Below are 57671 nucleotides of genomic sequence, written 5' to 3'. Positions count from 1 at the left end.
GTTCCGGATTCTGTTTTCGGCGGCGGCGCTGGAGGTTGAAGAGTTGCATCGTCTGATCGATATTGCGCTGCGTCAGGACTGACATCGATATTCATGTAGGAGCTGCGGCACGCTGCGATCTTTTGATCTTGATTTTGAAAGATCAAAAGATCGCAGCCTCGCTTCACTCGACAGCTCCTACAGGGTTCGATGCCTGGCAATGTCATCGCACAACGCCTCCATTCAAACCTGCGACACCCCGCCACGCCACGACCTTGGTCGACACTGACTAACCGCCCCGCGCGTGCGAGACTGTCCGCCCGGGCAGGAGTGCCGGGGAGTCTTCTGTCGGGAGTGTTGCATGTCGTTGTCCACCGGGCTGATCGCCGCCGTCGCCCTGGCCTATATGGCCATCATGTTCGCCATCGCCTTCTACGGCGACCGTCGCAGCACGCCGTTGCCGCCGCGCATGCGTGCCTGGGTGTACAGCCTGTCACTGGCGGTTTACTGCACCAGTTGGACGTTCTTCGGTGCGGTCGGCCAGGCAGCAGAACAACTGTGGTCATTCCTGCCGATTTACCTCGGGCCGATCCTGCTGCTGGTGGGCGCGCCGTGGGTCCTGCAAAAAATGGTGATGATCAGCAAACAGGAGAACATCACCTCCATCGCCGACTTCATCGCCGCGCGCTACGGCAAATCGCAATCGCTGGCGGTGGTGGTCGCGCTGATCTGTCTGGTCGGCGTTCTGCCCTACATCGCCCTGCAACTCAAAGGCATCGTCCTCGGCGTGAACCTGTTGATTGGCGCCGGCGCCGACGCCATGGGCACCCGCGCCCAGGACACCGCGCTGATCGTATCGCTGGTGCTGGCGCTGTTCACCATCGTCTTCGGTACACGCAACCTCGATGCCACCGAACACCACCGCGGCATGGTGCTCGCGATTGCCTTCGAATCGCTGGTCAAGCTGTTTGCCTTTCTTGCCGTCGGCGCCTTCGTCACCTATGGCCTGTATGACGGTTTCGACGACCTGTTCAATCAAGCGATGCTCGCGCCGCGCCTTGAGGAATACTGGAAAGAAACCATCAATTGGCCATCAATGGTGGTGCAGACTGGCGTGGCGATGATGGCGATCATCTGCCTGCCACGGCAATTCCACGTCACCGTGGTGGAAAACATCGATCCACAGGATCTGCGTCTGGCCAAATGGGTGTTCCCGGCTTACCTGGCCTTGGCCGCGCTGTTTGTCGTGCCGATCGCTCTGGCCGGTCAGATGATGCTGCCGAGCGACGTCTTGCCCGACTCTTTCGTCATCAGCCTGCCCTTGGCGCAGGCCCATCCAGCGCTGGCGTTGCTGGCGTTTATCGGCGGCGCGTCGGCGGCGACCGGCATGGTGATTGTCGCCAGCGTGGCGTTGTCGACCATGGTTTCCAACGACATGCTGTTGCCGTGGCTGCTGCGGCGCAACAACGCCGAGCGCCCGTTCGAAGTATTCCGCCAGTGGATGTTGTCGGTGCGCCGGGTGAGCATCGTGGTGATCCTGCTGCTGGCATATGTCAGCTACCGTTTGCTCGGCTCTACCGCCAGCCTCGCCACCATCGGCCAGATCGCTTTTGCTGCCGTGACTCAACTGGCACCGGCCATGCTCGGCGCCCTGTACTGGAAGCAGGCCAACCGCCGTGGCGTTTTCGCAGGTTTGGCCGCGGGCACATTCCTGTGGTTTTACACACTGATTCTGCCGATCGCCGCGCACAGCCTTGGCTGGTCGCTGAGCAGTTTCCCGGGGCTGGCGTGGTTGCACAGCAATCCGCTGAATCTGCCGATCACCCCGTTGACCCAAGGCGTGGTGCTGTCGCTGGCGGGTAACTTCACGCTGTTTGCATGGGTCTCGGTGCTGTCCCGTACGCGGGTGTCAGAGCATTGGCAGGCCGGGCGTTTCATTGGTCAGGAGATCAGCGCGCGGCCCAGTGCACGCTCGATGCTGGCGGTGCAGATCGACGATTTGCTGCAACTGGCCGCGCGCTTTGTCGGTGAAGAGCGTGCGCGCCAGAGCTTCATCCGCTTTGCCTATCGTCAAGGCAAGGGCTTCAATCCGAACCAGAATGCCGACGGCGAATGGATCGCTCACACCGAGCGCTTGCTGGCCGGTGTACTTGGCGCCTCTTCTACGCGCGCTGTAGTAAAAGCCGCCATCGAAGGTCGGGAAATGCAACTGGAGGACGTCGTCCGGATCGCTGACGAAGCATCGGAGGTGCTGCAATTCAACCGCGCCTTGTTGCAAGGCGCGATCGAGAACATCACCCAAGGCATCAGCGTGGTCGACCAGTCGCTGAAACTGGTGGCGTGGAACCGGCGTTATCTGGAGCTGTTCAATTATCCCGACGGTCTGATCAGCGTCGGGCGGCCGATTGCCGACATCATTCGCTACAACGCCGAGCGCGGTTTGTGTGGCCCAGGCGAAGCGGAGGTACACGTTGCCCGCCGCCTGCACTGGATGCGCCAGGGCCGCGCGCACACCTCGGAACGGCTGTTTCCCAACGGCCGGGTGATCGAGTTGATCGGCAACCCGATGCCGGGCGGTGGTTTTGTCATGAGTTTCACCGATATCACCGCGTTCCGCGAGGCTGAGCAGGCGCTGACCGAGGCCAACGAGGGCCTCGAGCAACGCGTCAGCGAACGCACGCAAGAGTTGTCGCAACTCAACGTCGCGCTGACCGAAGCCAAAGGTACCGCCGAGGCGGCAAACCAATCGAAAACCCGCTTCCTCGCGGCGGTCAGTCATGACTTGATGCAGCCGCTGAACGCTGCACGGCTGTTCTCCGCCGCCCTCTCCCATCAGGACGATGGCTTGAGTAGCGAAGCGCAGAAACTGGTGCAACACCTCGACAGTTCGCTGCGTTCGGCCGAGGACTTGATCAGCGATCTGCTGGACATCTCGCGGCTGGAAAACGGCAAGATCAACCCGGACCGCAAGCCTTTTGCACTCAATGAGTTGTTCGACATTCTCGGCGCCGAATTCAAGGCGCTGGCGCAAGAACAAGGCTTGAGCTTTCGCGTGCGCAGCAGCCATTTGCGCATCGACAGCGACAGCAAATTGTTGCGACGGATTTTGCAGAACTTCCTGACGAACGCCTTCCGCTACGCCAAAGGTCCGGTGCTGCTGGGCGTGCGTCGCTGCGGGGAAGAATTGTCGCTGGAAGTGTGGGATCGCGGACCGGGTATTCCGGAAGACAAGCTGCAGGTAATTTTCGAAGAGTTCAAACGTCTCGACAGTCATCAGACCCGTGCCGAAAAAGGTCTGGGGCTTGGATTGGCGATTGCCGACGGTTTGTGTCGCGTGCTCGGCCATACGCTACGTGTGCGTTCGTGGCCAGGACGCGGCAGTGTATTCAGCGTCAGCGTGCCATTGGCACCGACGCAATCCGTACCGTCGAGCATCTCTGTCGAGTTGAATGGCACATTGCACAGCGGCGCACGGGTGCTGTGCATCGACAATGAAGACAGCATTCTGATCGGTATGCACAGCTTGTTGAGTCGTTGGGGATGCCAGGTGTGGACGGCGCGCAATCGCGAGGAGTGCGCGGCATTGCTGAGCGAAGGCGTGCGCCCGCAACTGGCACTGGTCGACTATCACCTGGATCACGGCGACACCGGCACTGACTTGATGGCCTGGTTGCGCACCACGTTGGGCGAGCCGGTACCGGGTGTGGTGATCAGCGCGGACGGCCGGCCGGAGACGGTCGCGCAGGTGCATGCGGCGGGGCTGGATTATCTGCCGAAACCGGTGAAACCGGCGGCGTTGCGGGCGTTGTTGAGTCGGTATTTGCCGCTGTAGGTGGTGACTTTACTGACGCCTTCGCGAGCAGGCTCGCTCCCACAGTTTGAAATGCATTCCAATGTGGGAGCGAGCCTGCTCCGGGCGGCGATCTGAAGAAGCTTTTAGAGTCACTCGGGAAGCTCGACGAGACCATCGACATCGGTCATCGCCCGTTCCAGCAAATCCGCCGGCAAGCTCTTGCTCGCCCGCGCGCCGAGCAGTTTGAGCTGCTCACTGCGACTGACCAGATTGCCGCGTCCTTCGGTCAGCTTGTTGCGCGCTGAGCTGTAGGCCTTGTCCAGTTGCTGCAGACGATTGCCGACCTCATCCAGATCCTGGATGAACAGCACGAACTTGTCGTACAGCCACCCGGCACGTTCGGCGATTTCCCTGGCGTTCTGGCTCTGGCGCTCCTGTTTCCACAGGCTGTCGATGACCCGCAATGTCGCCAGCAACGTGGTGGGACTGACGATGACAATGTTGCGGTCGAAGGCTTCCTGAAACAGTGTCGGCTCAGCCTGCAAAGCGGCGGAGAATGCCGCTTCGATCGGCACGAACAGCAAGACGAAATCGAGGCTGTGCAGGCCTTCCAGACGCTTGTAGTCCTTGCCGGCCAAACCTTTGACGTGAGTGCGCAAGGACAGCACGTGCTGCTTGATCGCGATCTGTCCGAGGGTGTCGTCATCAGCGGCGACGTACTGTTGATACGCGGTGAGGCTGACCTTGGAGTCGACCACGACCTGCTTGTCGCCCGGCAGATAAATGATCACATCCGGCTGGAAGCGCTCGCCATCCGGGCCCTTGAGATTGACCTGCGTCTGGTACTCGCGGCCCTTTTCCAGACCGGCGTGTTCGAGCACGCGCTCAAGAATCAACTCGCCCCAGTTGCCTTGGGTTTTCTGGCCTTTGAGTGCGCGTGTAAGGTTGGTCGCTTCGTCGCTCAGACGCAGGTTGAGCGCTTGCAGGCGCTCCAATTCCTTGGCCAGCGAGAAACGCTCACGGGCTTCGGCCTGATAGCTTTCTTCCACACGTTTTTCGAAGGACTGGATGCGTTCTTTCAAAGGATCGAGCAATTGCCCGAGACGCTGCTGACTGGTCTCGGCAAAACGCTGTTCGCGCTCATCGAAAATCTTTCCGGCCAGCTCGGCGAACTGCGCGCGCAATTCATCGCGTGAGCCTTGCAGGTCGTTGAGGCGTTGTTGATGGCTTTCCTGCTGTTCGCGCAATTCGGCGTTCAACGAAGCGGCCTGAGCGTCGAGGCGGCGCAACTCGGCTTCTTTGTTGGCGCGCTCAAGGTTCCAGGCATGGGAGGCGTCACGAGCATCGTCGCGTTCGATCTGCAGCAGTTCTACTTCCCGACGCAGGGCCGCCAGATCCGCCTGTTTCGCGGCGTTGGCCTGACCGAGGTCGGCGACTTCATCGCGACTGGCATCCAGTTGCGCGTTGAGCCCGTCCTGCGCCAGTTGCGCCATGGCCAGCCGCTCTTCGAGCAACGCCACGTCTGCCTGAGCGTTACTCGCCCGGCGTTGCAGTTGCCAGGCCAACGCCAGCAGCGGCAAGCCTGCCCCTGCGAGACCGAGCAATATGCTGGTCAAGTCCATAGCCATAGCGACTCCTGCCGATCCGATAAAGCCTGAAGGTTAACCAAGGCGCCAGAGCTTGGACAGCTCAGTCGTCGATGAGACCGAGTTCCTGTTGCGCACGCCGGTCACCCGCGCGAGCTGCCGAACGCAGCAAGTCCTGGCCGATACGACGGTCGCGGGCATTGCCGCATTCACGGCACATCAGTTGTCCGAGACGGCTTTGTGCCGCCACTACGCCTTCGCGCGCCGGCTGCTTGAGCAGGCGGCCGGCCAAATGCTTGGCGTTGTGGCTGTCACTCAGGCGCGGACTGTCGAGCAGCCATTCGGCAACACGCACGGAAAAGCGCTTGGGCGAGGTAACAGGAAGGGGTTGTGAGGTAACAGAGTCTGATACTGAGCGAAACTTCATAAAGCACTGTGGGACAGATCGGAAGGCGCGCCACTCTACTCTCTTTTTCCTACAGGTAAAGTCGAAAGACAACCCGGCACGCCCGTCCTAGAGCAAGCGCTCGGGACAATCCACAGAAGCTGTGGATAACTCAGTGGACAACCGCGTTGCAACCCTCGCAAAGCCTTGTGGAATGGGGCTCGCAGTTAAACTGACGATTTTTTCACCAACTCAGAAAAGCCTTTTTTTTCATTGACTTAAACTTTTGATGCAGGCAGCCATCAGGGTCAGGATTAAAATGACAGCGTCGTTACAGTGCGCGCAACTAATGTGCACAAGTAGCTGTTACCCGGTTATATCGATGCGCCTTTTCGGGTCATTCAGGCACTCAAGCTGGTGATAAAGCGCTCAGGCGAGGCCTCTGACAGGTTGCTTCACAGCGACCAACGGTCGAGAAGTGAGCCAATCAGGGGCAGTGCTGCGTATCCAAAAGCAGAAAGGCTCCGCGCATGCAATGTTTTTTCACTTCGGGTTTGCATTGCTCAAGCCTATCCGTTAGTATCCGTAGCGTTAGTACCAAGCTGAAAGTCAATTCCGGTCGAACACATCCCCACGGTCAACCTTCTTCCAAGAAGCCTTTACCGAAAAAAGCGGGAACGACCCCTCGATGGTTTCCAGGTAAATCTTGCGACGACACTGCCTTTGAATGATGCAAAGGGTGTTGCCAAGGCCATTTACTCTGACCGAACCAACCTGCAAATTGATCAGGATCTTCACCCCGGGCCCAGAACCTTTGCCCTCGATGTGTTGCCTGCCCTCCTAAGTACCTACCTGCCAGCCCAAGCGCGCCAACTTATCAGCGCTTCAAACTGGCTGCTTTGTTCCAGTCGGGTTCTTCGTTCGACCAATGGTGGTCGACGTTACTGGAACGTTTTAACGTTGCACGGTTCTTATCCGTGTCATTTGTAGGAACACCTAATAACTATGTCTACTCAAATCCATACTCAGGATGCCATTCGCACCCTAACCAATGCTTTTGCTCCAATGAACTGCCTGATCATGGCCGCTCGCAAAGGCTGCTTCAGCTTCACTCTGGTCAACGAGCACGGTATCGCCCGCCACAGCGAGCGTCTGTACCCTGATCAATACTCCAGCGCTGAACCGCTGCAGGCCGTGATCGACCGTACCCGTCAGGCACTGGTTGCCTGAAAGCCGAAAAGGCTGCAAAAGCAAAAGCCCCGCACAAAATGCGGGGCTTTTTATTGCCCGATGTTTCACTTTTAGCGCAAACCGCCTAAGCACCTTCAGATATAACGGTTATAACTCGAAGGCGGAAATATTTTAAAAACAGACCTTTACGCTGCGAATATGACACTACACTTCAACTCAAGCGGCGTGATCCGCTTGTGGCGAGCCTGAACCGATCCACCGCTGCCAAGGCCCCTTCAGGACTCGCCCCTCATTACAAGAATCGAGGGCTTTATGGGTATCGCTGCCAGCGAACTGTGCCGCTACGTGATTCGCCCCACACTGATCTACCTGGGACGTCACTGTGCAACCGCCGAATCCCTGTTGCTGGGCATCGCCGCCAGTCAGTCCGCCCTCGGCTCCGCCCTGCATGACCGCCGCGGCTACGGGCTTTACCGCATTGCCGAGCACCGCCACCAGGCACTCTGGGATGACTATCTGGCACTCGATCCGGAACGCGCCAGCCTCGTTCGCGGCCTGGCCAGCCAGCATGCTTTTCTCAGTGGCCCGCACCTCGAACTGACCGTCAATCTGCGCTATGCCACTGCCATCGCCTGGCTGCTGGTCGAAGAACAAAACCCCACCCTCCCCGACCCGGCCGATTTGCTCGGCATGGCGCGCATCTGGCGCCAGACCTTTCAACCCCAAGGTCGCCTGCGCGATTTCACTTGCGCCTGGCAAACCTGTGTTTCACCGCTGAATCAGGTCGCCTGCTGACTGCCCAGTTTCGGAAGATCTTGCAACAGGTCGCGAATCTGGTCGGATTGTCCTACAAAACCGCTCTAAATCAAGGCATACGGACTATGGCGCTGGGACGAAAATGTTGGTAATTTTCGCCCCGGTGATCACCAGGAGTTCTAATAATGAAAAAAGTCATGCTCAAAACCACCCTTAGCCTCGCCGTTACCCTCGCCTCCACTCAAATTTTCGCGGCCGGCTTTGCCCTCAACGAACAAAGCATCAGTGGGATGGGGACTGGTTTTGCCGGGCGATCTTCTTCTGCCGACGACGCAAGCACTGTTTATGGCAACCCTGCTGGCATGTCGCGCATCAAGCGCGAACAGGTTACCGGTGGCGTAGCCGTTGTCGATGCTCACACCGATATCAGCAATGCCAGTTCCAGCCCCAACGGCGGCAGCAACAAAGGCGACATGGTGCCCTTCACCGCTGTACCTATGGGCTTCTATGTCAAACCAATCGATGAGCATTGGGCATTCGGCCTCGGTGTTTATGTGCCGTTCGGTCTGATCACTGATTACGAAAACGGCTTTGCCGGCCGTTACTTCGGCAGCAAGTCCGAAGTGCAAGTCATCACTTTCCAACCGACCGTCAGCTACGCCTTCAACGACAAAGTGTCGATCGGTTTCGGTCCAACCATCAACCGCATTGACGGTGCGCTGGAATCCAACCTGTCGATCACTCAAGCCCTGCCGGACGGCAAGGTCAAGATCAAGGGTGACGACACCGCGCTGGGCTACAACGTCGGCCTGCTGGTACAAGCCACCGACAGCACGCGCGTCGGTCTGACTTACCACTCGAAAGTCGACTACAAGCTCGAAGGCAACACCAAGGTCAATTACGGCGCACTGGCCGCAGTCGGTCTGGGCGCCAACCAGAAGTACGACGCTTCGCTGAAGATCACCACACCTGAATCGGTCGACCTCTCGGTTACCCAGGCGATCAACGATCGCTGGAACGTGTATGCCGGTACCACCTGGACCCGTTGGAGCCAGCTGGAAAAAATCACCGTGAAAAACTCTGGCGTTCAGCCGCTGCTGGCCGGCCAGTTCGGTTCGATCAACGAAGACCAGAACTGGCACGACTCCTGGGCTTACGCCGTGGGCACCTCGTACCAGTTGAACAAGGAATGGGTACTGCGTACCGGTCTGACGTTCGACCAGTCGCCGACCAACAACGAAGACCGTTCGCCACGCATTCCGACTGGTGACCGCACCATCTTCAGTATCGGTGCCGGCTGGAGCCCGACCGACGACCTGACCATCGACGTCGCTTACTCGTACCTGAAGGAAGAGTCGGTGAAGATCCGCAACGAAAACAATCGTGGCCAGACCTACGACGCCAAGTATGAAAACTCGGCAAACGGTTTCGGTGTCGGCGCGACTTACCGCTTCTGATGCTGCGCGGCGGGGCTAACCCCTCGCCGACAAAAGCCCCGCTCTCTTTGCAGAGGCGGGGCTTTTTTATGCCTGAAATTTGTGCGACCTGTAGGAGCTGTCGAGTGCAACGAGGCTGCGATCTTTTGATCTGTTTTCTAAAGTCAAAGATCGCAGCGTGCCGCAGCTCCTACAAAACAATCGCCGGCCTTCGGATTCAAGGCTTCAGCGGTTTCGAGGCGATGGCCTTCTCGATCGCAGCAATGAATTCCGGATCATCAGGCTTGGTCAGGCTGGAGAAATTGGCGATGACTTTGCCCTGGCGATCGACCACATACTTGTAGAAATTCCACTTCGGCGCGCTGCTCTGTGCCGCCAGCACTTGAAACAGATGTGCCGCGTCATCACCACGAACCTTCTGCGGCTCGGTCATGGCGAACGTCACGCCGTAATTGGCGTAACAGACCTTGGCGGTCTCGGCGCTGTCCTTGGACTCCTGCTTGAAGTCATTGGAAGGCACGCCGAGCATTTCCAGCCCTTGACCTTCGTAGCGCTTATGCAGCGCCTCAAGGCCTTCGAACTGCGGCGCGAAACCGCAGAAGCTCGCGGTATTGACCACCACCAACGGCTTGTCGGCGTACTGCTTGCACAAATCGATGGATTCCTTGGCTCGCAACTTCGGCAGCGAGCCTTGCAGCAATTCTGGACAGTCAGCGGCCTGGGCCAGGCCAGTCAACGCCATCAGCAACGCGGGAACAGCACACCAGCGCATCAGCATGTCGAGCATCCTTGAGCAGTCATCAGCCTTCGACGTTACTCGCCATGCCCGCTTCTAGCAAATGCTCATGCCCAATTGCATCAAGGCCAGGCCGCCCTGCTGCCAGCCCCACCACACCAGCGCCAGCAGTGCGGCGCCGAGTGCGCTGATGACCATGCGCGGCCAGAATCGACTCATGCGGCGCCCGCAGCGGTTTGCAGGCGGGCGACCGGACGCTCGCGCACCGGCCAGTTCAACGCAGCCGCCAACACACTCAGAAGGATCGCCACCTGCCAGATCAAGTCATAACTCCCGGTACGGTCATACACCACCCCGCCCAGCCAGCCGCCGAGGAACGAACCGAGCTGATGGAACAGGAACACGATACCGCCGAGCATGGACAGATTGCGCACACCAAACAAGGTCGCCACCGTACCGTTGGTCAACGGCACCGTCGACAGCCACAAAAAGCCCATGGCCATGCCGAACAGATAAGCCGACGTGGTGGTCACCGGCAGCCACAGGAACAGCACGATCACCACTGCACGCAGCAGATACAAACCGGTTAGCAGGCGCGGTTTCGACATGCGCCCGCCGAGCCAGCCAGCGGTGTAAGTGCCGAAGATGTTGAACAGGCCGATCAGCGCCAGCACTGTAGTGCCGACGCTGGCCGGCAAGTGCTGATCGACCAGATAGGCCGGCAGATGCACACCGATGAACACCACTTGAAAACCACAGACAAAAAAGCCGAACGCCAGCAACCAGAACCCCGAATGCGAGCAGGCTTCGCGCAGCGCCTCGGACAGGGTTTGTTCATGACCGAGCACCGGCAGCGGTTTGTCCTTGAGCATGCTCACCAGCGGCACGATCAGCGCCACCAGCAGGCCCAACACCAGCAACGCCGCCGACCAGCCGAGCCAGCCGATCAGCCCGAGCGTGCCCGGCAACATCGCGAACTGACCGAATGAGCCGGCAGCGCTGGCAATGCCCATGCCCATGCTGCGTTTCTCCGGCGGCACGGCCCGGCCGACCACGCCGAGAATTACCGAGAACGACGTGCCGGACAGGCCGATACCGATCAGCAGACCGGCGCTCAGCGACAGCGTCACCGCCGAGTCCGATAAACCCATGCACACCAGACCCAAGGCATACAGCACGCCGCCGATCAGCACGACTTTTGCCGCGCCGAAACGGTCGGCCAGCGCGCCGGTAAACGGTTGCGCCAGGCCCCAGATCAGGTTCTGCAGTGCAATGGCGAACGCGAAGACCTCACGTCCCCAGCCGAACTGCGCACTCATCGGCGACAGAAACAGACCAAAGCCATGCCGCACACCCAAAGACAACGCAAGAATCAGCGCACTGCCGACCAACACCCAACCGCACGTACGCCACATCGATGTCATTGTTATTCTCCGCTTGCGGGTATATACCCGCTTGAGTTTGGAAAAAACCGGCCTCAGGCCAGTTCATCCAGCAATCTGAGCAAGGTTTCACGCTTCTCGGCGCCCAAACGGTCGATCAACCGCTGCTGCGCCGCTTCCCAGGCTGGCAATGCTGCTGCCAGGCGCTGCACGCCGGTCTCGGTGAGCTTGACGATGCGGTTACGCATGTCTTCGCCCTCGGCCAGCGTCACCAGTCCTTCACCTTCAAGAACGCGCAGATTGCGTCCGAGAGTGCTGCGATCCAGGCCCATGGCTTCGGCCAGTTCCGAGATGCTCGGTTGATCCAGACGCTGCAGATTGCACAGCAAAGAATACTGGGCAACGTTGATCCCGAAGCCGTCGAGAGCGCCGTCGTAATGCCTGCTGACGCCACGAGCGGCGCGACGCAGGTTGGTGCACAAACACTGAGAAGGAAGCATGATGCGTGTATATACCCGCGACTGTGTTAAATCAAGTTTCAGATGAGTTTACCCTGAACATTTGTGGTGCCTGAAAGATTGCTATCGCGAGCAGGCTCACTCCTACAGTTGACCGCGCTCCCCTGTAGGAGTGAGCCTGCTCGCGATGGGGCCGGCTTGAACGATAAAAATCTGTCAGACCAGCGCCAACCCCACCAACACCCCCATCTCCAGCAATTCCAGCAACGCCCCCGCCGTATCACCGGTGGTCCCGCCCAGCCGCCGCATCATCACCCGCCGCAGCCAGACAAACACTGCGAGCGAAATCACCAGCGCCACAACCGCGTGAAACCCGGCAATCACCAAGCAGCCCAGCGCACTCGCCCCAAGCACCTGCCAGCCAGTCTTGCGCGGCAAATGATCCGCCAACGCCTGCCCCAACCCGCCCGCGCGCACATACGGCGTGGTCAGAAACAATCCCAGCAACGCTGCCCTTCCAAGCACTGGCACGACAATCAATACCAAACCATGCCCCTGCTCGATCAACGCCAGCAGCGCCGCGAACTTGAGCAGCAACACCAACACCAGCGCCACCACCGCAATCGGCCCGCTGCGCGGATCTTTCATGATCGTCAGCGTGCGCTCGCGATCACCAAATCCGCCGAGCCAGGCATCGGCGCTGTCGGCCAGGCCATCGAGGTGCAACGCGCCGCTGAGCAACACCCACACCGTCAACAGTAATGCGCTATGCAACAACAACGGCGCGCCGGCCAGCGCCAGATTCAGCGCCCAGAGAATCACGCCGAACAGCAAGCCAACCAGCGGATAAAACAGCAGCGAACGCCCTAACTGTTCCGGCTCAGGCATGCCCGGCAAACGAACCGGCAAACTGCTGAGAAATTGCAGAGCGATCCACAGCGGCAACATGTCAGTGACCTTCCTTGAGCGAACCGTCGGCCGCGACCGTCAGCGCAAACAACGCACCGTGAGCGACCTCGACATTGAGCAGTTGTTCACGCGGCAACCCCCGCGCCTGCGCCAGCAACAAACGCATCACACCGCCATGACTGACCAGTAAAACCCGTTCGCCAGCATAGGTGCTGTGTAGCCGCGCAACAGCGCTCAGGACGCGCGAGGAAAAATCACTGACTGGCTCACCCTGCGGCGGAGTAAACGAATACGGGTCAGCCCAGAACAACCCCAAGGCCTCGGCATCCGTCTCCATCAACGCCGCCGCGCTCTGCCCTTCCCACGCGCCGAAGTGCAGCTCTTGCAGATACTTGTCCAGATGCACTGACAGGTTCAGTTGCTCACCCAGCTCTGCGGCAAACCGCGCGCAACGTTGCAACGGCGAACTGACGATCCGATCCCACGGCCCGCCCTCGACCACGGCTGCACGCATTTGCATCCAGCCCTTTTCGGTCAGCGCATCGTCGAGGCTGCCGCGCAAACCACCGCCGAGCTCAGTCTCACCGTGACGCAGCAGATCCAGGCGCAAGGTCATGCCGGGCGATCCGCTACCGCTGCTTCGGCGAACGTCGCCATCTGCCCGTGCAGGTCGCAGGCCAGACGCAACAGCGGCACCGCCAACGCCGCGCCGCTGCCCTCGCCCAGACGCAGACCGAGTTCCAGCAATGGCTCGGCCTGCAGGGTTTCCAGCACATGGCGATGCCCCGGCTCGGCACCACGGTGACCGAACAACAGCCACTCGCGACAGGCCGGATTCAAACGCACCGCGACCAGCGCGGCGACGGTGCAGATAAAGCCGTCGACCAACACCGCAATACCTGCTTGAGCCGCCGCCAGATAGGCACCGACCAGCGCGGCGATTTCAAAACCACCCAGATTGAACAGGGTCTGCAAGACATCGCCACGCTGTGCGGCATGCAACGCCAGCGCGCGCTCGATCACTTGCGCTTTATGACTGACGCCTTCGGCATTCAACCCGGTGCCGGGACCGGTCAGGTGTACCACCGGGCAGTCGAGCAAGGCGCAGGCCAAGGCACTCGCTGCCGTGGTGTTGCCAATGCCCATTTCGCCGCCGATGAACAACTGCGCGCCCGCCGCTTTCGCTCGCAGCAGACTGTCGCGACCGGCCTGCAACGCCAGTTCGCCCTGAGCCTGGGTCATTGCCGCACCCTGAGCGAAATTCGCCGTGCCCGCGCCGATGTTCAAGTGGCGCACACCCGGCAGGTTCAGCGCGGGATTCACCGTGCCCAGATCGACCACTTCCAACTGCGCGCCGAGCTGACGCGCCAGCACGCTGATCGCCGCGCCACCGCTGACGAAGTTGAGCAGCATCTGCCCGGTGACTTCCTGCGGGAACGCCGAAACGCCTTCCGCGACCACGCCGTGATCGCCGGCAAAAATCGCGATCCAGACCTCTTTCAGTGTCGGTTTGACCTGGCCTTGCAGACCGGCCAGTTGCACCGCGACCGATTCCAGTCGACCGAGCGAACCGGCCGGTTTGGTCAATTGCTGCTGCCGTGCCGTCGCTTGTTCAACGACGTTGAGATCGACCGGTTTGCACGGATTCAGCCACCAGGTTTGGGTCATAACGCAGGTCCTTTCAAAGTCAGGGGCAGGCCGGCGACCGTCAGGACAACACGCTGACAGCGCTCAGCCAGAGCTTGATGCAGCCAACCGGCTTCATCGACGTAGCGGCGAGTCAATTCGCCCAGCGGCACGACACCCATTCCGGTCTCGTTGCTGACAAAAATGATTTCTCCTGGCAGCGAGGCCAGACATTCGAGCAGGGCTTCACGCTCGGCGGCGAGACGCTCGGCATCGTCGAGCATCAGCAGATTGGTCAGCCACAGGGTCAGGCAATCGACCAGCAGGCAACGCTCGGCGCTGGCGCTTTCGCGCAGGACGCGGGCCAGTTCGAGAGGTTCTTCGATAAGCGCCCAATCGGCCGGGCGACGCGCGCGATGATGGGCAACGCGATCGCTCATCTCGCCATCGAGCGGCTGGCTGGTGGCGATGTAGGTGACCGAGAGGTTGCTGTCGCTGGCGAGTTTTTCGGCCAGACGACTTTTGCCGGAGCGGGCGCCGCCGAGGATCAGTTGGAGCATGGGTTCATCCAGGAAAATTCAAGTGAGACAACCGCCGCTTTCGCGAGCAGGCTCGCTCCCACAGGGTTATTAGTTGTACTCAAAATGTATGGCTAACCGCATTCACTGTGGGAGCGAGCCTGCTCGCGAAGAGGCCAGCACAAGCACCTTAAATCCCACAGAGCTGACGCAACAAGCCGGTATCCAGATGCTTCTCCACCAGATCCGCCAAACGCTCGATATCGCGCTCGCGCAAGCCGTGGTAATCCACCGCCTGCACATCGCTCAACCCGGCCCAGCGCAACAACGCTGCACTCGCCGCCGGCGATTCGAACAGGCCATGCAGATAGGTGCCGAATACCTGCTCATCAACACTCTGTGCACCGTCGCAACGGCCATCATCCAGATGCACCGCAGCGTTTTCCAACGCCGGTCCGCTGGTCACGCCCGCATGAATTTCATAGCCGCTGACGTCGGCATCTTCCAGCGCCAGCCGCCCCCGCACATTGCGCAATTGCTTCTCGGCTTCAAGCGTCGTTTCAAAGGCCAGCAAGCCCAAACCAGCACTCGAACCGGGAGCGCCTTCGAGGCCGAGCGGGTCGTGCACCTGTTCACCGAGCATCTGCAGACCACCGCAAATCCCCAGCACTTTGCCGCCGTAACGCAAATGCCGGGCGATCGCAGTGTCCCAGCCGTTGGCGCGCAGATACGCCAGATCGCTGCGCACGCTTTTCGAGCCCGGCAGAATGATCAGATCAGCGGGAGGGATCGCCTGCCCCGGCCCGACAAATTGCAGGTCGACCTGCGGATGCAGGCGCAGCGGATCAAAATCGGTGTGGTTGCTGATGCGTGGCAGTACAGGCACCAGCACTTTCAGAACCTGCTCAGCCTTGTCAGTCTGGCGCTGGTCGATGCCGTCCTCGGCCTCCAGATGCAGATCCATCACGTACGGCAGCACGCCCACCACCGGTTTGCCGGTGCGCTGTTCCAGCCAGTCGAGGCCCGGTTGCAGCAAGGCGATGTCGCCGCGAAAACGGTTGATGATGAAACCTTTGACCCGCGCCTGTTCGCTCGGCGAAAGCAGTTCCAGCGTGCCGACCAGATGGGCAAAAACCCCGCCGCGATTGATATCGGCAATCAGCAGCACCGGACAATCCACCGCTTCGGCAAAACCCATGTTGGCGATGTCGCCGGCACGCAGATTGATCTCCGCCGGCGAGCCAGCACCTTCGACCATCACCAATGGATACGCGGCGCTGAGTCGCTCATGAGAAGCCAGAACAGCTTGCATGGCGATGGCTTTGTAGTCGTGATACGCCACGGCATTCATCGACGTCACCGCGCGACCATGAATGATCACTTGGGCGCCGGTGTCGCTGTTCGGTTTGAGCAGAACAGGGTTCATGTCGGTGTGCGGCTCAAGAAACGCCGCTTGCGCCTGCACGGCTTGCGCTCGGCCAATCTCGCCACCGTCGGCTGTCACCGCGCTGTTGAGCGCCATGTTCTGCGGCTTGAACGGCACGACCGCCACACCCTGACGTGTTGCCCAGCGGCACAGCGCCGTGACCAGTGTGCTTTTGCCGGCATCGGAAGTGGTGCCTTGCACCATCAGGGTGGTCATGGGTTGTCCTTGGTGAAAGCGATTAAAGCCTGTTCCAGACGCGCCTCTTCAGCCGCATCAGCCGGCAAGCCGAAGCGCAGGCTGCTGTTGTGCGTGAAGATGCGCAGGAGAATGCCGCGTCGGGCCATGAATTCGTGCAGCGCTGGCGCCTTATCAGTGACCAGCCACTGAAACAACGCGCAGCCGCCCTGCGGTTTGAAGCCGTAGCGTTCAAGCAGTGCGGCCAGCCGTTCGCTCGCTTCTTCGCTGCGAATCCGCTGGCGTGTGTGGCCTTCAATGTCTTGCAGACACGCTTGCCCGAGCACCCGTGTCGGCCCGCTCACCACCCATGGCCCGACCTGTTCGGCGAGCAACCTGAGCAACTTGCGCTCGGCCAGGACAAACCCCAAACGCACACCGGCGAGGCCAAAAAACTTGCCGAATGAACGCAGCACAATCAGCCCGACCTGATGCGCGTGAGCCGCCAGGCTCAGGTGCGGCGTGTTGTCCATGAACGCTTCATCGACCACCAGCCAGCCACCGCGCTGCGCCAGTCGCGCATGCCAGTCGAGCAGCCGTGCCGGTGTTAGGCTCAGGCCGGTCGGATTGTTCGGATTGACCACGACCAGCACGTCGAGGTTATCGAGAAAGAACTCGACTTCCTGCTCCAGCACTTCGCGCACGATGTAGCCACTGCGGCGCCAGGCCTCGGCATGCTCGGCATAGCACGGCGATAAAACGCCAACCTTGCCAGCGCGACGCAAACGCGGCAGCAACTGAATGGCCATCTGCGAACCGGCCACCGGCAGCACTTGCGTGGCACCGTAGTAATCGCACGCCGCCTGCTCCAGACCGTCATCGGTTTCCGGCAGGCGCGCCCAGGCGCGCAGCGGGATGTCCGGGATCGGGAACGGCCACGGCGCAAGACCGCTGGACAGGTCGAGCCAGTCCGCCTCGGCGATGCCGTAATCGTGCGCCGCCTTGCGCAGCCGGCCACCGTGCTCAAGCATAGAATTCAGCCCCAACGCAAAGAATCAGCAGCCATAACCATACGCCGCGCTGGACCAATTGCCAGCCACGGTCGATGGAGTCGGCATCGGCCGGTTGCCCTTCGCCGAGTTGCGGACGCTCATGCAGTTCACCGTGATAAATCGCCGGCCCACCCAATTCCACGCCCAGCGCACCAGCGCCAGCCGCCATCACGGGACCTGCGTTAGGGCTATCCCACTTCGGTGCCTGTGTGCGCCAGCACTTAAGCGCGAGTCGGGTTTTGCCCAATAGCGCGTAGGTCAACGCCACCAGACGCGCAGGAATGTAGTTCAACACGTCGTCGATTTTTGCCGCTGCCCAACCGAAACGCTCGAAGCGTTCGTTGCGATAGCCCCACATCGCATCGAGCGTGTTGCTCAAGCGATAGAGCACCACGCCCGGGGCTCCGGCGACGACAAACCAGAACAGCGCGGCAAACACCGCGTCACTGCCGTTTTCCAACACTGACTCAGTGGCAGCGCGAGCGACAGCAGTGCTGTCGAGTTCATCGGTCTGACGACTGACCAGATAGCCGACTCGCTTGCGCGCCTCATCCAGATCATCCGCGCGCAAGGCTGCGGCTACCGGCGCGACATGCTCGCCGAGGCTGCGCATGCCGAGGGCGCAATACAACGCCAGAATCTCGACGACCCAACCCACATACGGCGCCCAGGAAAACGCCGTGGCGAGCAAGGTCAGCGGCACCACCGCGATCACCCACGCGGTGACGCCATGGCTGCGCCAGCCCCGCCCACCGGCGTTGAAACGTTGCTCGATGCGCCCGGCAAAATTGCCGAACGCCACCAGCGGATGCCAGCGTTTCGGTTCACCCAGCAGCGCATCCAGCGCGACCGCGGCGACACTCAACAACGCCACACTCATTGACTCACTCCCCAATAATTCTCAAACAGCAACTCATTGAGCGGACGCGCCTGCGCCCACCCTTCGAGTACCAGCATCGGCGCCGGATAGAATTCCTTGACCGGGCCCAGACATAAAACGGCCAGAGGCTTGGCACCTTCGGGCAACTTCAGCAAATCCGCCAACGCCTGCGGCTCGAACAGCGAGACCCAGCCCATGCCCAAGCCTTCGGCACGCGAGGCCAGCCACAGATTCTGGATCGCGCAGGACAGCGAGGCCATGTCCATTTCCGGCAGCGTGCGGCGCCCGAAGATGTGCTTTTCGCGATCATCCATCAGCGCCGCAACCAGCACTTCGGCGCAGTCACTGATGCCTTCGACCTTGAGTTTCATGAACTCGTCACTGCGCTCGCCGAGGGCTTCAGCGGTGCGGATGCGTTCCTCTTCCACAAGATTCTGGATCTCGCCGCGCAGGCTACTGTCGCTGATGCGGATGAAGCGCCAGGGCTGCATCAGGCCAACGCTTGGAGCCTGGTGGGCGGCTTCCAGAAGTCGGCGCAACAACTCCGGTTCGACGCTGCCACCGGTGAAGTGGCGCATGTCGCGGCGTTCGGCGATGGCTTTATAGACGGCTTGGCGCTCGGCTTCGGAGAATGCGTTGTCGGTCATGGCCCTTTCGCGAGCAGGCTCGCTCCCACAGGGGATTGCATTTCGTCAGGCACGACATCGCCCACTGCAGGAGCGAGCCTGCTCGCGATAGCGTCCTCAAGGGACGGTGCAAACAATGCTGCGATAGCCACAGGATTCGACGGAAAATAGAAGTGCACGTAAGAAGCCGTCATCCGCCCTTCCCGATAAACCGCCTCGGCACCACGCCCACCATTCGGACTCAAGCCACGCGCAATCGGCGTCAGTTCGGTAGTCGTCAACGAATGATGATAAGTGTGCCCACGCAACGAACCTTCCGGCAGATCCACCGCTTGCAGCGCCAGTGCCGCCAGACGCTTTTGCATCACCGCGTCGCCCTTGAGCAGTCCGACCAATTCGGTACGAGTGCCTTCAACGTCCGTCAAAGAGTCGAGCAGATACAACATGCCGCCACACTCAGCGAGCAACGGTTTACCCGCTGCATGATGCGCGCGAATCGCCTCAAGCATCGCGGTGTTCTGCGACAACGCAACATGGTGCAATTCCGGGTAACCGCCGGGCAGATACAGACTGTCTGCCTCAGGCAATTGCGTATCGCGAATCGGTGAGAAGAAGCTCAACTGAGCACCCATCGCGCGCAGCAGATCCAGACTCGCGCCGTAGGTGAAGGCAAACGCCTCATCACGCGCAACGGCAATGCGCACATCCTTCAGCAGCGGCTCGACAGCGATAACATCCGGTGCGGCAAATTCTACGGCCGGTGGCAGCGCTACCTCGCAACTACTGGCCAGTGCCTCGGCAGCGGCGTCGAGACGCACATCAAGGTCATTCAACTCGCTGGCCTGAACCAGACCGAGGTGACGACTCGGCAATTCGATGCCAGTCTCGCGCGACAACGCACCGTACCAACGCAGACCTTCGGTGAGGCTGCCTTCGAGCAATTGCGCATGGCGCAAGGTTCCGACACGATTGGCCAACACACCGGCAAACGGCAGATCCGGCTGATACTTCGCCAAACCTAGCGCCAACGCACCAAAGGTCTGCGCCATCGCCGTGCCGTCGATCACCCCGAGCACCGGCACACCGAAATGCCGCGCCAGATCGGCACTCGACGGCGTGCCGTCGAACAGGCCCATCACGCCTTCGATCAGAATCAGATCCGCCTCGGCAGCGGCTTCCCACAACAGACGACGACTTTCCTGCTCGCCGACCATCCACATGTCCAGTTGATACACCGGCGCACCGCTGGCGCGCTCGAGAATCATCGGGTCAAGAAAGTCCGGGCCGCATTTGAACACGCGCACTTTGCGCCCCTGATTGCGATGCAAACGGGCGAGCGCAGCGGTGACGGTGGTCTTGCCCTGACCGGAGGCCGGCGCGGCAATGAGGACCGCCGGGCAGTGACGTGGCTGATTCAAAGTTCGACGCCTTTCTGCGCTTTGATGCCGGCCTGGAAGGCATGTTTGAGCATGCCCATTTCGGTGACCGTGTCACCCATTTCGATCATTTCCGGCTTGGCCGCGCGACCGGTGACGATCACGTGCTGCATCGGCGGACGCGCCTGCAGATCGCTGAGCACCTGATCGAGATCGAGGTAGCCGTGCTTGAGGGCGATGTTCAACTCGTCGAGCACCACCAGACCGATCGACGGATCGCGCAGCAGCTCGCGGGAGACGGCCCACGCGGCTTCGGCGGCAGAGATGTCACGTTGGCGGTCCTGGGTTTCCCAGGTGAAGCCCTCGCCCATCACGTGGAAGCGCACTTGCTCGGGGAAGCGGCGGAAGAACAATTCTTCACCGGTGCTGTTGCGGCCCTTGATGAACTGCACCACGCCGCACTGCATGCCGTGACCCATGGCGCGGGCGAGCATGCCGAACGCCGAGCTGCTTTTGCCTTTGCCGTTGCCGGTCAGCACCAGTACCAGACCGCACTCGTCGGGCGAGTTGGCGATGCGTTCGTCGATCACGGCTTTTTTGCGCTGCATACGCGCCAGATGGCGTTCGTCGCGCTCGGGGGAATCAGTCATGGGGGAGCTCTCCGTTGGGGCTGGATAACGGCGGGCAGGCACAAGAATAGACGGCAAAAAGCCTGGCATCGCCCACCGTGATGCCGCTGGATGGATCAGGCCGGTCTCCGGGCTCATGAGCGGCGCTTGGCCTGGCTGCGCGCCTTCCCGCTTGTTTCGAAGCAGTGGCTCAAGGCGCAGCTTTTACTCATTTACCGTTGCGGGGGCAGCGCCGGGATCGTGATCGTTCTTCGCTTGAAGACAACCCTCACCGGCTTCCCTGTTTCACTCTGTCGACCGCAGTCACAGAGCACCTGAAACAAGCCGCGAAGGTTAGAGGGTTGGGGGTGGAGCGTCAATTAAAGAGGGGGCCAGCGGGCGAATAACTGCCGCCGATCAATTATCTGGCGCCAATCTTGTGCCACACTGATACAAATGATATCAAAGAGCCATGCTTTTCTCGAAAAAGCCACCACAACAATAAGGATGATGACGATGCAAGGCATGATCATCAGCAACCCGCGCCTGGAATTCATGCGCCCGGTGCTTGAACGCTGGTTTGACTGTATCGACCGTTACAACGCCGTACGCGGCGACAGCGACACGCCTTACTGGCACGACGAGAAAGCCAATCTCGGCTTGCTGACCGCAGCAGCCTGGATGGCCGAATTGGTCACTCTCAACGACACTGCCACGCGCAAACAGAATGAAGAAGGCGAGCGCAATGCCCGCGCCGACCTGTTCCTCGCCGGCGCCGAAGATCGGGCGTATATCCAGGCCACGCAGCGCTGGCCACGGGTGAATAATCTCAACCTGACCCAAGCTTTGCTGGACATCACCAGCGACGCCAAACGCATCAGTTTCGCCAGCGATCTGAAACTCGGCTGCCTGTTTGTCGCGCCGCAAAAAGCCCAGCACAGCGCCAGCCCTGAAGAGCTGCAAGACATAGTCGACGACCTGCAAAAGGAGCACACCTGCGCGGTCGCCTGGTATTTCCCCTACGCCTACCGCAAGTTGCGCAGCGAGGCTGGCAACTATCATCCGGGCATCGCCGTGCTGTTCAAGGAAGCCCGCGGCTGAGCAGTTGAACCATCGGGCTTGCGCCCTCCTCTATGATTAGGAATGCATTCATAGGGAAGATCAGCAATGCGCAAGCCCCAGCTCGTTTTCGTCATCGCTTTCGCCGGAGGGCTCGCCGCCTGCGGTGAGAGCTCCAGCCTGCAAGTCTCCGACGGCACCGGCCCGTCACCGAAGCTGCCCGAACCGAACAAGACCCTGATCCCGACGGTGAACATCGCCCCGGCGATTGGCTGGCCCGAAGGTGCCAAACCGACGGCAGCGGCGGGTACGCAAGTCGCGGCCTTCGCAGAAGGTCTCGACCACCCGCGCTGGCTCTATGTGCTGCCCAATGGTGATGTACTGGTGGCGGAAACCAATGCTCCACCAAAACCCGACGACAGCAAAGGTATCAGGGGCTGGGTCATGAAGACCGTGATGGGCAAGGCTGGCGCCGGCGTGCCGAGCCCGAACCGCATCACCTTGCTGCGAGATGCCGACCACGATGGCGTGGCCGAAACCCGCACGGTGTTTCTGCAAAACCTCAACTCGCCTTTCGGCATGACGCTGGTCGGCAATGACTTGTACGTCGCCGACACCGATCGTCTGCTGCGCTTCCATTACGAACCCGGCGCGACCGAGATCAAGACGCAACCGATCAAGGTCGTCGATCTGCCCGGCGGTACGCTGAACCATCACTGGACCAAAAACGTTATCGCCCGCAAGGACGGCAGCAAGCTGTACGTGACAGTCGGCTCGAACAGCAACGTCGGCGAAAACGGTCTGGATAAAGAAGAAGGTCGTGCAGCGATTTGGGAAGTGGATCGGGCAACCGGCAATCACCGGATCTTTGCTTCCGGTATTCGCAACCCGAACGGCCTGGCGTGGGAGCCTGCCAGCGGTGCGTTGTGGACGGCGGTCAACGAGCGTGACGAGATCGGTAGCGACCTGGTGCCGGACTACATCACTTCGGTAAAGGACGGTGGTTTTTATGGCTGGCCGTTCAGTTATTACGGGCAGCACGTCGATGTGCGCGTCGAGCCGCAAAATCTCGACCTGGTGGCCAAGGCCATCGCTCCGGATTATGCCGTCGGCCCGCATACCGCTTCTCTCGGTCTGACGTTCGCCGAAGGCAACACCTTGCCGGCGCAGTTCAAGGAAGGCGCCTTTATCGGCCAGCACGGCTCATGGAATCGCAAACCGCACAGTGGCTACAAAGTGATCTTCGTGCCGTTTACCGGCGGCAAGCCGAGCGGCAAACCGGTGGATGTGCTGACCGGTTTCCTCGACAAGGACGAGAATGCTTTGGGTCGACCGGTGGGTGTGGTGATTGATCAGCAGGGTGGTCTGCTGGTGGCGGATGATGTCGGCAACAAGGTGTGGCGAGTGTCGGCCAGCAAATAATTTTCGCCATGCACAAGCAACTGTAGGAGTGAGCCTGCTCGCGATGGCGGTCGATCAATTCAACATTGATGTTGAATGTGGCACCGTCATCGCGAGCAGGCTCACTCCTACAGGGGATTGTGTGTGTGTGGCTGGATTACGGGTTATGCGCCAGATGCTCCGGCTGCAACACCCGCTTGGCGCTCAGATACGCCTTCTGCCAATACGCCTTCGACAGGCTGTCCAGCTTCACCGTGCCGCCCGTGGCCGGCGCATGCACAAAGCGCCCTTCTCCGACGTAGATCCCCGCATGACTGACCTGCGAGCCGCCATTGGTAGCGAAGAAGATCAGATCGCCAGTCTGCAAGCCTTCCTTGCCGACATTCGGCGCCTGCATGACGATCAGCTCACGCGTCGAACGCGGCAAAGAGATGCCCGCCGCATCACGGTAGACAAAACCGATCAGCCCGCTGCAATCAAACCCTGAATCCGGCGTGTTGCCGCCCCAGCGATAAGGCGTGCCCACCAACCCGAGCGCGCGAAACAGCACGTCCTCAGCAGCCGGCGAGAAAGCCTGGGAAGGGCCGAACACGACCGGCGCGCGAACCACCGGCGCAGGCGGCGGAGTACGGCTGGCGCAAGCGCTGAGCAGCGCTGCGAAGAACATCAATGCGAGGCGGGCCGACATGGTCATAAGCAGAACATCCTGATCTGGCTGCGGCTTTCTCTGCCGGATGGACAGAAAACAAAACCGCCTGCGGAGCACGCAGGCGGTTTGCCATCAAACTAGTTTCAGGATTCTAGCGGCTATACGACAAACTTCAAGTAAGACTTTAACTTCACCTTGTAAAGCATAGGTCTACTCCGTTGCCGGGAGCCTGATTGTCGCCGCGAATGCAGCGACATCGAGGGAATTACTTGCGAGCGGTGACCACGGTCGGGGCCATGGCGAGTGCACGCTTGGCTTCGATGAAGGTCTTGCTCCAGTAGCTGTCACCCAGGCTGTCGATGCGAACACCGCCGCTGCGACGACTGCTGGAATGAATGAACTGATTGTCGCCCAGGTAGATACCGGCGTGACTGACACGACCGCGACGACCGTTGGTGGCGAAGAACAGCAGGTCGCCCGGCTCGAGGTTGCTACGCGAAACCAGCGGCGCATCCACGTTGATCATTTCGCGAGTCGAGCGTGGCAGGTTCATGCCGGCTTCTTCGCGGAACAGATAACCGATGAAACCGCTGCAGTCGAAACCGGCTTCAGAGGTACCGCCGAAACGGTAACGGGTACCGATCAGGGACATGCCGCGTTCGAGGATGCTATCGGCCAGAACAGGAAGCTGATAAGGCTTGCTGCCGTTGAATTCGTTGAGTTCTTTTTCGGTGTCCAGCTCTTCCTGATAAATAACGGAAGACTGGGCCGTGGCGGAATTTTTAACCTGTTGAGACTGCTCTTGAACTGGAGAATGAGCAGCGCAACCAAACAACAGGGTGACGAGTGCGAGAGGCACGAGGGGTGCGAAGCGCTTTAGCATGGGCACGACCGTGGCTGATAGTTGTAAAGAAGCCGAGACTATGCCCGCTATCAGCCTCATTTGCAAATTCAATCGATCTTTTTGTGACTTCCCGGTTTCTCGTTTACATCTAAGCGCTTAAGCCCATTTGAGTCGATACGCGGCCTGCACAACCTGCAGGAAAGCGGATTTTCTGGCGCCTGAAATATGCCGAAATGCGCTGAAAGCCGCGCCGTTACCAGCCTAGCGTTTCCTTGAGGAAGGGAATGGTCAGCTTGCGCTGTGCCTGCAAAGACGCCTGATCGAGTTGTTCAAGCAGGTCGAACAACGCGCTCATGCTGCGAGTGCCGCGGGTCAAAATAAAATGCCCGACTTCATCGGTCAGGTGCAGACCGCGGCGCGATGCACGCAGTTGCAAGGCACGTAATTTGTCTTCATCGGAGAGTGGGCGCATCTGGAAAATCAGCGCCATGGTCAGGCGGGATTTCAAGTCGGCCAGTTTGACCGGCAGCTCACGCGGCGACGTGGCAGCGGCAATCAGCAGGCGCCGACCGCTGTCACGCAGACGGTTGAACAGATGAAACATCGCCTCTTCCCAGTCAGCCTTGCCAGCAATCACCTGCAAATCATCCAGGCAAACCAGTTCGTACTGTTCAAGGTTGTCGAGGATTTCAACACCGCGATCCATCAACTCGGCCAATGGCAGGTAAACCGCCGGCTCGCCCATCTGCTCGAAGCGCAAGCAAGCCGCCTGCAACAGATGCGTGCGCCCTACGCCGTGCTTGCCCCACAGGTAGATCAGGCTTTCGGTCCAGCCGGCGTCGGCTTCGCATAGGCGCTCGACATAGCCGAGTGCAGCGGCATTGGCGCCTGGGTAGTAGTTGATGAAGGTGGCGTCGTCACGCAGACGCACACCTAGGGGCAGCTGAATCGGTTTCATGCTGACTGAACAGTTCTCAAGGAACCGTTAGTGGCCTCTGTGTAAAGTTTGCGAAGTTTATACCCGTGAAGCTGAGCGCACAATGCGACAGAGTCCAAGCAAAATCAAAGGTTTGCGTTAACACACTGGTTTTATGACAGTTTCTTTGGCGCCCGCACCTGCAGGACACGGGCCAACCCGGCTTCCGCCGGGCTGTCCGCCCCGATTACAACTCCGGCTCGTCCACACCACTATAAATGTCGGAATCCTTGTACAAATCGTGAACGTGGCGCACCAGTACCATGATCACCGCAGCCACCGGCAACGCCAGCAACACACCGGTAAACCCGAACAGCTCACCACCCGCCAGAATCGCAAAGATCACCGCCACCGGATGCAGACCGATCCGGTCGCCCACCAGCAATGGCGTCAGCACCATGCCTTCCAAGGCCTGACCGACCATGAATACCGCGACGATCCCGAACATCGGATAAAGATCGCCACCGAACTGGAACAGACCGGCAATCAACGCCGCGCCAATGCCGATCACAAAGCCCATGTACGGCACGATCGCCGCCAGCCCCGCGATCAAGCCGATCAACAGACCGAGTTCGAGACCGACGATCATCAGGCCTGCTGCGTAGATCACCCCAAGTGCGACCATCACCAGCAACTGACCACGAACGAATGCACCCAGCACCTCATGGCATTCGCCGGCCAGCGATACGATGGTTGCCTCACGATCACGCGGCAGCAGGCTGCGGATCTTGGCCATCATCACGTCCCAGTCGCGCAGCAAGTAGAAACTCACCACCGGGATCAGCACCAGATTGGCCAGCCAGCCGATCAACGCCAGACTGGATGCCGTTGCTTGACTCAGCACCACGCTGACAATGTCGGTGGTCTGGCCCATGTGCTCACTGATTGCCGCTTTGACCTTGTCGAACTTCCAGAACCCGTCCGAAAGGCCCAGCTTCGCCTGTGCCCACGGCAACGCGGTGTGCTGCAGCCAGTCGAGCATTTGCGGTGCCAGTTCGTACAAACGCAGCAACTGTTTGGCGAGCATCGGCACCAGCACCAACAGCAGTGCCGTGACGATCAGGGTGAACAAGGCAAACACCGCGATCACGCCCCAGGTTCGCGACAGCCCGAGTTTTTCCAGACGATCAACCAGCGGATCGAACAGATAAGCCAGCAGCAGCGCCACCAGAAACGGCGTGAGGATCGGGTGCAGCAACCATACAAACGCGCAAAGCAGGACTACCCCACCGAGCCAGAACCAACGCCGCGTATCGGCCATGTACCACTCCTGTTGCTTCTATATAAGGAAAGACTTACCAGCGAAACCGCAACGACGGCGCCGCCGGTGTCGGGGCCGGAGCCGCGACCGGTGCTGCACCTGCAACAGCAGGCTGTGGCGCTGAAACCTGCGCCGCAGCTTCCGCCGGCAACTCCTGCAACTTGGCCAGCGACAACTGCGCGCGCATCTGATCGGCGCTGCCATTGACCCGATAAACGATGCGATCGCCATCAACACTTTGCAGACGCACGCCAAACGGCTCGAGTAACCGCAACAGTGCGGCGTAGTGTTCAAGATTCATGCCCTGCACTTCCAGGGTCTGCTGACCTGAAGCACCGGGCCTGGCAACAAAACGCGGGGCCAGCCGCTCGGCAACCGCGAGCATGACCGCATCAGCCACCGCCGCCTGATCCGCGCCCTGCACGCTGCCCGCTTCTTTCTGGTCGCCCAGCCACAAATGCCACTTGGCCTGCCACTGCCCGCCTTCTTCACGAGCGTGCACCGCGAGCAAGGCATCGGCGTTGTAACGCTCGGACGCGCCGCGCAATGGAGCTGGATCCGTACCCTCAAGCGCCGGCGCAGTGGCAACCAACTGCTCACTCAGGTCCGCCAGCGGCAAACGCAATGGCAATCCGCGATGTTGCGCAGCGCGACGCAAAGGCGCGGCAGCGGCTTGACCGTCGCCGACCAGACTCGATCCTTCAGCCGAATCATTCAGCCACCAACTCAGAATCGACGGCCGACTGGCACCCCACATCGACAACCCGGCACGACGCAACGCCTGCTCGGTCGACGACGGATCGAAATCGACCTTCAACACTTCCGGCGGCCCGGCATCAAAACCGAACTGGCTGATGATCTGCTGCGGATCCTTGCGAATCGCCGCCAGCCCCGGGTTTTGCGCAGCTTTCGGATCGCCGGTCAGACGCAACACCAGCGTGTCGAGCGCCGCCTGCGTGGCGCGATCACGCTCCTCCGGGGCCTGGCCGTTGACCGGCTCACGCACTTGATAGAGGCCTTTGAGATTTTCGGCGTGACTCGCCAGGCTGAGCAGAGACAAACAACCCACAAACAACAATTTACAAAAACGCATGGAGAATTCCCGTCGACAAGAGCGGCTGGAACAGGCCGCGTGAACCGGTTGAGCAAGGCTGTGACAATCTGCCAGCACCAAACATTCACCCGGCGACAATAAGTTTTTGCACAGTGATAACGATAGACGGTTAATTGCCACACCTTATACAGGCACCCGCAGGCCTTAATTGCAAAAAATTTCCCGAGATATGGCCCTGCCCGTCGGTGCGAGGATGGCCGCTGCCCCTCAAGCCTGATAAAATCGCGCGCCTTCGCAGACCGGCAACAGCCGAGACCCTCGAAACTCGCGTGAGGCATTCGCCCCCTCGATTTCGATGTTCCCGCTGAACTCGGTCGTTACCCCTGAATCCCCTCCCCTAAAGGCCTGGATCATGAGCAAGCAACCCTCCCTGAGCTACAAGGACGCCGGTGTAGACATCGACGCCGGTGAAGCATTGGTCGAACGCATCAAGAGCGTCGCCAAGCGCACTGCGCGCCCGGAAGTCATGGGCGGCCTGGGCGGTTTCGGCGCCCTCTGCGAAATCCCGGCCGGCTACAAGCAGCCAGTACTGGTTTCCGGCACCGATGGCGTCGGCACCAAGCTGCGTTTGGCGCTGAACCTGAACAAGCACGACAGCATCGGCATCGACCTGGTTGCCATGTGCGTGAACGACCTCGTCGTTTGCGGCGCTGAGCCACTGTTCTTCCTCGACTACTACGCCACCGGCAAGCTGAATGTCGAGACCGCGACTCAGGTCGTAACCGGCATCGGCGCTGGCTGCGAACTGTCGGGTTGCTCGCTGGTCGGCGGCGAAACCGCTGAAATGCCTGGCATGTACGAAGGCGAAGACTACGACCTGGCCGGTTTCTGCGTTGGCGTCGTGGAAAAAGCGGAAATCATCGACGGCTCGAAAGTCGCCACCGGTGACGCGCTGATCGCTCTGCCATCGTCCGGCCCGCACTCCAACGGCTACTCGCTGATCCGCAAGATCATCGAAGTGTCCGGCGCCGACATCGAAAACATCCAGCTCGACGGCAAACCGCTGACCGACCTGCTGATGGCCCCGACCCGCATCTACGTGAAGCCGCTGCTCAAGCTGATCAAAGACACCGGCGCGGTCAAAGCCATGGCCCACATCACCGGTGGTGGCCTGCTCGACAACATCCCGCGCGTTCTGCCAAAAGGCGCTCAGGCTGTTGTTGACGTAGCCAGCTGGACTCGCCCGGCCGTTTTCGACTGGCTGCAAGAGAAAGGCAACGTTGACGAAACCGAGATGCACCGCGTGCTGAACTGCGGCGTCGGCATGGTCATCTGCGTGGCTCAGGAACACGTTGAAGTGGCGCTGAACACCCTGCGTGACGCTGGCGAACAGCCGTGGGTCATCGGCCAGATCGCTGCTGCCACCGAAGGCGCTGCCCAGGTTGATCTGCAGAACCTTAAGGCTCATTAATGTCCGCAACCTGTGATGTCGTGGTGCTGTTGTCCGGCACCGGCAGTAACTTGCAGGCTCTGATCGACAGCACGCGGACCGGCGACAGCCCGGTCCGCGTCGCTGCAGTGATTTCCAATCGCGCCGACGCTTACGGCCTGCAACGCGCCAGTGACGCGGGTATCGCTACCCGCTCGCTGGATCACAAGGCATTTGAAGGCCGCGAGGCCTTCGATGCTGCTCTGATCGAACTGATCGACGAATTCCAACCCAAACTCGTGGTGCTGGCTGGTTTCATGCGCATTCTCAGCGCTGATTTCGTTCGCCATTACCAAGGGCGCCTGCTTAACATCCACCCGTCGCTGTTGCCCAAATACAAAGGGTTACACACTCATCAGCGCGCGTTGGAAGCCGGCGACACGGAGCATGGCTGCTCCGTGCACTTCGTCACCGAGGAACTCGACGGCGGACCACTGGTCGTACAGGCAGTATTACCGGTAGAGTTGCACGACACGCCGCAGAGTCTCGCGCAGCGAGTCCACGCTCAGGAACACGTGATCTATCCGATGGCGGTACGCTGGTTTGCCGAGGGCAGACTGACACTCGGTGAACACGGTGCTTTACTGGATGGCCAGTTACTCGCGGCCAGCGGCCACTTGATTCGACACTAGGAGATTTTATGCGTCGCGCCCTGCTCTTCGCTTGTGCTCTGCTCGCCCTGCCCTTCGCGCAGGCAGCGGACCTTCAACCGTTCTCCGCCAGCTACACCGCCGACTGGAAGCAGTTGCCCATGAGCGGCACTGCCGAGCGCAGCCTGGTCAAGGAAGCCAACGGCGTCTGGAAGCTCAGCTTCAAGGCCTCGATGATGATCGCCAGCCTGAGTGAAGAAAGCACCCTGACCCTGGACAAGGACACCTTGCTGCCGCAGTCCTACCACTTTGAACGTGGCGGTCTGGGCAAAGCGAAAAAGGCTGATCTGGACTTCGACTGGAACAGCAAAATGGTCACCGGCACCGACCGTGGCGACGCGGTGAAGATCCCGCTGAACCGTGGCATGGTCGACAAGTCCACCTATCAACTGGCACTGCAGCATGATGTCGCTGCCGGCAAGAAGACCATGAGCTATCAAGTGGTCGATGACGGCGAAGTCGATACCTATGACTTCCGTGTACTGGGTTCGGAAAAAGTCGAAACCAAGGCCGGCAAGATCGATGCAATCAAGGTCGAGCGCGTACGCGACCCGACACAAAGCAAGCGCATTACCGTCCTCTGGTTCGCCAAGGATTGGGATTACCTGCTGGTTCGTCTGCAACAGGTTGAAACCGACGGCAAGGAGTACAACATCATGCTCCAGGACGGCACGGTCAACGGCAAAACCGTTAAAGGCAGCTGAACCGCCGCTACATCAAAGAGCCTCGCGAAAGCGGGGCTTTTTTTCGCCTGCGCTTTAGCCCAATGTTTTGTGCAAATCTCGCCCCTCACCCCAGCCCTCTCCCGAGGGAGAGGGAGCTGACCGAGATGTCTGGCGCTATGCATCGACCTGAAAAATTGAGTCGATTATGGATTCACCAAAGCAAGATCAGGTCGGTGTAATTCGCCAATCTCCCACGGTCAGTCCCCTCTCCCCCTGGGAGAGGGCTAGGGTGAGGGGCTTTTGAAGGCAAAACTCAAACCGAAAACTTCGCCACCATGCTGTTCAAGTCCACCGCCAACCGCGACAGTTCCTGACTCGCCGCACTGGTCTGATTAGCTCCCGCCGACGTCTGCATCGCCAGATCGCGAATGTTCATCAGATTGCGATCCACTTCCCGCGCCACCGCTGCCTGCTCTTCCGATGCGCTGGCGATCACCAGATTGCGCTCGTTGATCAGAGTAAACGCCGAAGCAATCTCTTCAAGTGCAGTCCCGGCCGCCTTGGCCAACTCGAGCGTCGAACGCGCCCGCACATTGCTCTGCTGCATCGAGCTCACCGCCGAATCGGTGCCCTGCTGAATCCCGCCGATCATCTGCTCGATCTCTTGCGTCGACTGCTGCGTGCGATGCGCCAGCGCTCGCACCTCATCCGCTACCACCGCAAACCCGCGCCCGGCATCACCGGCCCGCGCCGCCTCAATGGCAGCGTTCAGCGCCAGCAGATTGGTCTGCTCGGCAATCGAGCGAATCACATCCAGCACCTTGCTGATGCCATGAACCTTCTGCGCCAGATCTTCCACTTGCGTGGCATTGGACGTGACATCGTCGGCCAGGAATTCGATTGACGTCACAGTCTGCTGAACCTGCTCGCGCCCATGCTGGGCAATGCGGTCAGACTCGCGCGACGCTTCAGAGGTTGCCACCGCATTGCTCGCCACCTCTTCAACGGCAGCGGTCATCTGATTCACCGCTGTGGCCGCCTGCTCGATTTCCAGGCTCTGCTGATGCAGCCCGCGAGTGGCGTCTTCAGTGACACAACTGAGCTCCTCGGAGGCCGACGCCAACTGGCTGGACGATTCAGAGATCTGGCGGATGGTGTCGCGCAGGTTGTGCTGCATGCTCTTGAGCGCCTGTAGCAGTCGCGCCGGCTCGTCCTTGCCGGAGATGCTGATATCGCCCGTCAGATCGCCACCGGCCACCACCTCAGCCACACCCAACGATTGCGCCAGCGGCAGCACGATGCTGCGCGTGAGCAACAGCGCCAGGCCAATGGTGATCAGCGCCGTGATGCCGATCATCACCCCGACCCACACCCGCGAATTGATAAACACCAGGCGCGCCGCTTCGGTGGCGAGATTGGCGTTGTGTTTATTCATCTCAACCAGCTCGCGCAGGATGACGGCGATTTCATCGGCCAGCGGACTCATCTGGCCATTGAGAATGCTCGCCGCCGCCTCCACCCGATTCTGCGCAGACAGCTGCATGACCTGCGCCTGAAGCTCCAGATACTGATGCTCGGCGACCTTGAAGCGATCGAACAGTTTGCGCTCTTCGGGCAACACGATCAGCACGTCATAGCGCTGCTGCGCCTCACTGAGCACACCACGCAACTCATTGAGCTTGGCAACGTTCTGTTCAAGGGCCTGCGGATCACGGTTGAGCAACAGACGCATGGTCAACGCGCGCAGGCGCAGCATGTCCTGGCTCATTTCACCGACCGCCATCACGCTCGGCAGCCAGTTGTTGTCGACCTCGTCGGACTGCGCGCGCATGTTCGACATTTGCAGTAAAGCGAACGCCCCCAAGGCAAACACCATCAGCGCCAACAAGCCAAAACCGAGGCCGGCGCGCGGGGCAATATTGAGACTACGGATGCTCATTGCTCTGGTTCCTTCCAAAAGCGCTGCATCAACCCTGCAGCTGGTTGCTTAAGAAGGTATCGGCCCGGCGAAAAATTGCGTAAGACGAAAAGGCGATATCAAAAGGCCTTGATCCTTCGAACCCACCACATTAACGATTCAGCGTGGTTTCTCGGACTTGACTACTGTTCGCGGCAAGATCGCCAGAAAGTTATCCCGCGCGACTTTACGCGCAGCGTCGTCAGGTAGCGCATCAAGGAACGGTTTGAAGCTGCGCATTTCCTGACCGAGCTTGTTGAAACGCCCTACCACGTCCGAGCCAAGCATGAAGCGCTGCGGGTATTTCTCGACCAGTGCCAGCCATTCCGGGCGCGGCTTGCCCTGCTCATCCAGCAGATACGGCGCGAGCATGCTCCACGACAAATCAATAAACAGATTGGGGTAAGCCTCGAGCATGCGCGTCAGGGTCGGCAGCAGGAACGGCAGCTGGGTCTGATGCCGATGGATTTCTGCGCTGGTGCCCGCGTGCGCCCAGATAAACCGCGTGTGCGGGTGATTGCGCAGCGGCTCCTCGACTTCCTGCAGGTACAAAGGATTTTTCTCACGCTTGGAGGTGATGTTGGAATGCAGCATCACCGGCAGATCGTTCTCGGCGGCCAGGTGATAGATCTTGGTCATCGCTTCGTTATTGGCGCGCGGCGTGTCGCCAGAGGTCAGCGCTGTCAGGTCGTCATGGCGGGTGAACACCTCACCAATGCCCTGCCACAACCCCGGATACAGATCGAGCATGCGCTGGATGTGTGCGGCGGAGTTCTTGTCGTTGGGGTTGAAGCCCGACAGGAAGGGATGAAAGTAAGGGCGTTTTTCGGCTGGCAGTTTCTGCACTGCATCGGCAACGATCACGTCGGTCGCGCTGTACCAATAGGCATCGGCATCATCGCCTGCGTAATAGCGCGGACGCTTGGGCTCGTCTTCGTGCCACTTCTTCGCCACCGGGATTCCGGAAATCATCACATGCTCGATGGAATTGTCCTGCATGGCCGTCAGCAATTTCGCCATGCCTGCAGTTTCCTGGAAAAAATCCACGTAATGCAGGTGCGCATCGCTGTAGGTGTATTCGCGGGCACTGACACTGCCGGCAAACAGCATGAGACAGGCAAGACTCAAACGATACAGGGACACAAGTAATCTCCGGCAAGTAGGCATAGCCTAGACCGCGCCCTGACAACAAGGGTTCATCCCCGCAGGAAAGTGGAACGCGTACCGGTGGGAATGCTCTATAACTGCAAGGTCTTGTTTGACTGAACGACTTTTCCTACTGCCAGTGAGGTTCCCATGACCGTTACCGTCAATACCGTCTCCGCTGAAGGTTTTCGTCACACCGTACAGATTGATGACCACGAATTATTTGCCGACGTGCCGAAATCCGCCGGCGGCGAAGGCTCCGCACCTGAGCCACACGACTACTTCGACGCCGCCCTTGGTGCCTGCAAAGCACTGACGTTGAAGATGTACGCGAAGAAGAAAGACATCCCGCTGACCGGCGTTGGTGTCGACGTCAAACGTGACAACAGCGAAGAACAAAAAGGCAAATACGTCCTGCACGTCACCCTCACCCTCAAAGGCGTGCTCACTGACGCTCAGCGCGAGGAGTTGCTGCGCGTCGCTGACCGTTGCCCGATTCACAAGCTGATGACCACCACTGACGTGACCATCGAAACCCATGCACCGCAGGGCTTCGACAGCCAGTAACCCTCCTCATGCCAGCGGCGGGTTATGCTTCTGGCATCAACCCGCTCAGCCTGGAATGCACCATGGACACGCAACCTCTGATCATCCGCCCACGCGCCGAAGACGTCGAAGGCCAGCCGATTCTGCGCCCCTTGCCGTCAGCCAAATGCCGCAGCGTTGGGCCGTTCGTGTTTTTTGATCACATGCTCGAGACGGTTTATCCGACAGGCAAAGGCATGAACATCCGACAGCATCCACACATCGGTCTGTCGACGCTGACATATCTGTTCCAAGGACAAATCCAGCACAAGGACAGCCTTGGCTCGGATCAAGTGGTCAGTGCCGGTGATGTCAGCTGGATGACCGCTGGCAGCGCGATTGCGCACGTTGAGCGCACGCCGGAACCGCTGTGGGATCAGAGTTTCACCATGCATGGCTTACAGATCTGGCTGGCCTCGCCCAAGGATCACGAGCAGGGTCCGGGACATTACAGCCATCACCCGGCGGCAACCTTACCGGTCAGCGATAACCTTGGCGTACAGATTCGCATGATTGCCGGGTCAGGCTTTTGCCTGGAATCGCCGGTGCCAGTACTTTCTCCTACGCTGTATGCAGAAGTGAAGATGCAAACGGCGACCACTTTGCTGATTCCGACCGAGCATGAAGAGCGGGCGGTGTATGTGTTGAGTGGGGATGCGCAGTTGAATGGTGAAGCGATTGAGCCGCACGCGCTGGTGGTGTTGCCGGCCGGGGAAGAGATGAGTCTGTTTGCCGAAAGTGATGTGCACGCGGTGGTGTTCGGCGGCGCGCCGCTGGACGGGCCTCGGCGGATCAACTGGAATTTTGTCGCGAGCGATCCGGCGGCGATCGATGAAGCGCGGCGCAAGTGGGCGGCCGGGGATTGGCCGACGGTGCCGGGGGAAATTGAGCGGATTGAATTACCCTGAGATTTATATCACCTGGAAAATTGCTATCGCGAGCAGGCTCACTCCTACAGGGGAACGCATTCCAAATGTAGGAGTGAGCCTGCTCGCGATGAGGCCCTATCAGCCACCACAGAATGGGTGCCTGACAACTGAATCAGCCCTTGAACACTTCATCCAGCAAATCATGCATCGACTTGAACGCGCGCTTGGCGGTCTTCGCGTCGTACATCATCTTGCCCGGCACATTCGCATGCGGATCGGTAAACGAGTGCACCGCACCGCCATAGCTCAACAGCTGCCAATCCACGTTCGCCGCATTCATCTCGTCTTCAAACGCCGGCAATTGCTCCTTCGGCACCAATGGATCAGAAGCACCGTGCAGCACCAGCACCGAGCCCTTGATGTTTTGCGCATCAGCCGGATTCGGCGAATCCAGCGTGCCATGGAACGACACCGCCGCTTTCACCGGCGCGCCAGTGCGGGCCAGATCCAGCGCACAGCAACCGCCAAAGCAGAAACCGAACACCGCCAGCTTCGAAGTATCGACCGCCGCCTCGCCCTGCTTCTGCAATTGCTCGAACGCCGCCTGCATACGCGTGCGCAGCAACGCACGATCATCCTTCAACGGCATCATCGCCGCGCCAGCCTGATCGGCGTTTTGCGGACGCACAGCTTGACCGTAAACGTCAGCGATCAACACCACGTAGCCCTTGGCCGCCACCGATTTGGCGATCTCTTCGGCACCGGCGCTGACGCCCATCCAGTTCGGCGCCATCAACAAACCCGGAAGCGCGCCCTTGTGCTCGGCGTCGAACGCCAGACGACCTTCATAAGGCTGGCCGTCGATCTGATAGACCACGGAACGTACAGTGATTTGGCTCATTTCTGACTCCTGATTGGTTAAACACCAGAATGAAAAAACCCGCCGAAGCGGGTTTTTCTACGACTTGGTTAAACCGACAGTTCAACCAGCAGCTTGTTCAGACGGCGCACATACGCGGCCGGATCCTTCAGGCTGTCGCCAGCAGCCAGGGCTGCCTGATCGAAGAGGATGTGCGACAGGTCGCCAAAACGCTCTTCGCTCTGCTCGCCATCGAGTTTCTCGATCAGCGGGTGGCTTGGGTTGAATTCGAAAATCGGTTTCGAATCCGGCACTTTCTGACCGCTGGCTTCGAGGATCTGACGCATTTGCAGACCCAGATCCTGCTCGCCGATGGCCAGAATGGCCGGCGAATCGGTCAGACGATGGGATACGCGGACTTCAGCCACGGAATCACCCAGCGCGGTTTTCAGACGCTCAACCAGACCTTCTTTGGACTTGGCGACTTCTTCTGCGGCTTTCTTGTCCTCTTCCGAGTCCAGGTTGCCCAGATCGAGATCACCACGTGCCACGTCGACAAAGGTCTTGCTGTCGAACTCGCTGAGGTAGCTCATCAGCCACTCGTCGATGCGATCAGTCAGCAGCAACACTTCGATGCCTTTCTTGCGGAAGACTTCCAGGTGCGGGCTGTTCTTGACCTGCGCGTAGGTTTCGCCGGTGAGGTAGTAGATCTTGTCCTGACCTTCCTTGGCGCGGGCCAGGTAGTCAGCCAGACCAACGATCTGCTCGCCGTCATCGCCGTTGGTCGATGCGAAACGCAGCAGACCGGCAATTTTTTCTTTGTTGGCGAAGTCTTCAGCCGGGCCTTCTTTCATGACCTGACCGAAATTCTTCCAGAAGCCTTTGTATTGCTCAGGCTCGTTTTTCGCCAGTTTTTCCAGCATGTCGAGCACGCGCTTGGTCAGCGCGGTTTTCATCGAATCGATGATCGGGTCTTTCTGCAGAATTTCCCGCGACACGTTCAGCGACAGGTCGTTGGAATCGACCACGCCCTTGATGAAGCGCAGGTACAGCGGCAGGAAGGACTCGGCCTGATCCATCACAAACACGCGCTGCACGTACAGCTTCAGGCCTTTCGGCGCTTCACGCTGGTACAGGTCGAACGGTGCGCGGGCCGGCACGTACAGCAGCGAGCTGTATTCGAGCTTGCCTTCGACTTTGTTGTGGCTCCAGGCCAGCGGGTTCTCAAAGTCGTGAGCGATATGCTTGTAGAACTCCTGGTATTCCTCGTCCTTCACTTCAGTGCGCGGACGGGTCCACAGGGCGCTGGCGCGGTTGACGGTTTCCCATTCAACGGCTGGAGCTTCTTCGCCTTCGGCAGCAGCCGCTTCTTTCGGCAACTCGATCGGCAGCGCGATGTGGTCGGAGTACTTCTTGATGATGTTGCGCAGGCGCCAGCCATCGGCGAATTCGTCTTCAGCGGCTTTCAGGTGCAGGACGATGCGGGTGCCGCGCTCTGGCTTGTCGATGGTGGCGACTTCGAACTCGCCCTCGCCTTTCGACGACCAGTGCACGCCTTCGCTGGCTGGAGTGCCGGCGCGACGGCTGTACACGTCAACCTGGTCGGCCACGATGAACGCCGAGTAGAAACCTACGCCGAACTGGCCGATCAAGTGCGAATCTTTCTTCTGATCGCCCGAGAGGTTTTTCATGAAATCGGCGGTGCCCGATTTGGCGATGGTACCCAGGTGGGTGATCACATCGTCACGGTTCATGCCGATACCGTTGTCTTCGAGGGTGACGGTCTTGGCGTCTTTGTCGAAGCTCACACGGATTTTCAGGTCAGCGCCACCTTCGAGCAACTCTGGCTTGGCCAGGGCTTCGAAGCGCAGCTTGTCGACAGCGTCAGAGGCGTTCGAGATCAATTCGCGAAGGAAAATTTCCTTGTTGGAATACAGCGAATGGATCATGAGGTGCAGCAGCTGCTTTACCTCGGTCTGGAAGCCCAGGGTTTCCTTTTGAGTTTCCACACTCATGGTCATCAAACTCCAATCAGATGGCAGTGGCCGCGACCCGAAATGGTCGGCGGCGGGTTGTCTTGTGAGTTTGGGGCGCTGTTCAGGATTTCAAGGGCTCATCGATTTTGAAATGCGCACGCGCGGTGGCAATCGGTTCGCTTTCGGTGCTTTGCCAGGCCGTGATGGCGACGTTGGCAACGCGGCGCCCCTGCCGGCAGACCTGACATCTGGCCCAGGTATCGCGGAACTGGCCGGCGCGCAGGTAATCGAGGGAAAAGTCGATAATCTTCGGCACACCCGGCGTTTCGGTAAAAATCAGCAAATGAAGTGCCGCCGCCAGCTCCATGAATCCGGCGATCACCCCGCCATGAATTGCCGGCAATAAAGGGTTACCAATGTTGTCTTTGTTCGCTGGCAGCTTGAACAGCAAGTCATCACCGACGCGCGAGCATTCGATGCCGATCAAACCGGCGTAAGGGATCAATTGCAACAACGGCGCGTAGTCACCCTGCTGGTGGGCCTGCTGCAGTTGCTGCTTGAGGTCATCGCTCATTGACCCGCTCCCTTGATCGCGCCGCCGAAGCCTTTGGTGCCTTTAAGGCCTTTACCCATACGCATGAAGGTACCGACGACATGGGCGATGGGCTGTTCGGGATCGTCCTGATAGGCGAAACCGCGCGCGAAGATCACATCAGTGGTCACCCGATAGCACTGAGCGAAGCCATAGACATCTTTGTTCGGTTCAGCGGCATGCATATAGTCGATGCGTAGATCGAGGGTCGGGCAGACCTCGAATTCCGGCAACACGCACAGGGTCGACATCCCGCAGGCGGTGTCCATCAATGAAGTAATCGCCCCGCCATGAATGACTCCGGTCTGTGGGTTGCCGACGATTTTTTCGCTGTACGGCAAGATCACCGTTAGCCCTTCGGCAGAGGCGCTGTGCACCTCTAAGCCGAGCACCTGACAATGACGCAGTGCCGATAAAAATCGCGTCGCACGCTCAAAAACGGGGTTTTCAGACATTTGATAATTACTCTCATTAGAGCCAATTGCCAGTAGTAAGCAATACAGCAAAAGTTCCCTGTAAAAACAAACTTATATATCTGAAAGAAATGAGGAACTTAACCCTCAGCGCCAAGCTCTTAAGGCCAGTAGTTATTTTCCATAAGGAGAAACACCCCATGCGTAAGACTTTAGCTATTGCCTTGATGTTGACCGCTTCCCTCGGTCTCGCTGCCTGCGATAAAAAATCCGAGGACAAAGCTCAAGATGCCAACCAACATGCTGAACAAGCTCAGCAGGACATGAACAAAGCTCAGGATAAAGTGAACGACGCTGCGAAAGAAAACGCCGAAGCTGCCAAAGCTCAGGCTGAATCGAACGCTGCTGCGCAAGACGAAGCTGCCAAGAAGCAATAACTCGCTTTTTGCTGCAGAAAAAAGAAAACCCGCCTAGTGCGGGTTTTCTTTTGCCTGTGATTTATTGCCAGGTCAGCGTTACCCGCCACTAGTTGGCGGCGGCTGAAAGGCACAGTCCCCAGGATACCCCGGTCGTCCATCACACACTTTCAAACAACCCATGTCGTTATTGAACTTGGCACTGACGGAGAGTGCATAACCGTACTGCGGCGTTGTCACGTTCAAAGAAGTTGCACAGGACGTCTTGTCGTCAAAGCGAAACGTGATCGTTTCATGCCGCTTGCGACGCTCAAACAACAACGCGAAGGTATGGCCACTGTCCCACATTGATTTCGTCGGCACGACAAAACGATAGCGTTGTTCATTCAGACGCTGGCCGAATACCTTGAAATCGCTGCGGCCATTTTCGATCTCGGCTTTCGGGTAGGGAATGGGCAGGATGTAGGGCAGCCCGGTCAGACCCTGTTTGACGTTCAGGCCTTTCTGAAAATAAGGCACTTCGATGTACGGGATACCGCCGTAAGTGATGCGCTCATCGCCGTGAAATTTATTCTGCGATGGCTGGTAATCCGGGGCCAGCGCGAACTCGACGTCAAACGTCAGCAGCGCCTTGCTGGCATCCAGATTCTCCGAGAGAAACTCTCTGTCGGTTGCGCCATTGTTACTCACGCAACCTCCCAGAGATGCCGCCATTGCCATCAACAACAAGAGTCCGTGACCCGACCGTGAATTGTTCATCAGGCTCAGCGCTCGGAAAGGGGTAATGCGGGACCGAGGCCGCGGCCAATCAGTTCCCACGTGTCGTTTTTGGCCTGCCAATGGAAGCGCTGTGCAAACCAGGCAATCTGCATGTCCCGAGCCTGTCGGTGATTATTAACGTGGGGCACGCCATCCTTGATCGCCTGGGCCGCTTGCGCGTAAGCGCTTTTGAAGATGTCGGCCAATTCACCGACATTGGCGTCGGCCGGCAATTTGTAAGCGGCTACCAGGCCGTCCTCGCGCCCGGCCACCAGTATTTCCTTGAAGCGCAGATACGCGGCCACTTTATTGTCGGGAGACACCGACATCAGCGTCCCGACAACCCGGTAACCGCTGCCTTTGACGGCGGTGTCGAACCACAGCACCTCACCGGTTCGAGTATCCAGCGCAAGACCGGATTCGGCGAACAGCAACAGGTCCTCACGGCCGGGCTGCGGCATGCCCCAGTCGGGAAAATTTTCATCCTGGAGCGGGCTGAGGAGGCGTGACAGCGGCGTGCCGTTTTGCACACTGATTAGCAGTGTGCCGACGCTGTCGGCGCGTGAAGTGATCGCCAGAAGCATCGGCTGGCCTTCGTGTTGCGCCTTGATCGGCCGCACACCCTTGACGACGTTCACGCCGAAAGGCCAGTACTCCTGCGAGCGAAACATGATGGTGTAGTGCGGCCCCGGACCATACAGACTGTTTTGCGTCGGACGAATGAGGAAATCGCCCAGGCGCTTTGCCCCGGGCACCTCTGGCTGGGCGGATGGCGCGGCCTGCGCTAGCGCAGTCCCCAGCATTAGCGCCCCTGTCCAGCGGCCGAATCGGCGCAAGGGTGATTTACGCGGTTGAAATCCGTTCAAGAACTGCCTTCCATGAAAAACCGACGCCGGCTCGGCTGATGCCCAATAGTCTGCCTGGCCGGCAGATCTTCGTTCAGAGCAATACCGTTCTGAACGTCGGACTGACCATCAGCAACAACGAACACACCAGACCGACCAGCCACACCAGACTGCGCAGTTTGGGCAGGTCGGCCAGGTAGAGCCACAAGTAGATGATTCGCGCGATGACAAAAATGATCGCCAGCGCATCAATCAGCCATCCCGCCGTCTGCGTGGTGTGCGCCATCAACACACCGACCGCAAACAACATGAACGCTTCGATCGTATTCTGATGCGCCGCCAGCGCCCGCGCGCCGTAACCGGTCAGTTGCGCCTGTTGCTGACGTGGCAGGTGATTGTTGTAACCACCCTGCTCTTTCATGGCCTTGCCCACCGGCATGCGCGCGATGTAGATCAACAGCGCTGTGATAAAAACACACCAGAACGGAATACTCATCAAGCGACCTCCTTGGTTGTCTCGGGAATGGGTGCTTCTGTAGGGGTATAGACCATGACATCGAGAACGTCGGAATGAAACTCGCGACGGTACAGGACCAGTACCACACCGGCGCTCATCAACATGAACAGCCACGGACTGACGAACCACGCCAGCATGGTCATGCCGAAGTAGTAGGAGCGCAGGCCGAAGTTGAACTGGTTGGCCGCCATCGAAATCACTCGCGCCGCCCGCGCCGCGAACGCTTTGCGTTCCTGCTCGGACACATGCCGCTCACCGATCATCGGCGCCGAGCCGACCAGCACTGCCGCAAAATTGTACTGACGCATGCACCAACTGAACGTGAAGAAGGCGTAGACAAACACCATCGCCAGACACAGCAGCTTGATCTCCGACATGCCTTGCGATGCCTGCTGCACCATCGGGATGTCCGCGAGCAATGACACCGCGCGCTCCGACGCGCCAAGCACGGTGAGAATGCCGGCGAGGATGATCAGTGTGCTGGAGGCGAAGAACGAGGCGTTACGCTCCAGATTGCCGATTACGCTGGCGTCGGCGATGCGGTTGTCACGCAGCAGCATGCGGCGCATCCAGTCTTCGCGGTACAGGTGCAACACGCTGGCCAGGCACGCGGTGTCGCGCCCCTTCCACGAAGCATAACGGGTATAACCGCCCCAGCAGATGACAAACCAGCACGCGGCGAGCAGGTGAATCAGATTGGCTTGGATGAACGACATGCAATTCCCTGTGAATATAGATGCTGTACCTGTAGGCCTTCGCCTGCTCGCGATAACGGTGTGTCAGTCACCATTGAAGTTGCCTGACACACCGCTATCGCGAGCAGGCGAAGGCCTACTTGAAAGCGATGCAGTGCTTCGACGTTAGCGTAAGGAAAAAGACACTGCCTGACGCCCATAAAAAATGCCCCGTATCGATTGATACGGGGCATTTCTGTTCAAGCGCTGAAGACCCGCTTGTGGCGGGTCAGCCAACGTCAGGCAACCACTTCGCTGCGCTTGCCCAGCAGGCGATCGCAGACCACTGCAACTACCAGAGTCATCACACACGGCACCAGCCACGCCAGGCCCTGCTCGCTCAGCGGCAAGTGCGACAGCTGCGTTGGCATCCAGTCGGCCAGACCAGCACCTTTCAGCGCGTCGATGCTGCCGAAGACGAACGACACCAGCATCACCGGGCCAAGAATGCGGCCATGTTCATGCCAGAAGTCTTTGCAGAAGCTCAGCGCGACCAGAACGATGCATGGCGGGTAGATCGCGGTCAGCACAGGGATCGAGAAAGCGATCAGCTTGGTCAGGCCCAGGTTCGACACCAGCAGCGAGAATGCTGCGAGGATGATCACCAATGTCTTGTAGGACAGTGGCAGTACACGACTGAAATATTCAGCACAAGCACAGGTCAGACCCACCGCCGTTACCAGACACGCCAGCGAGATCAGCACCGCAAGGAAACCGCTGCCCAGCGAACCGAAGGTGTGCTGAACGTAAGCATGCAGTACCGCTGCGCCGTTGGTTGCGCCGACCGCGACTTCATGGCTGCCGGAACCGAGGCGGAACAGGCTGACATACACCAGCGCCAGACCGACACCGGCGATCAAACCAGCGATGATCGCGTAACGGGTGATCAACTTCGGCGACTCGACCCCGCGCGAGCGGATCGCGTTGACGATGACGATACCGAACACCAGTGCGCCCAAGGTATCCATGGTCAGGTAACCATTGATGAAACCCTGGGAAAACGGCGCCGCGACGTATTCCGGCGTGCCGTGGCCAATGTCACCGGCCGGCAAGGCGAACGCGGCAATGCCGAGCACTGCCAGCGCGATGATCTTCAGCGGCGCGAGGAAACGGCCGACAGTGTCCAGCAAACGCCCAGGGTAGAGCGAGATGAAGAACACCAGCAGGAAGTACACAGAGCTGTAGAGGAACAAAGCCAGCGGGCTCTCGCCGGTCAGCGGCGCCAGGCCTACTTCGAAGGATACGGTCGCGGTACGCGGGGTGGCGAACAACGGGCCGACGGCCAGGTAGCACGCAGCCGCGAGAATGCCGCCGGCAACTTTGCCGATCGGGCTGCTCAGCGCGTCCATCGCCCCACCGACCTTGGCCAGTGCGACGACGGTGATCACCGGCAGACCGACGGCGGTGATCAGGAACCCCAGCGCGGCCATCCAGACGTGAGGGCCGGCCTGCAAGCCAACGATAGGCGGGAAGATGATGTTGCCGGCCCCAACGAACAGGGCAAATGTCATAAAGCCAAGTGCCAGGATGTCCTGACCTTTCAAAACTTTCATTAAGGTAATACCACACTACTGAAATCGGAATTTAGAGGGGGATTGCCCTGTGTAATTAGGGAAATGCTGTCGATCCGTATGGGACTGACCCTTAAAGCGCGTTGCATGCCTTGTGGGCGGCAGACGCAAAAATGGCTGCTAGCCTAACGAATTTGTCTTGCAAACGCACTGTTAGAGGGCGAACTATCCGATACGCGACGTCTTCGTGTCGCGTTTACGTATCTATTTTTCGTTGGCAGGGCAAAGATCAAAAGATCGCAGCCTGCGGCAGCTCCTACATGAGGATGGAAGTATTCCCATGTAGGAGCTGCCGAAGGCTCGGGCCGCGATCGGACGATCTTTTGATCTTCCAAATTGCAGAAACGACAAAGGCCACCCGAAGGTGGCCTTTGTTTGGTGAAGCGTCAGCTAAGCGCGAGGCTTACTTGACAGCCCAACCGGTCAGCTCGGCCAGGGCCTTGCCGATGTCTGCAAGCGAACGCACGGTTTTAACGCCTGCGTCTTGCAGTGCAGCGAATTTCTCGTCTGCAGTGCCTTTGCCGCCAGAGATGATTGCGCCAGCATGGCCCATGCGCTTGCCCGGAGGAGCAGTCACACCAGCGATGTAGGAAACAACCGGCTTGGTCACGTGTGCCTTGATGTAGGCAGCCGCTTCTTCTTCAGCCGAACCGCCGATCTCACCGATCATTACGATCGCTTCGGTCTTCGGGTCTTCCTGGAACAGCTTCAGGATGTCGATGAAGTTCGAACCCGGGATCGGGTCACCACCGATGCCGACGCAAGTCGACTGACCGAAACCGGCGTCAGTAGTCTGCTTCACAGCTTCGTAGGTCAGGGTGCCGGAACGCGAAACGATACCGACCTTGCCTGGCAAGTGAATGTGACCTGGCATGATGCCGATCTTGCACTCGCCTGGGGTGATCACGCCTGGGCAGTTAGGGCCGATCAGGACTACGCCCAGCTCGTCGCACTTAACTTTAGCGTCCAGCATGTCCAGGGTAGGAATGCCTTCGGTGATGCAGACGATCAGCTTGATGCCGCCGAATGCCGCTTCCAGGATCGAATCTTTGCAGAAAGGAGCCGGAACGTAGATCACGGAAGCGGTAGCGCCAGTGGCTTCTACTGCGTCTTTAACGGTGTTGAACACTGGCAGACCCAGGTGCTCGGTGCCGCCTTTGCCAGGAGTTACGCCGCCAACCATCTTGGTGCCGTATTCAATGGCTTGCTGGGTGTGGAAACTACCTTGCGAACCGGTAATACCCTGGCAGATAACTTTGGTGTCTTTATTGATCAGGACGCTCATTATTTGCCCTCCGCAGCTTTGACAACTTGTTGAGCAGCGTCGGTCAGGCTGGTAGCAGCGATGATGTTCAAACCGCTTTCTGCCAGTACTTTAGCGCCCAGCTCAGCGTTGTTGCCTTCAAGGCGAACAACAACCGGGATTTTCACGCCGACTTCTTTCACAGCGCCGATGATGCCTTCGGCAATCATGTCGCAGCGAACGATGCCGCCGAAGATGTTGACCAGTACTGCAGCGACGTTGGTGTCGGACAGGATGATCTTGAACGCTTCAGTTACGCGTTCTTTGGTAGCGCCACCACCTACGTCGAGGAAGTTGGCTGGCTTGCCGCCATGCAGGTTGACGATGTCCATGGTACCCATGGCCAGGCCAGCACCGTTGACCATGCAGCCGATGTTGCCTTCCAGTGCTACGTAGTTCAGTTCGAACTTGGCAGCGTGCGCTTCGCGCGGATCGTCTTGCGACGGATCGTGGAAAGTCTTCAGCTTAGGCTGACGGTACATTGCGTTGGCGTCGATGTTGATCTTGGCGTCCAGGCAGTGCAGATCGCCGTCAGCCTTGATCACCAGCGGGTTCACTTCCAGCAGAGCCAGGTCGTGATCCTTGAACAGCTTGGCCAGGCCTACGAAGATCTTCGCGAACTGAGCAACCTGCTTGCCTTCCAGACCCAGCTGGAATGCCAGCTCGCGACCCTGGAATGGCTGAGCGCCAACCAGTGGATCGATAGTGGCCTTGAGAATTTTTTCTGGAGTGTCGTGAGCGATTTTCTCGATGTCCACGCCACCTTCGGTGGAAGCCATGAACACGATGCGACGGCTCGAACGGTCAACGACAGCGCCCAGGTACAGCTCTTTAGCGATATCAGTGCACGATTCAACCAGGATCTTGGTGACTGGCTGGCCATTGGCGTCAGTCTGGTAAGTCACCAGACGCTTGCCCAGCCACTGCTGTGCGAAGGCTTTGGCGTCTTCTTTGCTGCGAACCAGCTTGACGCCGCCCGCTTTACCGCGACCACCGGCGTGGACCTGGGCTTTGACAACCCACTCACTGCCGCCGATTTTGTCGCAAGCTTCTGCTGCTGCTTCCGGGGTGTCTACTGCGTAACCAGTGGAAACTGGCAGGCCGTATTCAGCGAACAGCTGCTTACCCTGATACTCGTGAAGATTCATGCTTTTTACCGTCTTCGTTAGGTACTGCGCATTCGGCGCTGCGCTCGTTTGAGTGCCGCGCCACCTGTGACTGCTGCTTGCGTAGCTGAGCTACGCAAGACTGCGTCCAGCGGACATTCCGCGGTGAGACTTGCTCGCAAGGCTCACGACGGGCCGTTACCGCCGTGGTTTCTTATTGTCTGTTAACGCTTTTTGCGGTTGGCAATGTGGATGGCGCCGCCATTCACTGCCAAAGCAGCTTCGTGCAAGGCTTCAGACAGGGTCGGATGGGAGAAAACCATCATGCCCAGGTCTTCAGCGCTGGTGCCGAATTCCATACCGATCGCGCCCTGCTGAACCAGTTCTGCAGCGCTCGGGCCAATCACGTGCACGCCCAATACGCGGTCGGTCTTGGCATCTGCGATGACCTTGACGAAACCACCGGTATCGTTGGCGGCCATGGCACGGCCGGAAGCGGCGAACGGGAAGGTGCCGACGTTAACTTCAACGCCTTCAGCTTTCAAGGCCTGCTCGGTTTTGCCAACCCACGCGATTTCCGGGTGAGTATAAATAACCGAAGGGATCAGGTCATAGTTCATCTGGGCTTTGTGGCCCTTGATGCGCTCGACAACCATGATGCCTTCTTCCGAAGCTTTGTGAGCCAGCATCATGCCGCGAACCACGTCACCAATGGCGAAAACGCCCGGTACGGTGGTCGCGCAGTGATCGTCAACGTGCACGAAACCGCGCTCGTCGAGGGTCACGCCGCTGTCGGAAGCCAGCAGATCAGTGGTCACCGGACGGCGACCAACGGCTACGATCAGCTTGTCGAACGTGATGGTCTGTTCGCCGTTGGCATCGGTGTAGTTCACAACGACTTCGTCGCCGTTCACTTTCGAGCCGGTCACGCGAGCGCCCAGTTTGATGTCCAGACCTTGTTTGGTCAGGGTTTTCAGCGCTTCCTTGGAAACAGCGGTGTCCGCTGCCATCAGGAAAGTGTCCAGTGCTTCCAGAACAACCACTTCCGAACCCAGACGCGACCACACCGAACCCAGTTCCAGACCGATCACGCCAGCGCCGATCACGCCCAGACGCTTAGGTACGGTCTGGAATTCCAGTGCGCCAGTCGAGTCAACGATGACTTTCTGATCAACCGGAGCCGGTGGAATGTCGATTGGACGCGAACCTGGAGCCAGGATCACGTTTTCAGCTTCGATGACTTCAACCGAGCCGTCTGGCTTGGTGACTTCGACTTTCTTGCCAGCCAGCAGTTTGCCGTGGCCCTGGATCGAAGTAACGCCGTTGGCCTTGAACAGGGTGGCAACGCCGCCGGTCAGGTTCTTGACGATGCCAGCCTTGCGGCCAACCATCGCAGCGACGTCCATTTTGACTTCGCCAGTCGAGATACCGTGAACGTTGAAGCTTTCTTTCGCTTCCTTGTATTTCCAGGAGCTGTCGAGCAGCGCCTTGGAAGGAATGCAGCCCACGTTCAGGCAGGTGCCGCCCAGGGCTTGCTTGCCTTCAGCGTCGGTGTACTTCTCGATGCAGGCAGTGGTCAGACCCAGCTGCGCGGCCTTGATGGCAGCCACGTAGCCACCAGGGCCAGCACCGATCACTACTACGTCAAATTTCTGCGACATTCAAAAAATCCTCTTTAGCGAAAAGCTTCAAGCCGCGCGCTCCAAGCCAAGCTGCCCTTTCCTGCAGCTTGAAACTTGAAGCCCGCGACTGCTTCTATCAGATATCCAGCAACAGACGAGCCGGATCTTCCAGCAGGTTCTTGATGGTCACCAGGAAGGTCACAGCTTCTTTGCCATCGATCAGACGGTGATCGTAGGACAGTGCCAGGTACATCATCGGACGGATAACGACCTGACCGTTGATGGCCATAGGACGCTGGATGATGTTGTGCATGCCCAGAATCGCTGCCTGCGGCGGGTTGACGATCGGGGTCGACATCATCGAACCGAAGGTACCACCGTTGGTGATGGTGAAGGTACCACCGGTCATCTCGTCCATCGACAGTTTGCCGTCACGGGCTTTTTTGCCGAATGTTGCGATGCCGCCTTCGATTTCGGCCAGGCTCATCAGTTCGGCGTTACGCAGAACCGGAACAACCAGGCCACGGTCGCTGGAAACGGCAACGCCGATGTCCGCGTAGCCGTGGTAAACGATGTCGCCGCCGTCGATCGACGCGTTGACAGCCGGGAAGCGCTTCAGCGCTTCGGTCGCTGCTTTCACGAAGAACGACATGAAGCCCAGGCGTACGCCGTTGTGGGACTTCTCGAACAGGTCCTTGTACTTCGAACGCAGGGCCATGACTTCAGTCATGTCGACTTCGTTGAAAGTGGTCAGCATCGCCATGTTCGACTGTGCTTCAACCAGACGCTTGGCCACGGTGGCACGAACGCGGGTCATCGGAACGCGCTTCTCGATGCGGTCGCCAGCGGCGAACACTGGAGCGGCAGCCGAAGGAGCAGCAGCCTTGGCAGGCGCGGCAGCCGGAGCAGCTTTCTTGGCAGCAACAGCAGCAACCACGTCTTCCTTGGTCACACGACCGCCTTTGCCGGTGCCGGCAACGGAAGCGATGTTGATGCCGTTTTCTTCAGCCAGCTTGCGCGCAGCAGGAGCAGCAACAGGATCGTCTTCGCCTTCAGCGGCAGCCGGTGCAGCGGCAGCAGCGGCCGGAGCAGCAGCGGCGGCTGGAGCAGCGGCAGCAGCGCCACCTTCCTGGATGGAGCCCAGCACTTCGTCGGACAGGACGGTTTCGCCCTCGCCCTTGACGATTGCGCCCAGCACGCCATCAGCGGTAGCCAGAACTTCCAGTACGACTTTGTCGGTTTCGATGTCGACGATCAGTTCGTCGCGCTTGACGGCGTCGCCCGGTTGTTTGTGCCAGGTGGCAACGGTGCCATCGGCAACCGATTCCGGGAAAGTGGGGGCTTTGATCTCGATAGCCATTATCTGTGGTTCCTTAAATTCGGTTTCAGGTGCGCGAAGGCGTTAAATGGTAAACGCGTCTTGCAGGAGTTTTTCCTGCTGCTCGGCGTGCATCGATGCGTAACCACAAGCAGGTGCAGCAGAAGCCTCACGGCCCGCGTACTCAAGTACGAGAGACTTGTCGAGGTTCCCGATGCTGCGACGCAAGTGGTGCTGGCTGCAGTACCAGGCGCCCTGGTTCATCGGCTCTTCCTGACACCAAACGGCATTTTTGACGTTGGTGTACGGAGCCAGGACTTCTTTCAAGTCGTCCTCAGGGAATGGGTACAGCTGCTCGATACGCACGATGGCGATATCTTCACGGCCTTCGGCACGGCGTTTTTCCAGCAGGTCGTAGTAGACCTTGCCGCTACACAGAACAACACGCTCGACCTTTTTCGGGTCCAGGGTATCGATTTCCGGGATCACGGTCTGGAACGAACCTTCGGCCAGATCTTCCAGGGTCGAGATGGCCAGTTTGTGGCGCAGCAGCGACTTCGGAGTCAGCACGATCAGCGGCTTGCGCAGCGGACGAATCACCTGACGACGCAGCAAGTGGTAGATCTGTGCTGGCGTGGTCGGTACGGCGACCTGAATGTTGTGCTCGGCGCACAGTTGCAGGTAACGCTCAAGACGTGCCGAGCTGTGCTCAGGGCCCTGACCTTCGTAACCGTGTGGCAGCAACATGGTCAGACCGCAGAGACGGCCCCACTTGTGCTCGCCGCTGGTGATGAACTGGTCGATAACAACCTGTGCACCGTTGGCGAAGTCGCCGAACTGGGCTTCCCAGATCACCAGCGCATCCGGCGTGGTGGTCGAGTAACCGTATTCGAACGCCAATACCGCTTCTTCCGACAGGAACGAGTCGTACAGGTCAAAGCGTGGCTGACCGTCGTACAAGTGTTGCAGCGGAATGTAGGTGCCCGCGTCTTTCTGGTTGTGCAGCACAGCGTGACGGTGCGAGAACGTACCGCGGCCGATGTCCTGACCGGTCATGCGAATCGGGTGACCTTCGAACGCCAGGGTCGCGTACGCCATGGTTTCAGCGTAACCCCAGTTGATCGGCAGGCCGCCGGCTTGCATCTTCTGACGGTCTTCGTAGATCTTCGACACCTGACGCTGAACCACGAAGCCTTCCGGAATTTCCAGCAGCTTGGCAGACAGTTCCTGCAGGGTCTTCAGATCAAAGCGAGTGTCGTGACGCGCAGTCCAGGCGTGGCCCAGATACGGACGCCAGTCCACGAACAGCTCTTTGTTCGGCTCTTTGACCAGCGATTTCACGACGTGCAGACCGTTGTCCAGCGCGTTGCGGTATTCGTCGACCTTGGCCTGAACACGTTCAGCGTCCAGAACACCGCCCTGGGTCAGACGATCAGCGTACAGCTCACGGGTGGTGCGCTGCTTGGTGATCTGCTGATACATCAGAGGCTGGGTGCCGCTTGGTTCGTCGGCTTCGTTGTGGCCGCGACGACGGTAGCAGACCAGGTCGATCACCACGTCACGCTTGAACTGCATGCGGTAGTCGATGGCCAACTGGGTCACGAACAGCACGGCTTCCGGATCATCACCATTCACATGGAGGATCGGCGCCTGGATCATCTTGGCAACGTCGGTGGCGTACTCGGTGGAACGCGAGTCCAGCGGGTTGCTGATGGTGAAACCGACCTGGTTGTTGATCACGATGTGCACGGTACCGCCGGTCTTGAAACCGCGGGTCTGCGACATCTGGAAGGTTTCCATGACCACGCCCTGACCTGCGAATGCAGCGTCACCGTGGATGGAGATCGGCAGCACCTTCTCGCCAGTGGCGTCGTTACGACGATCCTGACGGGCGCGCACCGAACCTTCTACCACCGGGGAAACGATTTCCAGGTGGGACGGGTTGAACGCCATGGCCAGGTGAACTTCACCGCCGGCGGTCATCACGTTGGACGAGAAGCCCTGGTGATACTTAACGTCACCGGAACCGAGCTCGACCTTCTTCTTGCCTTCGAACTCGTCGAACAGCTCGCGCGGGTTCTTGCCGAAGGTGTTGACCAGCACGTTCAGACGGCCACGGTGGGCCATGCCGATGACGACTTCCTTGGTGCCGTAGGAACCGGAACGCTGGATCAGTTCGTCGAGCATCGGAATCAGGCTTTCGCCGCCTTCCAGACCGAAACGCTTGGTGCCCGGGTATTTGGTGCCCAGGTATTTTTCCAGGCCTTCACCGGCAGTCACGCGCTCAAGCAGATGGCTCTTGATGTCGGCGGAGTACGTCGGACGACCACGCACGCTTTCCAGACGCTGCTGGAACCACTGGCGCTGCTCGGAATCGGTGATGTGCGTAAATTCAGCGCCGATGGTGCGGCAATATGTCTGCTGCAACGCTTCGTGAATTTCGCGTAGGCTCGCTTCCTCTTTGCCGATGAACAGGTCGCCGGCACGGAAGGTCGTATCAAGATCGGCATTGGTCAAGCCGTAATGATTGATCGACAGGTCTGCAGGTGCAGGACGCTGCCACAGCCCCAGCGGGTCAAGCTGGGCTGCCTGGTGGCCACGCATACGGTAGGCCTGGATCAATCGCAGCACTTCAACTTGCTTCTTCTCGTGCTCACTGCTCACGCTGCCGGCGGAAACCGGTTGAGCGCGGCGCTGGTTCTTTGCCAGCAGCACGAAATGATCGCGAATTGTCGAGTGCGAAACATCAGTGGCAGAGTTGCCGTCGGCAGGCAACTTCTGAAAGTAGGTGCGCCACTCTTCTGGCACAGCGTTAGGGTCGTGCAGGTAGAGCTCATAAAGCTCTTCCACATAGGCAGCGTTTCCACCTGAAAGGTAGGCGCTGTTCCACATGCGCTGCATCACGCTTTCTTGCATGCTTGGTCACCCTCGGTTAGGGGAACACCATCGATGTCGACACCGAGCAAACTTGCAGAAGTCCGAATGCAGCGACTAAAACAAGCCACTTAGGATCACACTGATAGTCCGGGTACCAGCCCGGATGCCCCTGCTTGTCTCATTTCTTCAAAATAAGAGCCGCAGCTTATGGCTACTGCTCTGGTTATAGCCATGACGCGGGTTGAAGCCCGCGCCACAGCCTCTACGGTACAGCGGTTACAGCAGCTGAATCACACGCCGCTTGAAAGCAGCATGTTACGGATGTGACCGATGGCCTTAGTCGGGTTCAGGCCTTTCGGACATACGTTGACGCAGTTCATGATGCCCCGGCAGCGGAATACGCTGAACGGGTCATCGAGCGAAGCCAGACGCTCGTTGGTCTTGGTGTCACGACTGTCTGCCAGGAAGCGATAAGCTTGCAGCAGTGCAGCTGGACCCAGGAACTTGTCCGGGTTCCACCAGAAGGACGGGCAAGAGGTCGAGCAGCAAGCGCACAGGATGCACTCGTACAGACCGTCGAGCTTTTCGCGCTCTTCTGGCGACTGCAGACGCTCGATGGCCGGAGCCGGCGTGTCGTTCTGCAGGTAAGGCTTCACCTTCTCGTATTGCTTGTAGAAGATGCTCATATCGACAACCAGGTCACGGATAACCGGCAAACCTGGCAGCGGACGAACGATCAACTTGTTACCTTTTACAACGGCAGACAGCGGCGTGATGCACGCCAGACCGTTCTTGCCGTTGATGTTCATGCCGTCGGAGCCGCAGACGCCTTCACGGCAAGAGCGACGATAGGAGAAACCCTCGTCCTGCTCTTTGATCAGGGCCAGCACGTCCAGCACCATCAGGTCTTTACCACCGGTATCGACCTGGAATTCCTGCATGAACGGCGCAGCGTCCTGATCAGGGTTGTAGCGATAAACACTGACTTGCAACATGGCGGTCACCCTTAATAAGTCCGGACTTTAGGTTCGAAAGTCGGAACAGTCTTCGGCGAGAAGTTCACGGCACGCTTGGTGACGCGCTTGTCACCCGGGAAGTACAGGGTGTGGCACAGCCAGTTTTCGTCGTCACGATCTTCAAAGTCTTCACGGGCGTGAGCGCCGCGCGACTCTTTACGTACTTCGGCCGCGATGGCGGTAGCTTCAGCCACTTCCAGCAGGTTTTGCAGTTCCAGCGCTTCGATACGGGCAGTGTTGAACGCCTGCGACTTATCGTTGATCTTCACGTTGGCAATGCGGGCACGCAGGTCAGCGAGCTGAGCGATACCTTTCTGCATGTATTCGCCGGTACGGAATACGCCGAAGTAGTTCTGCATGCAGCTTTGCAGCTCGCGACGCAGGGTAGCGACGTCTTCGCCGTCGGTACGGCTGTTCAGCGCGTTCAGACGCGACAGGGCAGCTTCGATGTCGGCTTCGGTAGCGTCGTCGTATTCGATGCCGTCGGTCAGCGCTTTTTCCAGGTGCAGACCAGCAGCGCGGCCGAATACCACCAGGTCGAGCAGCGAGTTGCCGCCCAGACGGTTGGCACCGTGAACCGATACGCAAGCCACTTCACCTACCGCGAACAGACCAGGAATGATCTGATCCACGCCGTCGGCGTTCTGGGTGATCGCCTGGCCGTGAATGTTGGTGGCAACGCCGCCCATCATATAGTGGCAAGTCGGAACAACCGGAACCGGCGCAACAACCGGGTCAACGTGAGCGAACGTCTTCGACAGTTCGCAGATGCCTGGCAGACGGCTGTGCAGCACTTCCTCGCCCAAGTGGTCGAGTTTGAGCATTACGTGGTCGCCATTCGGACCGCAACCGTTGCCGGCGATGATTTCTTTAACCATCGAGCGAGCAACCACGTCACGACCGGCAAGGTCTTTGGCGTTCGGAGCATAACGCTCCATGAAACGCTCGCCGTGCTTGTTGATCAGGTAACCACCTTCACCACGGCAACCTTCTGTAACCAGTACACCGGCGCCGGCGATGCCGGTCGGGTGGAACTGCCACATTTCGATGTCTTGTACCGGCACGCCAGCACGCAGAGCCATGCCGACGCCGTCACCGGTGTTGATCAGGGCGTTGGTGGTGGAAGCGTAGATACGACCGGCACCGCCGGTAGCCAATACAGTGGCTTTCGCGCGGATGTAGGAAGTTTCGCCAGTTTCGATGCAGATCGCGATCACACCGACGAAGTCGCCTTCCTGGTTTTTCACCAGGTCGACAGCGTAGTACTCGTTCAGGAACGTGGTACCGGCTTTCAGGTTGCCCTGATAAAGGGTGTGCAGCAGTGCGTGACCGGTACGGTCGGAAGCAGCGCAAGTACGCGCAGCCTGGCCGCCTTTACCGTAGTCCTTGGACTGACCACCGAATGGACGCTGGTAGATGCGGCCTTGCTCGGTACGCGAGAACGGCAGACCCATGTGGTCCAGTTCGAAAACTGCAGCCGGGCCTTCCTGACACATGTATTCGATAGCGTCCTGGTCACCGATGTAGTCGGAGCCCTTGACGGTATCGTACATGTGCCAGCGCCAGTCATCGTTCGGGTCAGCGGACGCGATTGCGCACGTGATGCCGCCCTGGGCGGATACAGTGTGCGAACGGGTCGGGAAAACCTTGGTGATCACGGCAGTCTTGTGACCGCCCTGTGCCAGTTGCAGCGCAGCGCGCATGCCGGCACCGCCACCACCAATAATGATGGCGTCGAAAGAAATCGTTGGAATGTTAGCCATGACTCAGATACCCCAGAGAATCTGCACACCCCAGACGAAGTAAGCGAACATCGCAACGCCGCATACTGCCTGGAAAAGGAAACGTACTGCAGTCGCGGACTTGCCCAGCGCCATTGGCGTCAGGTAGTCGGTCGCGATGGTCCACATGCCGACCCAGGCGTGAGCGCCAAGGGCAACGAGGGCCAGCAGACTGAAGATACGCATCCCGTTGTGAGCGAACAGGCCGTGCCACTGGTCGTAGCCAATGCCCGGATTCGCTGCAAGGTATCCGATCAGGAAGATGAAATAAGCCGCGAGAACAACCGCAGACACACGTTGCGCCATCCAGTCATAGAGGCCCGAACGCGAAAGGTTCGTAACGCTGGTTACCATATCCAAACTCCTGCCAGAACGATCAACACCACGGAAACGGCGATGATAATTTTCGAGCCCAGGCGGCCGCCTTCCAGCGTCTCACCGATGCCCATGTCCATGATCAAGTGGCGCACACCGGCTACCAGGTGATACAGCAGAGCGGACAGGAGGCCCCATGCTACGAACTTGGCCAGCGGGCTGGTCAAGCATGCCTTCACTTCGGCAAAACCTTCCTCGGAACCCAGAGATTTGCCCAATGCATAAAGCATGAAGCCGATACCCAGGAAGAGGATGATGCCGGAAACACGGTGAAGAAACGACGTAACGCCGGTGATGGGGAGTTTGATGGTCCTTAGGTCTAGGTTTACAGGTCGTTGGCTTTTCACGGCTTTTTTTTCACACTGAAGAGCCCCTAACAATCAGGGCAAAGTTGTTGGGGAGTGCACTGGTCAGGTAACCACCACCCAGGGATGCGACCCCCAATAAAGCAGGCCCAAAAGCCCCTGGCGGTCGGTGGCCGAGTATAGACAGTTAGGCTACTAATGACAACGCAATCACCTACCCCCAATAGCTGATTGCACAAGTTGCATAAAAGGCGTAAATGGCAGTCAATTTCGAGGAAAAAGAGCGCTTAAAGCCTTCTGGAGCAAGACTTTAGGCAAATTGACATTCGAATTTATCTCACTATAGTGGTGCGGGCCCTGCGTGGGGGGTCTGTCTGATGGTTCAAGCATAAATAGGAGGCCACATGGCTGACAAAAAAGCGCAGTTGATCATCGAGGGCGCAGCCCCCGTCGAGCTGCCCATTTTAACCGGCACCGTTGGTCCCGATGTTATTGATGTTCGGGGCCTGACGGCCACGGGCCGCTTCACTTTCGACCCGGGTTTCATGTCGACCGCCTCGTGCGAATCGAAGATTACCTATATCGACGGCGACAACGGCATTCTGTTGCACCGCGGCTACCCGATCGAACAGCTGGCTGAAAAGTCGGACTACCTGGAAACCTGCTATCTGCTGCTCAACGGCGAACTGCCGACCGCAGAACAGAAGGCCCAGTTCGTCAGCACCGTGAAAAACCACACCATGGTTCACGAGCAGCTGAAAACCTTCTTCAACGGCTTCCGTCGTGACGCCCACCCGATGGCCGTCATGTGCGGTGTAGTCGGCGCCCTCTCGGCCTTCTACCACGACTCCCTCGACATCAATAACCCGCAGCATCGCGAAATCTCCGCGATCCGTCTGGTTGCCAAGATGCCGACCCTGGCAGCGATGGTTTACAAGTACTCCATGGGCCAACCCATGATGTACCCGCGCAACGACCTGACGTACGCGGAAAACTTCCTGCACATGATGTTCAACACCCCGTGCGAGATCAAACCGATCAGCCCGGTGCTCGCCAAGGCCATGGACCGGATCTTCATCCTCCATGCCGACCACGAGCAGAACGCATCGACTTCCACCGTGCGTCTGGCCGGCTCTTCGGGCGCCAACCCGTTCGCCTGTATCGCCGCCGGTATCGCCGCACTGTGGGGCCCTGCCCACGGCGGTGCGAACGAAGCCGTGCTGACCATGCTTGACGAGATTGGCGATGTTTCGAACATCGACAAGTTCATCGCCAAGGCCAAGGACAAGAACGATCCGTTCAAACTGATGGGCTTCGGTCACCGCGTTTACAAGAACCGCGATCCTCGCGCGACTGTAATGAAGCAGACCTGCGACGAAGTACTCAAGGAACTGGGCATCAACAACGATCCGCAACTCGAACTGGCCATGCGCCTGGAAGAGATCGCCCTGACCGACCCGTACTTCATCGAGCGCTCGCTGTACCCGAACGTCGACTTCTACTCGGGGATCATCCTCAAGGCGATCGGCATTCCGACCAGCATGTTTACTGTGATTTTCGCGCTGGCACGTACTGTTGGCTGGATTTCGCACTGGAAAGAGATGCTCTCCAGCCCGTACAAGATTGGCCGTCCGCGCCAGTTGTACACTGGTTACGAGTCGCGTGATATTTCCAAGCTGGAAGACCGTAAATAAGACCTGTCTTGCGATAACGTCTTAAGTTGTACCGGGAACGGCCTCTATTTATATAGGGGCCGTTTTTGTTTGTCTGGGGTTTTGGGGATT

The 57671-nt window shown here is 59.1% G+C and carries 55 protein-coding genes and 1 riboswitch (1 of these 56 running past the window's edge); of the genes, 14 read left to right on the top strand and 41 right to left on the bottom strand.

Features of this window, described 5'->3' with window-relative positions:
• Both CQ009_RS27615 and CQ009_RS27610 read left to right on the top strand, forming a co-directional pair.
• Positions 1-82 carry the 3' portion of a TetR/AcrR family transcriptional regulator gene (locus tag CQ009_RS27615; protein WP_105709304.1) on the top strand. It extends 461 nt beyond the left edge of the window, so only the last 82 of its 543 coding nucleotides appear in the window; its start codon lies off the left edge, out of view; its stop codon occupies positions 80-82.
• 258 nt (positions 83-340) lie between these two features.
• Positions 341-3811: a PAS domain-containing hybrid sensor histidine kinase/response regulator gene (locus tag CQ009_RS27610; protein ID WP_064390922.1), complete on the top strand. Its 3471-nt coding sequence runs from the start codon at positions 341-343 to the stop codon at positions 3809-3811.
• Positions 3812-3921: 110 nt separating this feature from the next.
• Here the strand turns inward: CQ009_RS27610 and rmuC are convergent, their stop codons facing one another.
• Positions 3922-5286, bottom strand: coding sequence for a DNA recombination protein RmuC (gene rmuC / locus CQ009_RS27605; protein WP_163024092.1), 1365 nt, complete (start codon positions 5284-5286; stop codon positions 3922-3924).
• A 175-nt stretch (positions 5287-5461) separates the two neighbouring features.
• Positions 5462-5785 (bottom strand): hypothetical protein, encoded by a 324-nt coding sequence (locus CQ009_RS27600; RefSeq protein WP_082355461.1) that lies wholly within the window; start codon positions 5783-5785, stop codon positions 5462-5464.
• A gap of 963 nt (positions 5786-6748) precedes the next feature.
• Here CQ009_RS27600 and CQ009_RS27590 point away from each other — a divergent pair.
• From CQ009_RS27590 to CQ009_RS27580, 3 genes are all read left to right on the top strand, one after another.
• Positions 6749-6973, top strand: a complete 225-nt coding sequence (locus CQ009_RS27590) for a hypothetical protein (protein WP_003214941.1) — start codon at positions 6749-6751, stop codon at positions 6971-6973.
• A gap of 273 nt (positions 6974-7246) precedes the next feature.
• The gene (locus CQ009_RS27585) at positions 7247-7729 is read left to right on the top strand and encodes a hypothetical protein (protein ID WP_105709302.1); all 483 of its coding nucleotides are present in this window, start codon (positions 7247-7249) and stop codon (positions 7727-7729) included.
• 146 nt (positions 7730-7875) lie between these two features.
• Positions 7876-9147, top strand: coding sequence for an OmpP1/FadL family transporter (locus CQ009_RS27580; RefSeq protein WP_105709301.1), 1272 nt, complete (start codon positions 7876-7878; stop codon positions 9145-9147).
• A gap of 196 nt (positions 9148-9343) precedes the next feature.
• On the opposite strand, the gene CQ009_RS27575 is transcribed toward CQ009_RS27580, so the two are convergent.
• The 14 genes from CQ009_RS27575 to cobO all read right to left on the bottom strand — a co-directional run bounded on the left by CQ009_RS27575 (position 9344) and on the right by cobO (position 20939).
• Positions 9344-9904: a glutathione peroxidase gene (locus tag CQ009_RS27575; protein ID WP_095119966.1), complete on the bottom strand. Its 561-nt coding sequence runs from the start codon at positions 9902-9904 to the stop codon at positions 9344-9346.
• A 54-nt stretch (positions 9905-9958) separates the two neighbouring features.
• Positions 9959-10081, bottom strand: coding sequence for a hypothetical protein (locus tag CQ009_RS30300; protein WP_256585511.1), 123 nt, complete (start codon positions 10079-10081; stop codon positions 9959-9961).
• A complete protein-coding gene (locus tag CQ009_RS27570) occupies positions 10078-11286 on the bottom strand; it encodes an MFS transporter (protein ID WP_105709300.1) in 1209 nt (402 codons plus the stop codon). The genes CQ009_RS30300 and CQ009_RS27570 overlap by 4 nt, the downstream gene beginning before the upstream one ends.
• 53 nt (positions 11287-11339) lie before the next feature.
• A complete protein-coding gene (locus CQ009_RS27565; RefSeq protein WP_064390929.1) occupies positions 11340-11744 on the bottom strand; it encodes a MarR family winged helix-turn-helix transcriptional regulator in 405 nt (134 codons plus the stop codon).
• A gap of 174 nt (positions 11745-11918) precedes the next feature.
• A complete protein-coding gene (locus CQ009_RS27560; RefSeq protein ID WP_105709299.1) occupies positions 11919-12650 on the bottom strand; it encodes an adenosylcobinamide-GDP ribazoletransferase in 732 nt (243 codons plus the stop codon).
• Position 12651: 1 nt separating this feature from the next.
• Positions 12652-13227: an alpha-ribazole phosphatase family protein gene (gene cobC / locus CQ009_RS27555; protein ID WP_105709298.1), complete on the bottom strand. Its 576-nt coding sequence runs from the start codon at positions 13225-13227 to the stop codon at positions 12652-12654.
• Positions 13224-14279 carry a nicotinate-nucleotide--dimethylbenzimidazole phosphoribosyltransferase gene (gene cobT / locus CQ009_RS27550; protein ID WP_105709297.1) on the bottom strand — a complete coding sequence of 352 codons (1056 nt, stop codon included), beginning with the start codon at positions 14277-14279 and terminating at the stop codon, positions 13224-13226. The genes cobC and cobT overlap by 4 nt, the downstream gene beginning before the upstream one ends.
• Positions 14276-14797 (bottom strand): bifunctional adenosylcobinamide kinase/adenosylcobinamide-phosphate guanylyltransferase, encoded by a 522-nt coding sequence (cobU, locus tag CQ009_RS27545; RefSeq protein WP_105709296.1) that lies wholly within the window; start codon positions 14795-14797, stop codon positions 14276-14278. The genes cobT and cobU overlap by 4 nt, the downstream gene beginning before the upstream one ends.
• 148 nt (positions 14798-14945) lie before the next feature.
• On the bottom strand, positions 14946-16397 hold the full coding sequence (locus tag CQ009_RS27540; protein WP_105709295.1) for a cobyric acid synthase: 1452 nt from the start codon (positions 16395-16397) through the stop codon (positions 14946-14948).
• Complete coding sequence (gene cobD, locus CQ009_RS27535) at positions 16394-17386, bottom strand: threonine-phosphate decarboxylase CobD (protein WP_105709294.1); 993 nt, start codon at positions 17384-17386, stop codon at positions 16394-16396. Before cobD ends, CQ009_RS27540 begins: the two co-directional genes overlap by 4 nt.
• On the bottom strand, positions 17379-18287 hold the full coding sequence (gene cbiB, locus CQ009_RS27530; protein WP_105709293.1) for an adenosylcobinamide-phosphate synthase CbiB: 909 nt from the start codon (positions 18285-18287) through the stop codon (positions 17379-17381). Before cbiB ends, cobD begins: the two co-directional genes overlap by 8 nt.
• The gene (gene bluB / locus CQ009_RS27525; protein ID WP_105709292.1) at positions 18284-18934 is read right to left on the bottom strand and encodes a 5,6-dimethylbenzimidazole synthase; all 651 of its coding nucleotides are present in this window, start codon (positions 18932-18934) and stop codon (positions 18284-18286) included. The genes cbiB and bluB overlap by 4 nt, the downstream gene beginning before the upstream one ends.
• Positions 18931-20331 (bottom strand): cobyrinate a,c-diamide synthase, encoded by a 1401-nt coding sequence (locus tag CQ009_RS27520; RefSeq protein WP_105709291.1) that lies wholly within the window; start codon positions 20329-20331, stop codon positions 18931-18933. The genes bluB and CQ009_RS27520 overlap by 4 nt, the downstream gene beginning before the upstream one ends.
• The gene (gene cobO, locus CQ009_RS27515) at positions 20328-20939 is read right to left on the bottom strand and encodes a cob(I)yrinic acid a,c-diamide adenosyltransferase (protein ID WP_105709290.1); all 612 of its coding nucleotides are present in this window, start codon (positions 20937-20939) and stop codon (positions 20328-20330) included. Before cobO ends, CQ009_RS27520 begins: the two co-directional genes overlap by 4 nt.
• Before the next feature lie 80 nt (positions 20940-21019).
• Positions 21020-21251, bottom strand: a riboswitch (cobalamin riboswitch).
• Between the two features lie 162 nt (positions 21252-21413).
• Between cobO and CQ009_RS27510 the strand changes: the two genes are divergently transcribed.
• Both CQ009_RS27510 and CQ009_RS27505 read left to right on the top strand, forming a co-directional pair.
• A complete protein-coding gene (locus CQ009_RS27510) occupies positions 21414-21998 on the top strand; it encodes a hypothetical protein (protein ID WP_105709289.1) in 585 nt (194 codons plus the stop codon).
• Between the two features lie 66 nt (positions 21999-22064).
• Positions 22065-23378 (top strand): sorbosone dehydrogenase family protein, encoded by a 1314-nt coding sequence (locus tag CQ009_RS27505; RefSeq protein ID WP_105709288.1) that lies wholly within the window; start codon positions 22065-22067, stop codon positions 23376-23378.
• 136 nt (positions 23379-23514) lie between these two features.
• Here CQ009_RS27505 and CQ009_RS27500 read toward each other — a convergent pair whose 3' ends face one another.
• The 5 genes from CQ009_RS27500 to CQ009_RS27480 all read right to left on the bottom strand — a co-directional run bounded on the left by CQ009_RS27500 (position 23515) and on the right by CQ009_RS27480 (position 28180).
• Complete coding sequence (locus CQ009_RS27500) at positions 23515-24051, bottom strand: C40 family peptidase (protein WP_064390941.1); 537 nt, start codon at positions 24049-24051, stop codon at positions 23515-23517.
• A gap of 220 nt (positions 24052-24271) precedes the next feature.
• A complete protein-coding gene (locus tag CQ009_RS27495; protein ID WP_064390942.1) occupies positions 24272-24889 on the bottom strand; it encodes a C40 family peptidase in 618 nt (205 codons plus the stop codon).
• A gap of 214 nt (positions 24890-25103) precedes the next feature.
• Complete coding sequence (gene hda / locus CQ009_RS27490) at positions 25104-25808, bottom strand: DnaA regulatory inactivator Hda (protein WP_064390943.1); 705 nt, start codon at positions 25806-25808, stop codon at positions 25104-25106.
• Between the two features lie 205 nt (positions 25809-26013).
• Positions 26014-27087, bottom strand: a complete 1074-nt coding sequence (locus CQ009_RS27485) for an AI-2E family transporter (protein WP_105709287.1) — start codon at positions 27085-27087, stop codon at positions 26014-26016.
• Between the two features lie 34 nt (positions 27088-27121).
• Positions 27122-28180 carry a DUF2066 domain-containing protein gene (locus tag CQ009_RS27480; protein WP_064390945.1) on the bottom strand — a complete coding sequence of 353 codons (1059 nt, stop codon included), beginning with the start codon at positions 28178-28180 and terminating at the stop codon, positions 27122-27124.
• 373 nt (positions 28181-28553) lie between these two features.
• On the opposite strand from CQ009_RS27480, the gene purM reads away from it, so the two are divergent.
• Genes purM through CQ009_RS27465 form a run of 3 tightly spaced genes read left to right on the top strand, consistent with a single transcriptional unit; the run spans position 28554 to position 30984 of the window.
• Positions 28554-29612, top strand: coding sequence for a phosphoribosylformylglycinamidine cyclo-ligase (gene purM / locus CQ009_RS27475; RefSeq protein ID WP_105709286.1), 1059 nt, complete (start codon positions 28554-28556; stop codon positions 29610-29612).
• A complete protein-coding gene (gene purN / locus CQ009_RS27470) occupies positions 29612-30262 on the top strand; it encodes a phosphoribosylglycinamide formyltransferase (protein ID WP_105709285.1) in 651 nt (216 codons plus the stop codon). The genes purM and purN overlap by 1 nt, the downstream gene beginning before the upstream one ends.
• A gap of 8 nt (positions 30263-30270) precedes the next feature.
• Positions 30271-30984, top strand: a complete 714-nt coding sequence (locus CQ009_RS27465; protein ID WP_105709284.1) for a DUF3108 domain-containing protein — start codon at positions 30271-30273, stop codon at positions 30982-30984.
• 274 nt (positions 30985-31258) lie between these two features.
• On the opposite strand, the gene CQ009_RS27460 is transcribed toward CQ009_RS27465, so the two are convergent.
• Positions 31259-32884: a methyl-accepting chemotaxis protein gene (locus CQ009_RS27460; protein ID WP_064390948.1), complete on the bottom strand. Its 1626-nt coding sequence runs from the start codon at positions 32882-32884 to the stop codon at positions 31259-31261.
• A 138-nt stretch (positions 32885-33022) separates the two neighbouring features.
• Entirely contained in the window at positions 33023-34069 is a 1047-nt protein-coding gene (locus CQ009_RS27455; protein ID WP_105709283.1) for an amidohydrolase family protein, read from the bottom strand.
• Between the two features lie 129 nt (positions 34070-34198).
• Here CQ009_RS27455 and CQ009_RS27450 point away from each other — a divergent pair, with 129 nt between their 5' ends.
• Complete coding sequence (locus tag CQ009_RS27450) at positions 34199-34615, top strand: OsmC family protein (RefSeq protein ID WP_016986397.1); 417 nt, start codon at positions 34199-34201, stop codon at positions 34613-34615.
• 62 nt (positions 34616-34677) lie between these two features.
• Complete coding sequence (locus CQ009_RS27445) at positions 34678-35541, top strand: pirin family protein (protein WP_105709282.1); 864 nt, start codon at positions 34678-34680, stop codon at positions 35539-35541.
• Positions 35542-35674: 133 nt separating this feature from the next.
• On the opposite strand, the gene CQ009_RS27440 is transcribed toward CQ009_RS27445, so the two are convergent.
• From CQ009_RS27440 to CQ009_RS27425, 4 genes are all read right to left on the bottom strand, one after another.
• Complete coding sequence (locus CQ009_RS27440; protein WP_105709281.1) at positions 35675-36403, bottom strand: dienelactone hydrolase family protein; 729 nt, start codon at positions 36401-36403, stop codon at positions 35675-35677.
• A gap of 68 nt (positions 36404-36471) precedes the next feature.
• Positions 36472-38376: a molecular chaperone HtpG gene (gene htpG, locus CQ009_RS27435; protein WP_105709311.1), complete on the bottom strand. Its 1905-nt coding sequence runs from the start codon at positions 38374-38376 to the stop codon at positions 36472-36474.
• A gap of 82 nt (positions 38377-38458) precedes the next feature.
• Complete coding sequence (locus CQ009_RS27430; protein WP_105709280.1) at positions 38459-38911, bottom strand: PaaI family thioesterase; 453 nt, start codon at positions 38909-38911, stop codon at positions 38459-38461.
• Entirely contained in the window at positions 38908-39384 is a 477-nt protein-coding gene (locus tag CQ009_RS27425) for a PaaI family thioesterase (RefSeq protein ID WP_105709279.1), read from the bottom strand. Before CQ009_RS27425 ends, CQ009_RS27430 begins: the two co-directional genes overlap by 4 nt.
• Positions 39385-39542: 158 nt before the next feature.
• Between CQ009_RS27425 and CQ009_RS27420 the strand changes: the two genes are divergently transcribed.
• Positions 39543-39779 carry a hypothetical protein gene (locus CQ009_RS27420; RefSeq protein WP_008082962.1) on the top strand — a complete coding sequence of 79 codons (237 nt, stop codon included), beginning with the start codon at positions 39543-39545 and terminating at the stop codon, positions 39777-39779.
• Positions 39780-39857: 78 nt separating this feature from the next.
• Here CQ009_RS27420 and CQ009_RS27415 read toward each other — a convergent pair whose 3' ends face one another.
• The 14 genes from CQ009_RS27415 to sdhC form a co-directional block, all read right to left on the bottom strand.
• A complete protein-coding gene (locus tag CQ009_RS27415; protein ID WP_256585510.1) occupies positions 39858-40448 on the bottom strand; it encodes a hypothetical protein in 591 nt (196 codons plus the stop codon).
• 74 nt (positions 40449-40522) lie between these two features.
• Positions 40523-41383 carry a hypothetical protein gene (locus tag CQ009_RS27410; protein ID WP_256585509.1) on the bottom strand — a complete coding sequence of 287 codons (861 nt, stop codon included), beginning with the start codon at positions 41381-41383 and terminating at the stop codon, positions 40523-40525.
• Positions 41384-41456: 73 nt separating this feature from the next.
• Positions 41457-41858, bottom strand: coding sequence for an MAPEG family protein (locus tag CQ009_RS27405; protein ID WP_105709276.1), 402 nt, complete (start codon positions 41856-41858; stop codon positions 41457-41459).
• On the bottom strand, positions 41858-42595 hold the full coding sequence (locus CQ009_RS27400; protein WP_064390957.1) for a DUF599 domain-containing protein: 738 nt from the start codon (positions 42593-42595) through the stop codon (positions 41858-41860). Before CQ009_RS27400 ends, CQ009_RS27405 begins: the two co-directional genes overlap by 1 nt.
• 257 nt (positions 42596-42852) lie before the next feature.
• Positions 42853-44166, bottom strand: coding sequence for a branched-chain amino acid transport system II carrier protein (gene brnQ / locus CQ009_RS27395; RefSeq protein ID WP_064390958.1), 1314 nt, complete (start codon positions 44164-44166; stop codon positions 42853-42855).
• Positions 44167-44587: 421 nt separating this feature from the next.
• Positions 44588-45469: a succinate--CoA ligase subunit alpha gene (gene sucD / locus CQ009_RS27390; RefSeq protein WP_008082972.1), complete on the bottom strand. Its 882-nt coding sequence runs from the start codon at positions 45467-45469 to the stop codon at positions 44588-44590.
• Positions 45469-46635 carry an ADP-forming succinate--CoA ligase subunit beta gene (gene sucC, locus CQ009_RS27385; RefSeq protein ID WP_007919879.1) on the bottom strand — a complete coding sequence of 389 codons (1167 nt, stop codon included), beginning with the start codon at positions 46633-46635 and terminating at the stop codon, positions 45469-45471. Before sucC ends, sucD begins: the two co-directional genes overlap by 1 nt.
• 182 nt (positions 46636-46817) lie before the next feature.
• Positions 46818-48254 (bottom strand): dihydrolipoyl dehydrogenase, encoded by a 1437-nt coding sequence (gene lpdA / locus CQ009_RS27380; protein WP_034156249.1) that lies wholly within the window; start codon positions 48252-48254, stop codon positions 46818-46820.
• A gap of 97 nt (positions 48255-48351) precedes the next feature.
• Positions 48352-49575, bottom strand: a complete 1224-nt coding sequence (odhB, locus tag CQ009_RS27375; protein WP_064390959.1) for a 2-oxoglutarate dehydrogenase complex dihydrolipoyllysine-residue succinyltransferase — start codon at positions 49573-49575, stop codon at positions 48352-48354.
• A gap of 42 nt (positions 49576-49617) precedes the next feature.
• Positions 49618-52449 (bottom strand): 2-oxoglutarate dehydrogenase E1 component, encoded by a 2832-nt coding sequence (locus tag CQ009_RS27370; RefSeq protein WP_064390960.1) that lies wholly within the window; start codon positions 52447-52449, stop codon positions 49618-49620.
• A gap of 251 nt (positions 52450-52700) precedes the next feature.
• Complete coding sequence (locus tag CQ009_RS27365) at positions 52701-53405, bottom strand: succinate dehydrogenase iron-sulfur subunit (RefSeq protein ID WP_038364054.1); 705 nt, start codon at positions 53403-53405, stop codon at positions 52701-52703.
• A gap of 11 nt (positions 53406-53416) precedes the next feature.
• A complete protein-coding gene (gene sdhA / locus CQ009_RS27360; protein ID WP_064390961.1) occupies positions 53417-55189 on the bottom strand; it encodes a succinate dehydrogenase flavoprotein subunit in 1773 nt (590 codons plus the stop codon).
• Between the two features lie 3 nt (positions 55190-55192).
• Positions 55193-55561: a succinate dehydrogenase, hydrophobic membrane anchor protein gene (sdhD, locus tag CQ009_RS27355; RefSeq protein WP_007977503.1), complete on the bottom strand. Its 369-nt coding sequence runs from the start codon at positions 55559-55561 to the stop codon at positions 55193-55195.
• Entirely contained in the window at positions 55555-55929 is a 375-nt protein-coding gene (gene sdhC, locus CQ009_RS27350; protein WP_034156251.1) for a succinate dehydrogenase, cytochrome b556 subunit, read from the bottom strand. Before sdhC ends, sdhD begins: the two co-directional genes overlap by 7 nt.
• Before the next feature lie 362 nt (positions 55930-56291).
• Between sdhC and gltA the strand changes: the two genes are divergently transcribed.
• Entirely contained in the window at positions 56292-57581 is a 1290-nt protein-coding gene (gene gltA, locus CQ009_RS27345; protein WP_007919904.1) for a citrate synthase, read from the top strand.
• Positions 57582-57671 lie beyond the last annotated feature (90 nt).

The organism is Pseudomonas sp. MYb2 (assembly GCF_002979955.1).
Taxonomy (GTDB): Bacteria; Pseudomonadota; Gammaproteobacteria; order Pseudomonadales; family Pseudomonadaceae; genus Aquipseudomonas.
The sequence above is the reverse complement of the archived record's forward strand: the minus strand, read 5'-3'. Positions and strand labels throughout refer to the sequence as shown.

Coding starts and splice junctions, on each gene's coding strand:
- cobC (WP_105709298.1), bottom strand. CDS start 13,227: ATGACCTTGCGCCTGGATCTGCTGCGTCACGGTGAGACTGAGCTCGGC.
- CQ009_RS27575 (WP_095119966.1), bottom strand. CDS start 9,904: ATGCTGATGCGCTGGTGTGCTGTTCCCGCGTTGCTGATGGCGTTGACT.
- CQ009_RS27405 (WP_105709276.1), bottom strand. CDS start 41,858: ATGAGTATTCCGTTCTGGTGTGTTTTTATCACAGCGCTGTTGATCTAC.
- CQ009_RS27465 (WP_105709284.1), top strand. CDS start 30,271: ATGCGTCGCGCCCTGCTCTTCGCTTGTGCTCTGCTCGCCCTGCCCTTC.
- CQ009_RS27440 (WP_105709281.1), bottom strand. CDS start 36,403: ATGAGCCAAATCACTGTACGTTCCGTGGTCTATCAGATCGACGGCCAG.
- sucD (WP_008082972.1), bottom strand. CDS start 45,469: ATGAGCGTCCTGATCAATAAAGACACCAAAGTTATCTGCCAGGGTATT.
- purM (WP_105709286.1), top strand. CDS start 28,554: ATGAGCAAGCAACCCTCCCTGAGCTACAAGGACGCCGGTGTAGACATC.
- CQ009_RS27590 (WP_003214941.1), top strand. CDS start 6,749: ATGTCTACTCAAATCCATACTCAGGATGCCATTCGCACCCTAACCAAT.
- CQ009_RS27510 (WP_105709289.1), top strand. CDS start 21,414: ATGCAAGGCATGATCATCAGCAACCCGCGCCTGGAATTCATGCGCCCG.
- CQ009_RS30300 (WP_256585511.1), bottom strand. CDS start 10,081: ATGAGTCGATTCTGGCCGCGCATGGTCATCAGCGCACTCGGCGCCGCA.
- CQ009_RS27540 (WP_105709295.1), bottom strand. CDS start 16,397: ATGACCACCCTGATGGTGCAAGGCACCACTTCCGATGCCGGCAAAAGC.
- CQ009_RS27585 (WP_105709302.1), top strand. CDS start 7,247: ATGGGTATCGCTGCCAGCGAACTGTGCCGCTACGTGATTCGCCCCACA.
- hda (WP_064390943.1), bottom strand. CDS start 25,808: ATGAAACCGATTCAGCTGCCCCTAGGTGTGCGTCTGCGTGACGACGCC.
- CQ009_RS27425 (WP_105709279.1), bottom strand. CDS start 39,384: ATGTCTGAAAACCCCGTTTTTGAGCGTGCGACGCGATTTTTATCGGCA.
- cobU (WP_105709296.1), bottom strand. CDS start 14,797: ATGCTCCAACTGATCCTCGGCGGCGCCCGCTCCGGCAAAAGTCGTCTG.
- CQ009_RS27430 (WP_105709280.1), bottom strand. CDS start 38,911: ATGAGCGATGACCTCAAGCAGCAACTGCAGCAGGCCCACCAGCAGGGT.
- CQ009_RS27420 (WP_008082962.1), top strand. CDS start 39,543: ATGCGTAAGACTTTAGCTATTGCCTTGATGTTGACCGCTTCCCTCGGT.
- odhB (WP_064390959.1), bottom strand. CDS start 49,575: ATGGCTATCGAGATCAAAGCCCCCACTTTCCCGGAATCGGTTGCCGAT.
- cobO (WP_105709290.1), bottom strand. CDS start 20,939: ATGACTGATTCCCCCGAGCGCGACGAACGCCATCTGGCGCGTATGCAG.
- CQ009_RS27370 (WP_064390960.1), bottom strand. CDS start 52,449: ATGCAAGAAAGCGTGATGCAGCGCATGTGGAACAGCGCCTACCTTTCA.
- sdhA (WP_064390961.1), bottom strand. CDS start 55,189: ATGGCTAACATTCCAACGATTTCTTTCGACGCCATCATTATTGGTGGT.
- CQ009_RS27500 (WP_064390941.1), bottom strand. CDS start 24,051: ATGACCATGTCGGCCCGCCTCGCATTGATGTTCTTCGCAGCGCTGCTC.
- cbiB (WP_105709293.1), bottom strand. CDS start 18,287: ATGAGTGTGGCGTTGTTGAGTGTCGCCGCGGTCGCGCTGGATGCGCTG.
- CQ009_RS27570 (WP_105709300.1), bottom strand. CDS start 11,286: ATGACATCGATGTGGCGTACGTGCGGTTGGGTGTTGGTCGGCAGTGCG.
- cobT (WP_105709297.1), bottom strand. CDS start 14,279: ATGACCCAAACCTGGTGGCTGAATCCGTGCAAACCGGTCGATCTCAAC.
- cobD (WP_105709294.1), bottom strand. CDS start 17,386: ATGCTTGAGCACGGTGGCCGGCTGCGCAAGGCGGCGCACGATTACGGC.
- lpdA (WP_034156249.1), bottom strand. CDS start 48,254: ATGTCGCAGAAATTTGACGTAGTAGTGATCGGTGCTGGCCCTGGTGGC.
- CQ009_RS27365 (WP_038364054.1), bottom strand. CDS start 53,405: ATGTTGCAAGTCAGTGTTTATCGCTACAACCCTGATCAGGACGCTGCG.
- sucC (WP_007919879.1), bottom strand. CDS start 46,635: ATGAATCTTCACGAGTATCAGGGTAAGCAGCTGTTCGCTGAATACGGC.
- CQ009_RS27600 (WP_082355461.1), bottom strand. CDS start 5,785: ATGAAGTTTCGCTCAGTATCAGACTCTGTTACCTCACAACCCCTTCCT.
- CQ009_RS27505 (WP_105709288.1), top strand. CDS start 22,065: ATGCGCAAGCCCCAGCTCGTTTTCGTCATCGCTTTCGCCGGAGGGCTC.
- CQ009_RS27560 (WP_105709299.1), bottom strand. CDS start 12,650: ATGTTGCCGCTGTGGATCGCTCTGCAATTTCTCAGCAGTTTGCCGGTT.
- CQ009_RS27450 (WP_016986397.1), top strand. CDS start 34,199: ATGACCGTTACCGTCAATACCGTCTCCGCTGAAGGTTTTCGTCACACC.
- htpG (WP_105709311.1), bottom strand. CDS start 38,376: ATGAGTGTGGAAACTCAAAAGGAAACCCTGGGCTTCCAGACCGAGGTA.
- sdhD (WP_007977503.1), bottom strand. CDS start 55,561: ATGGTAACCAGCGTTACGAACCTTTCGCGTTCGGGCCTCTATGACTGG.
- CQ009_RS27495 (WP_064390942.1), bottom strand. CDS start 24,889: ATGCTAAAGCGCTTCGCACCCCTCGTGCCTCTCGCACTCGTCACCCTG.
- CQ009_RS27610 (WP_064390922.1), top strand. CDS start 341: ATGTCGTTGTCCACCGGGCTGATCGCCGCCGTCGCCCTGGCCTATATG.
- purN (WP_105709285.1), top strand. CDS start 29,612: ATGTCCGCAACCTGTGATGTCGTGGTGCTGTTGTCCGGCACCGGCAGT.
- CQ009_RS27455 (WP_105709283.1), bottom strand. CDS start 34,069: ATGCCTACTTGCCGGAGATTACTTGTGTCCCTGTATCGTTTGAGTCTT.
- CQ009_RS27480 (WP_064390945.1), bottom strand. CDS start 28,180: ATGCGTTTTTGTAAATTGTTGTTTGTGGGTTGTTTGTCTCTGCTCAGC.
- CQ009_RS27445 (WP_105709282.1), top strand. CDS start 34,678: ATGGACACGCAACCTCTGATCATCCGCCCACGCGCCGAAGACGTCGAA.
- gltA (WP_007919904.1), top strand. CDS start 56,292: ATGGCTGACAAAAAAGCGCAGTTGATCATCGAGGGCGCAGCCCCCGTC.
- CQ009_RS27565 (WP_064390929.1), bottom strand. CDS start 11,744: ATGCTTCCTTCTCAGTGTTTGTGCACCAACCTGCGTCGCGCCGCTCGT.
- brnQ (WP_064390958.1), bottom strand. CDS start 44,166: ATGAAAGTTTTGAAAGGTCAGGACATCCTGGCACTTGGCTTTATGACA.
- CQ009_RS27460 (WP_064390948.1), bottom strand. CDS start 32,884: ATGAGCATCCGTAGTCTCAATATTGCCCCGCGCGCCGGCCTCGGTTTT.
- CQ009_RS27400 (WP_064390957.1), bottom strand. CDS start 42,595: ATGTCGTTCATCCAAGCCAATCTGATTCACCTGCTCGCCGCGTGCTGG.
- CQ009_RS27580 (WP_105709301.1), top strand. CDS start 7,876: ATGAAAAAAGTCATGCTCAAAACCACCCTTAGCCTCGCCGTTACCCTC.
- bluB (WP_105709292.1), bottom strand. CDS start 18,934: ATGACCGACAACGCATTCTCCGAAGCCGAGCGCCAAGCCGTCTATAAA.
- CQ009_RS27485 (WP_105709287.1), bottom strand. CDS start 27,087: ATGGCCGATACGCGGCGTTGGTTCTGGCTCGGTGGGGTAGTCCTGCTT.